Origin of the sequence: Methylobacterium sp. HMF5984 (assembly GCF_045033435.1) — a bacterium.
GTDB lineage: Bacteria > Pseudomonadota > Alphaproteobacteria > Rhizobiales > Beijerinckiaceae > Methylobacterium.
In genome coordinates, this window is the sequence record NZ_JBJFLN010000001.1 from 1590638 (window position 1) to 1647077 (window position 56440).

Sequence of the window (56440 nt, forward strand, 5' to 3'; positions counted from 1 at the left end):
AGGGCGGCCTCGCGGTCCTTCATCGTCGGGAGAGCGGCGGCCACCAACGCCATGTCGGAATCCGTGAACGGCACCCGCTTCTCCGAATCGTCATCCTCGGGAGCCACGGAGCTGAACGGGTTGAACCGAAGCTTGTTCTCCTTGATCGCGTAGTTCACCGGGGCGCCCAGGTAGTTCAGCTTTTTGACGATCGTCGCGCGCTTGTCCCGCTTGGCCTGGAGATGGGCGACCAGAAGCCGGGCATCGTCACGGCTGCAATCCGTGATCGCCTTGCCGTGGACGAGCTGCTTGAACAGGGTCCACGTGTCGCGGGCTTCCTTGTTGAAGTACGGATTCCGGGTTTTCAGCGAGAGGTAGGTTTCGAGGATCGCGGAATCCGCGTTATCCACAGGTTTCGCCTTCGCCGCCTTGGGCTCTCGCGCGTCCGGGTCGAACGTCCTGATCTGATCGAACGCGTTGAGGATGAAGTTGTCCTCCCGGCCAACGACCACGCCGTCCCGGATCATGATCGCCTCGATAGGGGTGGCGATCACCTCGGTGCCGTCGTCGAGCTTCGACAGGCCGATGGGGTACTTCGTCGAGATCGACGTGACCTTTGCCATGCCCCGGAGGTTCGGGTTCCGGCTGTGCAGGTAGAGGTCGCGCTTGTGCTGCTGCACCATCGGCAGGGCGATGATCTCCGCCTCGTGCCGGTCGGCCGTACCCAGGCTTTTCTGGACCTTCTGGCGCCCCATTGCCACGGGGTACTGGAGCCGGAGCCACCAGTTTTGCGAACCGGGGCGCTGGTACAGGTAGTCCGCCTTTTTCCGGATCACGACAAACCGCCTCAGCTACACCAGTCAGATGCAGTTATAGCTACAGGGTTAGCTACAGGCCAGCAATGAATGATTTCAGTGGCTTAAGCCCTGTGGATAGCGTATGGATTCCCCTCCCTCAAGCGGCACCATTTTGGTTGCGCTCTCCGCAACGGTCCTGAACACTTCAGCTCGAATCGACGTCTGCCGCTCGCGCAGCGGTGACCCTGTGCGCCCGATCGGCTCGACGTCTTTGGAGCGATCGCCAGGACCATGCGATCCCGCAGGGTGACGTCACGCCGTCGCCTGGAGCCGATGCGGCGCTCGCGGCCGGCCCCCAAGCGCAAGCTTGCAATCTTGCCGAACGAGGACGGGGACGCTGGCAATCTGCTGTAGTTGCGGCAAGCTTTTTAATCCCGGCCGGTGCGTGCGCGGCGGCACGTCGAAAATGTAAGCGGCTCACCATCTCAGTCTCAAGCAGAGAGAAACGGACCCGGATCAGGGTTTGTCCTGCAAAGGAGCTGAGACGCCACCATGAAGACCCGTATCGCCGCCATCGCCGCCGCTGCTGTTCTTGGCGTCGCCACGATCTCGTCGGCAATGGCCTACGACCGTCCGGCGCGTTACACCGGTTTCGCGCCCTACGACGTCGAGACGACGGGTTCGTTCGACGGCTTCGATCAGCGGTTCGACCGCAATCCGGCTACCTGCCGGATGAGTTCCGCCGCCGAGGGTAATGCCAATCAGCAGAACTTCCCGGTGAAGCAGTACGGCCAGACCGCCGGCGGCAATCGCTGCTGATCGGTTGGCGGGCTTGGAGGTCGTCGCCGACGTCGTCCGTCGGGTCATTCCCCGCGGCGTGATCGCGACGGTCGTAACGCGCGGGCCGTCGTCGGTGAAAGGCGGCGCGCCCGAGCAGAGTGCCGAGATCCAGCGGCGGGGTGCGAGCCCTGCCGCTTTCTCATGCGTCCGAGGCGGATCGACCGGCTGAAGCCCTGTCGCGGCTTTTCAACCGGGCGGTGGGGCGACATGGTCCGCGCCCGAGGTCCGAAACCCGCGCGAGCTGTCATGACCCTCTCCGATGCCGTCGCTCCGTTCCGCAGCCTCCTCGGCGAGGGTGGGGTGCTGACCGGCTCCGACACCGGGCGCTACACCCGGGACCAGCGCGACCTGATGCAGGGCGAGACGGCGGCCGTGCTGCGGCCGCGGTCGGTCGCCGAGGTGCAGGCGCTCGTGCGCCTCGCGAAGGCCGAGGGCTTCGGGCTCGTGCCGCAGGGCGGCAACACCGGCTACGTCGGCGGGGCGACGCCGCAAACCGGACGACGGCAGCTGGTCGTCAGCCTGGAGCGGATGACGCGGATCCGATCGGTCGATCCCCTCGATTTCTCGCTCGCCTGCGATGCCGGGGCGATCCTCGCCGACGCTCAGGCGGCCGCGGCCGCGCACGACCTCCTCCTGCCGCTGAGCCTCGGCGCGGAGGGAAGCTGCCGCCTCGGCGGCAACCTCGGAACCAATGCCGGCGGCCTACAGGTGCTGCGCTACGGCATGACCCGCGACCTGGTCCTCGGGCTGGAGGCGGTCCTGCCGGACGGGTCGCTGCTCTCCGACATGAAGCGGCTGCGCAAGAACAACATCGGCTACGACCTGAAGCAGCTCTTCGTTGGCGCCGAGGGCACGCTCGGCATCGTCACCGGGGTGGTGCTGAAGCTGTGGCCGGCGCAGAGCTTCCGCGCGACCGCGTGGCTGCAGCTCGCCGCCGGCGCGCCGATCTCGGAGATCGCCGCGTTCCTGCGCCGCGAGACCTCGGACCTGGTCTCGACCTTCGAACTGATCTCGGCCTCGTCGCTCGCTCTGGTCGCCGAGATGCGCGGCGCCGCGACCGGCTTCGCCACCGGAGCCGGCGGGGCGGTGCTGCTCGAGCTCTCGTCCTCGTCGCGTCACATCCCGCTCGACGACGTGCTGATGGCGGCCCTCGAAGCCCTGATGGAACGGGCATGGATCACCGATGCGGTGCTGGCGAGCTCCGAGGCGCAGCGCCGGGCGATGTGGACCGTGCGCGAGACCATCCCCGAGGGCGAGAAGCAGGCCGGCGGCTCGGTCAAGCTCGACATCGCGGTGCCGGTCTCGCAGTTCGGCGCGTTCCTGGCCCGCGGCGGTGCGCTGGTGGCGGAGCGGATGCCGGGCGTGCGCCTGTCCTTCTACGGCCATGTCGGCGACGGCAACGTCCACTACAACCTGATGGTGCCGGCGGGCGAGGACCGCCTCGCCTTCACCCGCCGGGTCGAGGCGGGCATCGCACACGACCTCTACGCGGTGGCGATCGATCTCGGCGGCAGCTTCAGCGCCGAGTACGGCATCGGCCGGTTCAAGCGCGACCTGCTCCGCCGCTACGCCGACCCGACCCGGCTCGCCCTGATCGAGACCGTCAAGACCGCCATCGACCCGGACGGGCTGATGAACGCCGGCGCCATGGCCGGACGCGACTAGCGACGCACGCGCGCCGGCTCCGTTCGGTCCGCCGCTTCGCCCAAAATCCGAGCTTGGCGTCCCGCCGAAATACATGCATATGCCTGTTTCGGGCGTGGGCGCCCCCAATCGGTCGAGGGTGTGATGATGGTCGCCAGTCCGTCCCCTGTGCTGTCCGGCGCGCTCGCCCGGGCGCTGGCGCGCCGCGGCGTGCATTATGGCTGGGTCTCGGCCGCGGTCACCTTCCTCACCATGCTGGTCACGGCCGGCGCGGTCGGGGCGCCCGGCGTGCTGATCCTGCCGCTGCAGACCGAATTCGGCTGGGACACCGCCTCGATCTCCTCGGCACTGGCTATCCGCCTCGTGCTGTTCGGTTTGATGGGCCCCTTCGCCGCCGCCCTGATGAACCGCTACGGCCCGCGCCGGATCGTGCTTGCGGCATTGGCGCTGATCGCCTCGGGGTTGCTGGCCTCGCTCGTGATGACGCAGCTCTGGCAGCTGATCCTGCTCTGGGGCGTCGTGGTCGGCGTGGGCACCGGGCTGACCGCGCTGGTGCTCGGAGCGACGGTGGCCACGCGCTGGTTCTCGCATCGGCGCGGCCTCGTCGTCGGGCTGCTCACCGCGAGCTCGGCCACCGGCCAGCTGATCGTGCTGCCGATCCTCGCCGCGCTGACCGAGGCGCTCGGCTGGCGCGCCGCCCTGCTCACGGTCTGCAGCCTGCTCGGGCTGGCGGCCCTCTTCGTGTTCCTGTTGCTGCGCGACCGGCCGGAGGATGTCGGCCTGCTGCCCTACGGCGAGACGGCGGCGAATGCCGCCCCGCCGCGCGGGCCCGCCGTCGGCGCCATCGCGGCGCTTCGCGAGGCCGCGCGGACGCGGGTGTTCTGGGTGCTGTTCCTCACCTTCTTCATCTGCGGCGCGAGCACCAACGGGCTGATCCAGACCCACTTCATCCCGCTCTGCGCCGATTACGGCCTGCGCCCGGTCCAGGCGGCGAGCGTGCTCGCCGGCATGGGCGTGTTCGACTTCGTCGGCACGGTCGCCTCGGGCTGGCTGTCGGACCGCTACGACAACCGCTGGCTCCTGTTCTGGTACTACGGCCTGCGCGGGCTCTCGCTCCTGTGCCTGCCGTTCTCCGATTTCTCCTTCGCCGGGCTGTCGCTGTTCGCGGTGTTCTACGGCCTCGACTGGATCGCCACCGTACCGCCGACGGTGAAGCTGGCGGCGCAGCGCTTCGGGCGCGAGCGCGCTAACGTGGTCTTCGGCTGGGTCTTCGCCGGGCACCAGCTCGGCGCGGCGACGGCGGCCTTCGGCGCCGGCCTCTCGCGGACCGAGCTGCAGAGCTACCTGCCGGCCTTTTTCGCCGCAGGCGCGCTGTGCCTCGTCGCCTCGGCGCTGATCCTCACGCTGAGCCCGCCGCGGCGGGAGGCGGTACCGGGTGCGGTGCCGGCCGCCGGCTGAAACCGCGTGCCGGCGTCCGACACATCACGATCGGGCATCGAGCCCGATCGCTGGCGCCGCTTACGACCATGGCGCAGGTGACGGCTACACCGTCCGGTCGACGACCCGTCCCTGACCGGCCGGCGCCGGGGGCGAAACGGCAACCGCCGTCTCCGCGACCAGCGCAGCGACCGCCTTCTGCGCGTCGATCTGCTGACGCGCGACGGCGGTGCCGATCGACTGAGACAGGGCACCAGCCTGGATCTGGACGGCTCGGGCGACGGGGCTGGTCATCGCGCATCATGACCCGGCGTCGGTGAAGGGCTGGTTATGCCGACGCTTCAAAAGTCTGTCCCGGCCGGAAAGAGATCGGTTCGGTCGACGGTCCGCCTGCGGTCCGAAGTCGACCGCCCGTCGCCGATGGCCCCCCGCACGCCGGCGAAGACCTCACATCGTGGCGCACGCGGTGGTGCTCGACGCGCCCCTAGGTTTTCGGCGGGTCCAGCATGACCCAGAGGCGGGTGATCCGCCCATCGACGATGTTCGCGACGTCCGCGCCGGTGACGACGACCGGCCCGTTCCGGGGGCCGCCTTTCCAGCGCAGGACGCCGAGCCCGTGATGCCCGACCGCGACGCCATCGGGCGCGAAGCGGAAGTCCGGCCCGAACCGCTCGAGAAGCTTGCCGGCGATCTCGGAGATCGCCGCACGGCCCACGACGACGGTCGTCGGCTCGTACATGACCGGGTCGGCGACGAAGAGCACATCGAGGGCGCGCTCGCGCTCGGCGCCGTCGCGTTCGTTGAAGATGCGTTCGAGATTCGCGCGCAGCAGGCGGTCGTAGTCCGGCGCGTCCGGCGTCGTGGTCTCGTCCGGCACGGCTCATCCTCCGGCGGTGGCGATCTGCGCTAGGAGGGTATCGGCCCAGATGCCAGTTGAGAAGCCACGGATAGGCAAAGATTCTGGTGTCGCGGCTTCATGGCGGCCGACGGTCCAGGTCTCGATCCTCGCGCGATCACCCGATCACGAGCCTGGTGCGCGGCCCGAGGCGGCGCAGGAGCCGGAGCAGGTCGGCGCGCTTGAGCGCGACGCAGCCCTCCGTCGGCGTGTAGCCCGGCCGGGCGATGTGCAGGAAGATCGCCGAGCCGCGGCCGGGGCGGATCGGGCCGCGGTTGTGGTCGAGGTCGATCACCACGTCGTAGAGACCGTCGTCGCGCCACATCCGTTCCGCGCTCACGCCCGGCGCGGGCAGGGCGATCGGCCGGTTGTAGCGGCGGTCGCGGACGTCGTCGCACCAGCCGTCGCCCGGCGCCGTCCGGCGTAAGGGGAGGGTGGTGGCAGGGCGAGGAAGATGGTCGGACCGATAGCTGCCGCCGCGCAGGCGGACGCGACCGCGCGGCGATCCGCCGTCGCCCTCGCGCTTCACCTGCACGATGCCGGCGCTTCCCAGGGCGCAGGGGATGATGGCGTCGCCGGCCTGCAGCAGGCCCTTGCGCCGGTCGCCGACGCGCGGGTGCACGCGAAGCGTCGCCAGGGTGGTCGTCTTGCCGGGTCGGGAGCCGGTTCGGGGAGGGCGAGGTCGTTGAATCATGATGCTGCGCGAGAGTGATTCCAGGCTCGGCGTTCGGGGCCCCGATCGGCTCCGCCCGCCCGTGCCGGCCCCGTCCTGCGAGGACCATACGGGCAGGATGTCACCGAAATGGTCGAATAATTGTGCACAAGGCAATTCCCCGCCGCGAAAAGCGCGTTATTCTAAGGCGACTACCCGGGTCGAAGAACCCTCGGGTTTTTGGGAGCGAGATCGCCCGCGCGCCGGAGTTCCGGGGCACGACTCGTTCCGGTCGTGCCCTGTCGAAGAGTTCCTCGGACGATGTCCAACGCCTACCGCCTTCTCATCTGCGACGACGACGCGATCCTGCGCGAGACCCTGACCGAGCAGCTCGACCTCTGCGAGGAGTTCACGGTGGTCGCCGAGGTCGATGCGGGCCGGGCCATCGCCCGCGTCGCCGCCGATCGGATCGATCTCGCGGTGATGGATGTCGGGCTGCCCGACATGGATGGGCGCGAGGCCGTCCGCCTGATGCGGAAGAACGGCTTCAAGGGGCCGGTCATCATGCTGACGGCGCAGGATTCCGAGGCCGACACCGTCGAGGGCCTCGAGGCGGGCGCCAACGACTACGTCACCAAGCCGTTCAAGTTCGCGATCCTGCTCGCCCGCATCCGCGCGCACCTGCGCAGCCACGAGGCGTCCGAGGACGCGGTCTTCCAGATCGGCCCCTACACCTTCAAGCCGGGCGCGAAGCTCCTGGTCGGCGAGCGCGGCTCCAAGCTGAAGCTGACCGAGAAGGAGACCGCGATCCTGCGCTTCCTCTATCGCGCCGGGCGCGAGGTGGTCGGCCGCGACACGCTGCTCGCCGAGGTCTGGGGCTACAACGCGCAGGTCACGACGCACACGCTCGAGACCCACATCTACCGGCTCCGGCAGAAGATCGAGCCGAATCCGGGGCTCGCCGCGATTCTCGTCACCGAGGGCGGCGGCTACAAGCTGCTGCCGTGATGCCGGCATGAGGGCCGCCCCGGTCGCCCTTCGGCGCGAGACCCTTGCGAGCCCGATCGGAACGCTCGTCCTCCTCACCGACGCGGACGGGCGGCTGCGGGTCGCCGACTTCTGCGATTATCGCGACCGCATGGAAACGCTGCTCGAACGCGGGTACGGCCGCGGCGGCTGGTCGATCGCCGACAGCCCGCATCCGAGCGGGGCGTTGCGCGCGCTCGCGGACTACTTCGACGGCGACCTCACCGCCATCGACGCGATCGAGACGGCCACCGGCGGGACCGTGCTGCAGCGGGCGGTCTGGGCCGCGTTGCGCGCCGTGCCGCCCGGGACGACCGAGAGCTACGGCGCGCTCGCGGCGCGAATCGGGCATCCGCGCGCGGTGCGCCCGGTCGGCGCCGCCAACGGTGCGAACCCGATCTGCGTGGTGGTACCGTGCCACCGCGTCGTCGGCGCGAACGGCACGCTCACCGGTTACGGCGGCGGCCTGGAACGCAAGCGCTGGCTCCTCGACCACGAGGCCCGCCATGTCGGGCGCGGCGGCGTGGAGCGTCACGCCGACCTGTTCGGGGCGGCGCTGCTGCGCTGAGCCCGTTCCCCGTTCCCGACGCTTCCGCTAAGGATCGCCGATCGGATGGGGAAGGACCGGCGCGGGTTGGGCATCGAAGACGACATCGCGATCCTCGCCGCCGCGCCGGTGTTCGAAGCCTTCGGGCGCGACGCCCTGCGCCTGCTCACCTTCGCCGCCGAGCGCCGGTCGCTGGATCCCGGCGAGCGGCTGTTCGCCCGCGGCGATCCTGCCGACGGCGGCTTCATCGTCCTGTCGGGCACGATCGCCCTCGAGCCGCGCATGCCCGGCGGCGAGACGATCCTGGCCGGGCGCTCTGCGTTGATCGGGCGGCTCGCCCTGTTCGTCCGCGGCGAGCGGCCGAGCGAGGCCACCGCGCGCGACGCGGCGGAGGTCATGCGCATCACCCCGACGCTGATGCGTAGGGTGCTGGAGGAGTTCCCCGACGCCGCGGCCGCGATCCACGACGCGTTGGCCGAGGACCTGACCGGATTGAACCGGGGCTTCGACCGGGTCCGCGCCATGCTCGACGCGGATTGAGCGACCGGGCCACTGTGGCCGACGGTCAGGATCGTGGCAGGACGGCGCGCGCGGCCTCCGTCACCGCGTCGACGCGGAAGTGGTGCAGCATGTGCCCGATGCCCGGCAGCCGCTCGTAACGGGCGCCGGGGATCAAGCGAGTGGCCAGGGCGCCGTGGATCATCGGGTTGACCACGATGTCGGCATCGCCCGCCAGGATCCGCACCGGCACGCGGCAGGTCGCGTAGGCCGTTGCGCTCCGGCTCAGCGCCACCCAGAGCGACAGCGCATCCTCCGCCTCGGCGACGATCTGGCCGGACCGCCCGGCGAACCCGAACGGAAACGCCTCGGCGAAGGCCTTCGGCATCGTCTGCGGCAGGAACATCGCGTTCCACAGCATCGGCAGCAGCGTCGGGTCGGCGGACGCCCCGAGAGCCCGCGACAGCACCGGGCCGGACACGGGGGCGGCGCGCGGGCCGAACAGCACCTGCTCGAGGCGAAGCTCAGGGAAGCAGACCGGGGCGAGCGCCACGATGCCGGCGACGTCGTCGGGGTAGAGCAGCCCGTAGGCCAGCGCGACGGCGCCGCCGTAGGAATGCCCGACGATCACCGGGCGATGCAGCCCGAGCGATCGCACGGCCGTGTGGATCAGCTCGGCCTGGCGCCAGGGCGAGGCGTCGGTTCCACGGGCGCGGGTGCTAAGTCCGTGCCCCGGCCGGTCGACGGCGACCACCCGGAAGTGCCGGGCGAGCGCCGGCACCGGACCGAGCCACATGTCCTCCAGCGTCATCAGCGTGCCGTGGATGGCGACGAGGTCCGGCCCGGCACCGGTTTCGGCATAGGCGATCGACCGCCCGTCCGGCAGGTCGACCATCTTGCGCGGGACGATGCGCTGGGTCTCGGGGGGAGGGCCGGGCAGGCCGGACGTGTCGAGCAGCAGGGCGGCCATCCTAGAGCGAGCGCCTGCGCCCGCGGGACGGATTGCCCGCCTTGCTGCCGATGCCCGTCAGCGCCAGCGCGGCGAGGCCGAGCCCGATCAGCCCCGCCGTCGCCGCGACCGGATGCAGGGTCGCTCGGGTGTAGGCACTGGTGCGCATCACGTAGCCGGGCTGGGTGCCGCGGACCGCGCCCGCATGCTTCGGCACATGCAATGCGCCGGCCGGGTCGCGCGGTGCCTCGCCGCGCCTCTGCATCGCGATGATCGCCGGCGCCAGCAGATCGTAGGCACCCGGCGCGAATTCCTTGCCGGCCACCATCAGCTTGCCGCCCCCGCCGACGATGATGTCGCGCTGCGGATGCACGGCGGCGTGCAGGATGGCGTTCGCGACCTCCTCGGGCGGGTAGATCGGCGGCGGCAGCATCGGCTCCCGGTCCATGTAGTTGCGCGCCCGCTGCGGCAGCGGCGTGTCGATCGAGGTCGGCTTGACCAGCGTCACCGAGACCGGCGCATCCTCGGCCAGCAGCTCCATGCGCAGGGCGTCGGTGAATCCCTTCACGGCGTGCTTGCTCGCCACGTACATGCCCTGGAACGGGAAGGCGAGGTCGGAGGCGACGCTGCCGAGGTTGATCAGCGCACCGCCGCGGCGGCGCAGGTGCTCGACGGCGACGAGCGACCCGAACACCGTGCCCCAGAGGTTGGTCTGGATCAGGCGGACGTTGTCCGCGTCGGACACCTCGCGCAGCGGCCCGTAGATGGTGAGGCCGGCGACGTTCACCCAGGTGTCGAAGCCGCCGAACGCGGACACCGCGCGATCGGCCACGGCCTGGACCTCGGCCCGGTTCCCGACATCGCAGGCGACGGCGATCGCCCGGCCGCCGGACGCCTCGATCTCCGACCGCACGGTCTCGAGAACGTCGGCGCTGCGGGCCGCCAGCACCACGCGTGCGCCCCCGGCCGCGGCCCGGCGGGCGGTCGCGAGCCCGATGCCGCTCGACGCGCCGGTGACGACGACGACCTGATCGCGCAATGCCTTGTGTCTCATGCCGTCACATCGCTCCACGCACCGGTCGGCACAGAGCCGCGGTCTTCGGGAGCTACCCGCGAAACCGTGAGATGTTGCCGAACGAGGCGCGATCCAGGCGCGTCCGTTGCACGCAGGCGTTCGAGTGCCCGAGCCGGCCGGCTCGGGTTCGAGCGGCTGCGGAAGCCCTGAGCCGGCGAGGCGATGTCGCGGGTGCTGCGCACGGGGATCCGTCTGCCGGACGGCGGCCGGACGCCGTCCCGGGCCCCGGGACCGTCAGGTGACAGGGCGGTCGGCCGCTTGTAAGCACGGGCGCTCACGAAAACCCTGTCCGGAAGACCCATGTCCCACGCCGCCCTCGCCCAGACCATCGAAGCCGCCTGGGAGGACCGCGCCGGCATCGACACGAGCACGCGCGGCGCCGTTCGCGAGGCGGTCGAGGCGGCCCTCGCCCTGCTCGATTCCGGCGAGGCGCGCGTCGCCGAGAAGAGCGGCGACCAGGATTGGGTCGTCAACCAGTGGCTGAAGAAGGCGGTGCTGCTGTCCTTCCGCCTCAACGACATGGCGCCGATCTCCGGCGGCCCCGGCGAGGCGCCGTGGTGGGACAAGGTGCCCTCGAAGTTCGAGGGCTGGAGCGAGGCCGAGTTCCGCGCCGCGGGCTTCCGCGCCGTTCCCGGCTGCTTTGTCCGCCGCGGCTCGTTCATCGCGCCCGGCGCCGTGCTGATGCCGTCGTTCATCAATCTCGGGGCGCGGGTCGGCAAGGGCACCATGGTCGACACCTGGGTGACGATCGGCTCCTGCGCCCAGGTCGGCGACAACTGCCACATCTCGGGCGGCGCCGGCATCGCCGGCGTGCTCGAGCCGCTGCAGGCCAACCCGGTGATCATCGAGGACAACTGCTTCATCGGCGCCCGCGCCGAGGTGGCCGAGGGCGTGATCGTCGGCGAGGGCAGCGTGCTGTCGATGGGCGTCTACATCGGCGCCTCGACCCGCATCGTCGACCGCACCACCGGCGAGGTCTTCTACGGCCGCGTGCCGCCCTATTCGGTGGTCGTCTCCGGCACGATGCCGGGCAAGGCGCTGCCGGACGGCTCGCCCGGACCGGGCCTGTACTGCGCCGTCATCGTCAAGCGCGTCGACGCCGGCACCCGCGCCAAGACCGCGATCAACGAGCTGCTGCGCACCTGATCCGAGCCGGGCCCGATCCGATGCGCGAGACCGCGACCCTCGACCTCACGGTGGCCGGCCGCTCGGTGCCGACGCCGTGCGATCGGATCGGGGCCGGCCCCGACGTGCTGCTGCTGCCGGCGCTCTCGACGATCGCGTCGCGGGCCGAGATGCACGGCGTTGCCGACCAGCTCGCCTGGGACCATCGCTGCCTGATCCCGGACTGGCCCGGCTTCGGTGCGCATCCGCGGGCGCGGCTGCCGCTGGATCCGGCGACGTTCCACGCCTATCTCGACGCGCTGCTCGCGGCTGCACCCGGCCCCTACGCGCTCGGCGTCGCCGCCGGCCACGCGGCGGGCTACCTGGTGGCCGCCGCCCGCCGGCATCCGACGGCGTTCGCCCGGCTCGTCCTGGTGGCGCCGACCTGGCGCGGCCCGCTTCCGACCGTGATGGGACCGGAGCGCCGGGGCCTGTTCACCGCGATCCGCCGCGCGGTCGAGACGCCGGGGCTGGGCGACGCCCTCTATGCCCTCAACATCCGCCCCAAGGTGATCGGCCGGATGATGCGCGCCCACGTCTACGGCGACGCGGCGCACGTCACCGATGCGCTGATCGCGGACAAGACCACGATCACCCGCCAGCGCGGCGCGCGCTTCGGCACGGCGGCCTTCGTCACCGGCGGGCTCGATCCCGTGCCAACGCGCGAAGCCTTCCTCGCCCTGTTCAACGACGGCCTGCCGCCGATCCGGGTGCTGCGCCCGAGCCGCGCCCCGCGCCGGTCCGGCGCCGAGATGGACGCGCTTGTCGCGTCCGGCCGCGTCGAGGGCCGACCGGTGCCGGGCGCCCTCAGCCCGCACGAGGAATATCCGGCCGAGACCGCCGAGGCGATCCGCGCGGCCTGACGCGCCTCAGCTCCAGGCGTGGGAGGGGGGCGCCACCCCGTTGAGCGCGTGGTTGCCGACGATCGCCACCTTCCAGCGGACGGGGTCGTGCAGCGTGTGCGTCCGCGCGTTGCGCCAGTGCCGGTCGAGGTTGTGCTCGGCGAGCGTCGAGCGGGTGCCGCCGAGCTCGAACAGCTTGTTCGAGGCCGCGAGCGCGATCTCGGTGGTGAGCACCTTCGATTCGGCGACCGCGATCTTGGCGGCGTTCACCAGCCCCGCATCGTGGTCGACGAGCGCGGCGTCGATCGCGAGGCCGGCGCGGTCGAGGATTGCTTCGGCCGCGTGCAGGCGGATGGTGAGGTCGCCGACGGCCTGGATGGTGTAGGGGTCGTCGGAGGCCCGATCCTGACCGGCATCGATCCACGGCCGCGCCTTCTCGCGCACGAAGGCGATGGTGTCATCCAGGGCCGCGCGGCCGATGCCGGCGTCGATCGCCGCCTGGATGATCTGGAAGATCGCCCCGTCGAGGCGCGGCAGTTCCTGATAGGCCTTCCAGGCCGGGACGAGGTGGCTCTTCTCCACCCGCACGGCCTCGATCAGCACCGTGCCGCTCGCCGTGCCGCGCTGGCCGAAGGCCGACCAGTCGTCGATCACCGTCAGACCGGGCGCGTTGCGGTCGGCGATCGCGTACCAGGCGAGACCCGCATCGTCGACGGCGACGATCGGCACGAGGTGGGCGACCAGCGCCCCGGTGGCGTAGAACTTCTGGCCCTGCACGATCACGTGGTCGCCGTGGTCGGTGAAGTGGGTGGCGAAGTCGGCGGCGCGCGCCGTGCCCTTCTCCGAGAACGCGTTGCCGAAGCGGGTGCCGCGCAGCACCTCGGCGAACAGGAGGGCCTGCTGCTCGGGGTCCGACACGGTGCGGATCGCGGCGACGATGCCGAGGTGGTTCTGCGCGATCTGTGCGATCGAAGGGTCGGCCGCGGCGACGATGGCGATCACCTGCGCCAGCGTCCGATACGACACCTCGGGGCCGCCGTGCTCGCGCGGAACGTTGATCGACCATAGGCCGCTCTGCGAGAACCGGTCGAGCTCCGCCAGCGGCCGGGCATGCGCGAGGTCGCGCTCCGACGCCCCCTCGCGGATCGAGGCGGCGAGCGCGTGGGCCACGCGGATCGCCTCGGCGTCGTCGCGGATGATGTGGGCGGCCTCGGATGGACGGGCCGGGCCCGGAACCCCGCGAGAGGACGCTGTTCCGGACAGCGCCTGGGTGCTGACGGCGATGTTCATCGATCTCTCCGAAGTTCGAGGGCGGTCGTCGGATACGCATCCGCCTCTTCCCGATCGCGCGGCGAGGGGATGCTCGGCATCGGCGCGCCTACGCCGCCTCGGCGCGCTCAGCGCGCTCGGCGCGGGCCGCTTCGAGCGCGCGGACCCGCGGGATGATGTGCGCGCCGAAATACGCCACGTCCTCCTGGAAATGCAGGAAGGCCAGCAGCGCGAGATCGGTCCCGGCATCCTTGAGCGCGATGATGCGCTCGGCGATCTGGTCCGGCGTGCCGATCAGGTTGGTCTTAAAGCCGTCGTTGTACTGGACGAGGTCCTCGAAGGTCGATTTCGCCCAGTTGCCCTCGCCCTCGGGCGAAGCCCGGCCGGCGTTCTTCGCCTCGTGGCCGAAAGCCTTCACCGCATCCGGGTTGGCATGGTCGATGATCTCCTGCAGCACGGCGCGCGCCTCGGCCTCGGTGTCGCGCGCGATGACGAAGGCGTTCACGCCGACCTTGACCGCATGGCCGTTGGCGGCGGCCTTCGCCTGCAGGTCGGCGACCTGCGCCCGGATGCCCTCGGGGGTGTTGCCGTTGGTGAAGTACCAATCCGACACCCGCGCCGCCATGTCGCGCGCCGCCCGCGACGAGCCGCCCTGGAAGATCTCCGGCGTCACCGCCGGCTTCGGCTTGAGGTTGTAATCGGTGTAGCGATAGAAATCGCCGCGGAACGTGTAGTTCTCCTGAGTCCAGATCCCGCGAAGCGCGGTGATGAACTCCTCGGAGCGCCGGTAGCGCTCGTCGTGGTCGAGCCACGGCTCGCCGATGGCGCGGAACTCGCCCGAGAACCAGCCCGAGACCACGTTGATCGCGATGCGGTTGTCGGTCAGCTCGCTGATCGTCGCGATCTGCTTGGCCGCGATGGTCGGGTTCCACGGCCCGGGCAGCAGCGCGGCGATGACCTTGAGCCTGGTCGTCACGGCGAGCAGCGCGTGGCTGAAGGCCACCGATTCGTGCTGGTACTCGGCGCCGTAGCCGGCGGTGAAGCGGATCTGCGTCAGCGCGTAGTCGAAGCCGGCATCCTCGGCGATCCGCGCGAGCTTGCGGTTGTAATCTCCGTCCCAGCTCGTGCGCTGCGGGATCGCGCTGATGACGAGCCCCCCGGAGACGTTCGGCACCCAGTAGGCGAAGCGGATCGGCTCTTCGGTCGCGTTGCGGTTGGTCATGGGGTTGCGCCTCCTCGTCGGTCAGGCCTCCCGCAAGGGCGAAGAGCGATCGTCCCGCATGGTCGCGGATCGAAGATCGCATCGAGCAGCCGCTCGCCGTCGTGCCGATTTGCCTGTCCGTCAAGTATTTCCAAAGTCGATGCCGCCGTCAAAGGAAGCAACGCGCAATCTTTTGCCTGAACGAGCAAGAAATTTCCGTCGCCCGTCCTTCCGGGGAACGAAGCTTCCCCGAGCCGAGCGCAACGGCCGACGCACCACGCGAACGATCGTATCGGCGTTCTTCACAAAGAACGATGGTGGGCCGAGCTCGTGGAAGAGGTCGGTCGTTTCGCGGCGCACGAGGGGAAGGAGAACGAAAAACCCCCTCCCGGTCGCATCGGGCAACGATCACCTCAACCGGAGCGTTCTTTTGCAAGAACGTTTCATTGACCGCGTGCACCGCACGCCTCACCTTTGGGAGGACATCGCGGCACGGTCCGAACGGGTGGCGGCGCGGCCGTCCCGCGTCCGGACCGTGCCTTGCGCCACCTTCCTTTCGAGACGAGATCCGACGATGACGCGACCGAAACTCGTGGGCTTCAGCGCCAACCTCCAGCGCCCGTCCAAGACCCGCGCCCTGGTCGAGGCCGTGGCCGAGGCCGCCACTGTCGACGGCGGCCTCGACCTTCGGCTGTTCGATCTCGTCGATGCCGGCACCGGGCTCGGCGCGGCCTGGTCGCGGGATGCGCTGTCGCTTCCCGCCCGCCGGGTGATCGAGGCGATCGAGGGCGCCGACGCGCTGGTCGTCGGCTCGCCGGTCTACAAGGGCAGCTTCACCGGGCTGTTCAAGCACGTCTTCGACCTGATTGATCCGGCGGCCCTGGCCAACAAGCCGGTCGCGATCGTCGCCACCGGCGGCGGCGCCCGCCACGCGCTCGTCGTCGAGCATTCGTTCCGGCCGCTGTTCGGGTTCTTCGGCGCCCTGCAGGTGCCGACCACCGTCTACGGCTCCGATCCGGACTTCACCGACGGCCTCCCGACGGATGCGGGCGTGCGCGAACGGATCGCCCAGGCCGGCGCCCAGCTCGCGGCCCTGGTGCGCGCCGGGATCGCGGCGGAATCGTCCGCCCCCGTGGCGCTCGCCGCCGCCCGCTGAGACCCGCGATGATCGACCGCCGCCGCCTCGTCGCCACGGCCCTCGCCGCGGCGCTGCCCCTGACCCGTCCGGCGGTGGCCGCCGAGCCGGGCGTGCTGCGCATCGGCTACCAGAAGAACGGCATCCTCGTGGTCGCCAAGCAGCAGGGCGTGATCGAGGAGCGCCTGGCCAAGCTCGGCCATAGCGTGCGCTGGATCGAGTTCTCCTTCGGGCCGCCGCTGCTCGAGGCCTTGTCCCTCGACGGCATCGATTTCGGCCAGACCGGCGACGCCCCGCCGATCTTCGCGCAGGCCGCCAAGTCGAGCCTGGTCTATGCCGCGGCGCAGGAGGCCGGCGGCTCGGGCTCGGGCATCCTGCTGCCCAAGGGCTCGACGATCCGGTCGCTGGCTGAGCTGAAGGGCAAGCGCGTCGCCTTCGCCAAGGCGTCGAGCGCGCACAACCTCACGGTCGCCGCGCTGGAGAAGGCGGGCCTCACCTACGCCGACATCGAGCCGGTGACGCTGGCGCCCGCCGACGCCGCGGCGGCGTTCTCGCGGGGCAGCATCGACGCCTGGACGATCTGGGACCCGTACTACGCCATCGCGGAGGGCGGCGACGGCGTCCGCGTGCTGGCGACGGCCAAGGAGATCGCGCGACAGAACAACTTCTTCCTGGCGAGCCGCGCCTTCGCGGAGGGACGCGGCGCGGTGCTGGCCGAGGTGATCGACGTGCTCGGCGGCGTCGCGCGCTGGTGCGGCGACAATCGCGGCGAGGTCGCCGATCTGCTTTCGAAGGGCACCGGCGTGCCCCTCGCCGCCACCCGTCGCGCGGTCGACCGCACCGACTACCTCATCGGCCCGATGAACGACCGCGTCGCCGCCGAGCAGCAGGTGATCGCCGACCGCTTCCACGCCCTGAAGCTGATCCCGAAGCCGATCCGCGTCGCCGACGCGGTCTGGATTCCACCCGCACGCAACGGCTGATCCGCGATGACCGACGACCACTTCTCGCGCGCGCCGCGTGCGGCGCTCGACGCTCTGACGGAGGCCGGCGCGCACATGCGACGCCGCGCCCTGCTCTCGGCCGGCCTCGGCCTCGCGGCGGCGATCGCGCTACGCCCGGCCCGCGCTGCGTCCGCCATCCGGATCGGCTACCAGAAATACGGGTCGCTGGTCCTGCTGAAGGGCCGCGGAACCCTCGAGACGGCGCTCGCGCCCCTCGGCTACGAGGTCGCGTGGTCGGAGTTTCCTTCCGGTCCGCCGCTGCTCGAGGCGCTGAACGCCGGGGCGATCGACCTCGGCTCCGCCGGCGAGGCGCCGCCGATCTTCGCCCAGGCCGCCAACGCCGACCTGCGCTACGTCGGCACCGAGCCGCCGGCCCCGCGGGGCGAAGCGATCCTGGTGCCGAAGGACAGCCCGATTCGCGCCGTCTCGGACCTGCGCGGCAAGACCATCGCCTTGAACAAGGGCTCCAACGTCCATTTCCTCGTAGTGCGCGCCCTGGAGAAGGCCGGCATCGCCTACGATGCGGTCAGGCTCGTCTTCCTCTCGCCGGCCGACGCGAACGCCGCCTTCGTGCGCGGCTCGGTCGACGCCTGGGCGATCTGGGACCCCTATCTCGCCGCCGCCGAGCGCTCGACCGGTGCGCGCATCCTCGCCGACGGCACCGGGATCGCACCGAACCGCCAGTTCTACCTGTCGCGCCGCGCCTTCACCGAGGCGAGCCCGGACATCGTGTCCGCGATCCTGAAGGCGATCGCCGAGGTCGACACCTGGGCCGCCGGCAACGGCGGCACGGTCGCCTCCGAGCTTGCGCCCTCGGTCGGCATCCCGGCGCCGGTGCTCACGGTGGCGCTCGATCGCCTGTCCTACGGGGTCGCGGCCCTCGACGCGCAGACGATCGCCGACCAGCAGGCGGTGGCCGACGCCTTCCACGCCCTCGGCCTCTTGCCGAAACCGATCCGGGTCGCGGACGCCGTCTGGGCCCACCCGCAACGCAAGGCCGAGATCCGATGAGCGCCACCCCCTCCCGCATCCGCGACGCCGCCGTGCCCTGGCTGCTGCCGGTGGCGATTCTCGTCGGCTGGCAGGCGGCGGTCTCGGCCGGCCTGGTCTCGAACCGCTTCATGCCGGCGCCGCTCGACGTGGTCCGCGCCGGGATCGAGGCCGGCCGCACCGGCGAGCTCTGGACCAATCTCGGCGTCAGCACGCTGCGCGCGCTCGCCGGCTTCGTGGTCGGCGGCGGCATCGGCTTCGGCCTCGGCCTCGCCAACGGGCTCTCGCGCCTGTCCGAGCGCTTGACCGACACCTCGGTTCAGATGGTGCGCAACGTGCCCCACCTGTCGCTGATCCCGCTGGTGATCCTGTGGTTCGGCATCGGCGAGGAGGCCAAGCTGTTCCTGGTGGCGCTCGGCGTGTTCTTCCCGATCTACGCCAACACCCTGCACGGAATCCGCTCGGTCGATCCGGCCCTGGTCGAGATGGGCCGCGTCTACGGCATGTCGAACGCCGAGCTGTTCCGCCGCGTGGTGTTGCCGGGCGCGCTGCCGTCGATCTTCGTCGGCCTGCGTTACGCCCTCGGGATCATGTGGCTGACGCTCATCGTCGCCGAGACCATCTCGGCCTCCTCGGGCCTCGGCTACATGGCGATGCAGGCACGCGAGTTCATGCTGGTCGACGTCGTGGTGCTGGCGATCCTGATCTACGCCGCGCTCGGCAAGCTCGCCGACGCGCTGACGCGGCAGCTGGAGCGCAGCTGCCTCGCCTGGAACCCCGCCTACAGGAGCGCCTGATGCTGCTCGACGCCCAACTCCGCGACAAGCCGCCGGCGCGGGAACCGGACACCGGCGCGCGTGCGCTGTCCCAGGGGGAGAGGGTCGCGACGCCATCGGGCAGCGCGCAACCATCATCCCGATCCTCCCCCGACCGGGCGGGGGAGCAACGCGGCATCGCGGTCACCGTCCGCGACCTCCACAAGAGCTTCGACGGCAACGCCGTGATCGCGGGGCTCGACCTGTTCCTGCCCGCCGGCGGCTTCACGGCGGTGGTCGGCCGCTCCGGTTGCGGCAAGAGCACCCTGCTGCGCCTGATCCTCGGCCTCGAGACGCCGACCTCCGGGCGCATCGGCCTCGACGAGGCCGAGGCCGGCCCGCGCCGGTCTCAGCGGCCGCGGCGCATCATGTTCCAGGAGCCGCGGCTGCTGCCCTGGGCCCGCGTGGTCGACAACGTCGCCGTCGGCCTGTCCGGCACCGGCACCAAGGCCGAGCGTCGGGCGCGTGCGCTCGCGGCCCTCGAGGAGGTCGGCTTGGCCGACAAGGCCGGCGTCTGGCCCGCCACCCTGTCCGGCGGCCAGCGCCAGCGCGTAGCGCTCGCCCGGGCGCTGGTCAGCGGACCCGGCCTGCTGGCGCTCGACGAGCCGCTCGGCGCGCTCGACGCGCTCACCCGCATCGGCATGCAGGACCTGATCGAGCGGATCTGGCGGGCGCAGGGCTTCACCGCGCTCCTCGTGACCCACGACGTCGCCGAAGGCGTGGCGATGGCCGACCGCATCCTCGTCGTCGACGAGGGCCGCATCGCCCTCGATCTGCGGGTCGACGTGCCCCGGCCGCGCCGCCGCGGCGATCCCGACCTGGCGCGGCTCGAAGGCCGCATCCTCGAGCACCTGCTCGGCACGCCCTCGGCGGCCTGAGCCGACACGGAGACCTTTCGATGACCGCCTCGACCGACGGAAAGACCGACGTCCTCTGGTTCCTGCCGACGCACGGCGACGGCCGCTATCTCGGCGCGTCTGAGGGCGCGCGCGACGTGTCGCTGAGCTATCTCCGCCAGATCGCGCAGGGCGCCGACGCCCTCGGCTATTACGGCGTGCTGCTGCCCACCGGCCGCTCCTGCGAGGATTCCTGGGTGATCGCCTCGGCGCTCGCGCCGCTGACGCAGCGCCTGCGCTTCCTCGTCGCCGTGCGTCCCGGCCTGATGGAGCCCTCGGCGGCCGCCCGCATGGCCTCGACGCTGGACCGGATCTCCGATGGGCGCCTGCTGATCAACGTTGTCACCGGCGGCGATCCGGTGGAGCTGCGCGGCGACGGCGTGTTCCTCGACCACGACGCGCGGTACGCGGTGACCGACGAGTTCCTCCACATCTGGCGCGGCCTGATGGCCGGCGAGACCGTCTCGTTCACGGGCAAGCACCTCTCGGCGGAGAACGGCCGGCTGATCTTCCCCCCGGTGCAGAAGCCCTATCCGCCGCTCTACTTCGGCGGCTCGTCGCCGGCCGGCATCGACGTGGCGGCCGAGCATTGCGACGTCTACCTTACCTGGGGCGAGCCGCCGGCCGGCGTCGCCGAGAAGATCGCGACCGCGAAGGCGGCCGCGGAGGCGCGCGGCAAGACCTTCTCCTACGGCATACGCCTGCACGTCATCGTCCGCGAGACCGAGGGCCAGGCGTGGGCGGCGGCCGACCGCCTGATCTCGAAGCTCGACGACGCCACGATCGCCAAGGCGCAGGCCACGCTGAAGCGCCAGGATTCGGTCGGGCAGAGCCGGATGATGGCGCTGCACGGCGGAAGCCGGGACAAGCTTCAGGTCTCGCCGAACCTCTGGGCCGGCGTCGGGCTGGTGCGCGGCGGTGCCGGCACGGCGCTGGTCGGCTCGGCCGACCAGGTCGCCGACCGGATGAAGGAGTACATCGATCTCGGGATCGACCGCTTCATCCTCTCCGGCTACCCGCATCTCGAGGAAGCCTACCGCTTCGCCGAGCTCGTCTTCCCGAAGCTGCCGCTGCGCGCCACCACCGGCATCGGCCCCTCGAACGCCCGCAACGACGGCCCGTTCGGCGAGGTGATGGCCAACGACATCGTGCCGACGCGGCAGGTCGCGGCGCACTGAGAACCACGCCGGGAGGGGCCGGATCGCAGCGTCTCCGGCCTTCTCAAGCTCACCGCGCCATGCTATCCGGCGCGGATCGCGGGTGTAGCTCAATGGTAGAGCAGCAGCCTTCCAAGCTGAATACCCGGGTTCGATTCCCGGTACCCGCTCCACCCCTTCTGTAGATCATGCCGACGGTCGCGACGCCTGCCATTTACGGTTCGGGCGCTACCAGGTGACTGCGTTGAAGCGCTCGATCAGGCGCGGGCCGTCCCAGACCTCGATCACCCGGCCTTCGGCGAGCGCGAGCGCCTGCGCGATGGCTTCGTCGTCGCCGAATGCCGGCAACGGGTGAAGGCTCTTCGCGCCGTCGCGGGCGGTGATGACCGCGTGATAGCGCGGACCTGCGGGGGACGCCCTGCGGCTGCGGGCGATTGCGACCGGCGCCTGCAAGGTCTCGTCCTGGATCGCCTCGCTCACGCCCGTATCCCGCTTCTCGACCATCCGATGTGTTCTTGCTCGCGCATGGCCATGGACGACATCGTGTCGATTTGCGTCCGCACCCGCGAGCGCCGGCCTCGGCACGATTAATCCGCGGCGGAAGAGATCGATGCGCCAACCGTGATGTGTTCAAATGACGGGCGAGCGCAACCGTCACGCTAAGTTGCCGGCGCAAGACCGACACCAACATGGGTTAAATTCGCCGCGCGTTCTTGGTGCGCGCCAGCGACCCGGACGACGCCGAGCGAGCGGTCCCGCCCAAGCATCGCTACGGCGAGCGATGCGAGCGCCTTCGGGGCGCAGACGGGTTCGTGACGAGTCCGGCCACCGTGTCGAGCCCGATGACGAGCGGGATCGAGCGATCGCCGATCGAGCAACCGCCGGCGGGGCCATGGCGCTGCAAGCGGACGGCTCGATCCTGGCATAGCACCGTCGCGAATGGCTCAGCCGAATTGCATGATCCGGCATTCGCGGAGGGGGTGCGGGTAGGGCGTCGGCGCCTCCCGATCTTTTGATCCTCGATCCGATACGGCTGCCGTCGGCAGTTCGCGCTCGACGATCGTCTGCTCGATGGAGGCATGCATCGCCTCCGCCGCGGGCGAGGGATCGACGACTGAAACGGGTATCGCGTGCAGAAAACTTGGGGCGTGGGGCACCGCCCGTCGCCCGGTTCTCGGGGGCGACGGGCGGGTCCGGGTTCAGGCGGCGGCGATGCTCGCCTTGACGATCTTGTCGGGCGAGCGCGGCGGCTCGCCCTTGTTGATCGTGTCGACCACGTCCATGCCTTCGACGACCTTGCCCCAGACGGTGTACTGCTTGTCCAGGAAGCGGGCGTCGTCGAAGCAGATGAAGAACTGCGAGTTCGCCGAGTGCGGGAAGTTGGTGCGCGCCATCGAGCAGGTGCCGCGGGTGTGCGGCTCGGCGTTGAACTCGGCGTTCAGGTCGGGAAGGTCGGAGCCGCCCGAGCCGGTGCCGGTGGGATCGCCGGTCTGCGCCATGAAGCCGTCGATGACGCGGTGGAACGGCACGCCGTCGTAGAAACCCTGGCCGGCGAGCGTCTTGATGCGCTCGACGTGGTTCGGCGCGAGGTCGGAGCGCAGCGCGACGACGACGCGGCCCTTGGTGGTCTCGAGGACGAGGTTTTCGGTGTCGGCCATGTCGGTCTCCAGGTTGTTCAGGGCGGGGGCGCTGCGCCTGGCTGCGGCGCGGCGGGGTGATCGGTGGCCGTCATCCGGGTCGGTTCGCGGTGACCTTCCGGTAGACGAAACGTAGGGCGACGGGACGCCCGGCGATCGCTCGGCCGAGGCCGGGCGTGATCTGGGCCGGCAGGCAACGGTTCAATCCGTCGATCGTCGCATGCACCAGGGTCGGGCGCGTCTTCGGACCGACGCCCCTCGCATACGTGATCCGTGGCGGCCCGAGCAAGCTTCCGTCGCGCCGGAGCGACAGCCGCGCGGTGATCTCGACGTTCGACGCATCCTCGAGGATGGCGGGCGGGCGCCAGCACGCCGCGAGGGCGGGATAGAGCTCGGCCAGGGTGTTCGGGCGCGGAACCGGCTTCACCGCGAGCGGGACGACGATCGTCGCCCGCAACGTCTGCGGCAGGCTCAGCGGATAGCCGGGGCCTTCGCCGTCGAACGCGTAGCCGTAGAACGGCTGGGCGCCCGCGGCGGCGGGCACGAGGGCGACGAGGAGGGTCGCCGACGCGCGGCGCAGGCCCCGCATCGCCGCTTACTTGGCCTTCTCGGCCAGCTGCATCTTGACGATCTTGTCCGGGTTCTGGACCGCGCCGCCGGCGGCGCCGGGCGCCGCCTTCTTGATCTTGTCGACGGCATCCATGCCGTCGGAGACGAGGCCGACCACGGTGTACTGGCCGTTCAGGAAGGAGGCATCGCCGAGACAGATGAAGAACTGCGAGTTCGCCGAGTTCGGATCTGACGAGCGCGCCATGCCGACGGTGCCGCGGCGGAACTGCGCCGAGGAGAACTCGGCCGGGATGTCGGGCAGGCTCGAGCCGCCGGTGCCGTTGCCCTTCGGGTCGCCGGTCTGGGCCATGAAGCCGTCCATCACCCGGTGGAACTTCAGGCCGTTGTAGAAGCCTTGCGCGATCAGAGTCTTGAGCTGCTTGACGTGCTTGGGCGCGATGTCCGGGCGCAGCTCGATCGTGACGCGGCCGTCCTTGGTGTCGAGGTAGACGGTGTTGGCGTCGGCGGCGCGGGCGGCGGAGGCCCCGAGCGTAAGGGAGAGCGCGAGCGCGAAAACGGCGTTGCGGCGGTTCATGGGGATCGTTTCCTTGAGAAGCGTTGGGGGCTCAGCTGCGGCTCGCGAAGCGAGCCGCGAGGCGTTCGGCCACTTGGGCCGGCACGAAGGGCGAGACGTCGCCGCCCATCGCGGCGATCTGCCGGACGAGCGTCGCGGTGATCGGGCGGACCTGGATCGAGGCCGGCAGGAACACGGTCTGGACTTCGGGCGCCATCGCGCCGTTCATGCCGGCAAGCTGCATCTCGTAGTCGAGATCGGTGCCGTCGCGCAGGCCGCGGATGAACAGGCTGGCGCCGCAGCGGCGCGCCGCCGTCACGGCGAGGTCGTCGAAGGTCGCGATCTCCAGCTCCGTCCCCTCGGCGGCGGCGAGCGGCGCGCAGGTCTCCGCGAGCAGCTCGGCCCGCGCCTCGGCGGAGAAGAGCGGGGCCTTGCCGGGATGGACGCCGATCGCGATCACGAGGCGCGGCACCAGCCGACAGGCTTGGCGGACGACGTCGAGATGGCCGTTGGTCACCGGATCGAATGACCCGGCATAGAGCGCGGTGCGGTTCATGCCCGCAACGCCCTAGAGGATTTTCGTGACGAACGGAACTGCCGGCCCCGGCGAATGGACCGCCGGCCGGAAACGCGAGGAAGGGCGGAAGCGCTTCCGCTCCCACCCTTCCGGTCGATCTCGATCGATCCGGGCGACCCGCCGCCCGGCGCAGATCCTAGTACGTACCGAACTTGTAGTTGATGCCGGCGCGGGCGAGGCTGCCCTCGGTCGAGAGGCGCGAGATGTAGCCGATGCCCGGCGTGCCGGCGGGGCCGACATTGGCGACGAAGAGGTTGCGGCTCCCGAGGTCGTAGCGGAGGTACTCGCCCTTGATCGTGACCGCGCTGGCGCGGAAGAAGTTCAGGAACGACTCGGTCGGCAGCGCGTACTCGATGCCGCCGCCGTAGGCGTAGCCGGTCTCCATGCTGGAGCGGCGGGCGGCGTAGGTCACCGGAGCGCCGGTCTGGAACGTGACGGACTGGGTCACGTCGCCGTAGGCGAAGCCGCCGGTGCCGTACACGAACACCCGGTCGAAGGCGTAGCCGATGCGGCCGCGCACGGTGCCGAGGTAGTTCAGCTCGGTGCGGTAGCTGTTGGTCAGGACGTTGGGGTTGAAGGCCGGGTTGAAGATCGTCTCGGTGCGGCGGCGCTGCAGGTCGGTGTACTGCGCGTCGGCCTCGATGCCGACGACGATGCCGGAGCCCGGGGTGAACTGGTAGTTGTAGCCGATCTGGCCGCCGCCGGTGAAGCCGTCCTGCGGCAGCGGCACGCTCGAGCGGCGCAGGCCGCGGTCGACGTTGAGCTGCAGCGCGCCGATGCCGGCGGTGCGGACGTTGTCGCGCTCGGAGAAGGCGTAGCCAGCATTCGCGCCGAGGTAGAAGCCGGTCCAGGTGAAGACCGGGACGGGCGTGAACACCGGCGGCGGGGCCCGGCGCGGAAGGTCGGCGGCGCCGGCTGAGGCGGCGAGGGTCGCCGAGGCGACGGCGGCGAGGGCGAAAGACTTCAGCACGGGCGGCATCCGGGGTTGGGGACTGACGTTGCAGACCAGTAACCCCGCCGCCTCACCTTGAATATGACTTCGCGGCAACACTCGGAACATCGTTAGTCCAGTCGCGACGATGCTTTCGTCAAATGTATACGCTACGTTTATCCCGGAAAAATCATCCCACGCCGAGCATCATTTTTTCTAACACGCGCAAAAAGCCGGTGCCAAAACTCTGCAGGACGACTGGATCCGCCGCCCTGCAGGGCCTCCGCCTCACGCCGTCTCGTCGATGATCTCGCCGCCTTCGTCCTCGCCAGCGATGTGCTCTACGGAGACGACGCGCTCGTCCTTGGCGGTGTCGAACACGGTCACGCCCTGCGAGGCGCGGCCGACGACGCGGATGTCGTCCACCGGCACGCGGATGAGCTGGCCGGCATTGGTCACCAGCATGATCTGGTCCGCCGCCTCGACCGGGAAGGAGGCGACGAGGTTGCCGTTGCGGGCGTTGACCTCCATCGCCTTGATGCCCTTTCCGCCGCGTCCCGAGGTCCGGTACTCGAACGACGAGGTCCGCTTGCCGTAGCCGCGCTCGGCCAGCGTCAGAACGAACTGCTGGTTGGCGCCCATCTCGGCGTAGCGCTCCTGCGACAGCAGCGGCGCATCGGTGGCGGCCTCCTCGGCATCGGCGTCGCCGGCCTCAGGTGCGGTGTCGCCGATGACGGCGCGCTGCATCTTCAGGAAGCCGACGCGCTCCTCGGGCGTCGCGTCGAAGCTGTTGAGGATCGTCATCGAGATGACGCGATCGCCCTTGCCGAGGCTGATGCCGCGGACGCCGGTGGAATCGCGGCCCTTGAAGACGCGGACGTCCTCGACGGGGAAGCGGATGCACTGGCCGAGCGCGGTGGTCAGCAGCACGTTCTGCTCGGGGCGGCAGATCTCGACGTGGACGATGTGGTCGCCCGGATCGAGCTTCATCGCGATCTTGCCGTTGCGGTTCACCTGCACGAAGTCGGAGAGCTTGTTGCGCCGGACGCCGCCGGACGCCGTCGCGAACATCACGTCCAGCGTGTCCCAGGACGATTCGTCCTCGGGCAGCGGCATGATCGTGGTGATGCGCTCGGCCTGGTCCTGCAGCTGCAGGATGTTGACGAGCGCCTTGCCGCGGGCGTTCGGCGCCGCCATCGGCAGGCGCCAGACCTTCTCCTTGTAGGCCTGGCCCTGGCTGGAGAAGAACAGCACCGGCGTATGCGTGCTCGCCACGAACAGGCGGGTGACGAAATCCTCCTCGCGGGTGGACATGCCGGAGCGGCCTTTGCCGCCGCGACGCTGGGCCCGGTAGGTCGAGAGCGGCACGCGCTTGACGTAGCCGGCATGGGACACGGTGACGACCATGTCCTCGCGTTGGATCAGGTCCTCGTCGTCGACGCTCGAATCGTAGTCGAGGATCACCGTCCGCCGCGGAGTCGCGAACTGGGTCCGCACCTCGGCGAACTCGTCCTTGACGATGGTCTGGATGCGGTGGCGCGAGCGCAGGATGTCGAGGTAGTCGGCGATCTCGTCGGCGAGCGACTTCAGCTCGTCGCCGACCTCGTCGCGGCCGAGCGCGGTCAGGCGCTGCAGGCGCAGGTCGAGGATCGCGCGGGCCTGCACCTCCGAGAGGCGGTAGGTGCCGTCGTCCGCCACCCGGTGGCGCGGGTCGTCGACCAGGGCGATCAGCGGGGCGATGTCGTGGGCCGGCCAGTCGCGGGCCATCAGCGCCTCGCGCGCCGAGTTCGGGTCGGGCGAGGTGCGGATCAGCCGGATCACCTCGTCGATGTTGGCGACCGCGATCGCGAGGCCGCACAGCACGTGGGCGCGCTCGCGGGCCTTGTTCAGCAGGAACTTGGTGCGGCGGGAGACGACCTCCTCGCGGAAGTCGATGAAGGCCTGGAGCAGGTCCTTCAGGTTCATCAGCTCGGGGCGGCCGCCGTTCAGCGCCACCATGTTGCAGCCGAACGAGGATTGCAGCGGCGTGAAGCGGTAGAGCTGGTTCAGCACCACCTCCGCCATCGCGTCGCGCTTGATCTCGACGACGATGCGCATGCCGTCGCGGTCGGACTCGTCGCGCAGGTCGGAGATGCCCTCGACGCGCTTCTCCTTGACCAGCTCGGCGATCTTCTCGACCAGCGTGGCCTTGTTCACCTGGTACGGGATCTCGGTGAAGATCAGAGCCTCGCGCTCCTTGCGAAGCTCCTCGACGTGGGACTTCGCCCGCATGATGATCGAGCCGCGGCCGGTGGCGTAGGCCTGGCGGGTCCCGGCGCGGCCGAGGATCGCCCCGCCGGTCGGGAAGTCCGGGCCGGGTACGATCTCGGTGAGCTGCTCGATCGTCAGCCCCGGATCGTCGATCAGCGCGATGCAGGCGTCGATCAGCTCGCCGAGATTGTGCGGCGGGATGTTGGTCGCCATGCCGACGGCGATGCCGCCGGCGCCGTTGACGAGCAGGTTCGGGAACCGCGCCGGCAGGACCGACGGCTCCTCGCGCGACTCGTCGTAGTTCGGCTGGAAGTCGACGGTGTTCTTGTCGATATCGGCGAGCAGCGCGGTCGCCGGCTTGGCGAGCCGCGATTCGGTGTAGCGCATCGCCGCCGCGGGATCGCCGTCGACCGAGCCGAAGTTGCCCTGGCCGTCGATGAGCATCAGCCGCATCGAGAAGTCCTGCGCCATGCGGACCAAGGCGTCGTAGATCGATTGGTCGCCGTGCGGGTGGTAGAGACCGATCACGTCGCCGACGATGCGGGCCGACTTGACGTACTTGCGCTCCGGCAGGTGCCCGCTCTCGTAGGCGGCGAACAGGATGCGCCGGTGCACCGGCTTGAGGCCGTCGCGCGCATCCGGCAGCGCCCGGCTCACGATCACGCTCATCGCGTAGTCGAGGTAGGACCGGCGCATCTCGTCGGTGATGGAGACGGGCTTGATGTCGCTGGCGGGCGGCGGCGTGCCGGCCCCTGTCTCGTCGTTGTCGGCCAAGGGCTTTTATCCGTGTGGCGAAGGCCCCGCGTCCGGGGCCGTTGTCAGGTGCATCCCACGCCGAAGCGCCGCGCGCGGCGCGACGTGGGGGAAGACGAATGATATCAGACGGTTAATTATTCCTCCCGTCGCACCGGCGCAAGCACCCGATCCCGGCCCGTCCGCCGCCTTTTTCGCGACCGCGAGCGACGCCTGCAACCGCAGGATCCCCGCGCGTTCCCGCCTTGCGCCGGCTCCGGCCAAGCTCGCGCCCGAATGCCGCCGCGCGATCGGCAGGGTTTGGGTGCGGTGCGGGGAACAAGAGCTGGGCCGACCGCTTCTGTGACAGACGTGGCTGTTCACGCCCGGCACCGTTCCGGGGATCGCCCCCGCGCGATCCGGACCGACCCGTGAGCCCCGAACGATGAGGATGGTGGCCCGATGCGGCGCACGCACAACATGGCCTTCGGCGCCGAGATCGCGGACCAAGGCGTCCGCTTCGCGCTCTGGGCCCCGACGGCACGGGACGTCGTGCTGGTGGTCGACGGGACGGATCACGCGCTTCCGGATGCCGGCGAGGGCTGGCGCCGAACGACCGTCCCCGGGGTCGCGGCCGGCGCCCGCTACGGCTTCCGCGTCGACGGCGACCTCGTGGTGCCCGATCCCGCCTCGCGCTTCCAGCCGGACGACGTGTCGGGCCTGTCCGAGGTGATCGACCCGGCCGCCTTCGCCTGGAGCGACGACGCGTGGAAGGGCCGCCCGTTCGAGGAGGCGGTGATCTACGAGACGCATGTCGGCACCGCGACGCCGGAGGGCACCTATGCCGGGCTGCAGAAGCGGCTGGCGGACCTGAAGGCGCTCGGCGTCACCGCCATCGAGCTGCTGCCGCTCGCCGACTTCAAGGGCACCCGCAACTGGGGCTACGACGGGGTGCTGCCCTACGCGCCGGACGCCGCCTACGGCCGCCCCGACGACCTCAAGCGCCTGATCGACGCCGCGCACGGGCTCGGGCTGATGGTCTACCTTGACGCGGTCTACAACCACTTCGGGCCGGCCGGGAACTATCTCCACGCCTACGCCAAGACCTTCTTCACCGAGCGGCACCAGACCCCGTGGGGCGCGGGCATCAACTTCGACGGCAAGGAGAGCGGCCACACCGTGCGGCAGTTCTTCATCCAGAACACGCTGTACTGGCTCGAGGAATACCATTTCGACGGCATCCGCTTCGACGCCGTCCACGCGATCCTCGACGATTCGCCGACGCACTTCCTGGCCGAGCTCGGCGAGACGGTCCGCGCGGCCTTCCCCGATCGCCAGATCCATCTCATGCTCGAGAACGAGGCCAACCAGGCCAAGTGGCTCGAGCGCGACGGCTCAGGCAAGCCGCTCCAGCACGACGCCCAGTGGGCCGACGACCTGCACCATTGCTGGCACGTGCTGCTGACGGGCGAGGATTCCGGCTACTACGAGAGCTTCAGCGACAAGCCGGTCGAGCGGCTGGCGCGCTGCCTGTCGGAGGGGTTTGCCTATCAGGGCGAGCCGTTCAAGACGCTGGGCGACCATCCGCGCGGCGAGCCCTCGGCCCACCTGCCGCCGACCGCGTTCGTGACGTTCCTGCAGAACCACGACCAAGTCGGCAACCGCGCGCTCGGCGAGCGCCTAAGCCAGCTCGCCGATCCGAAGAAGCTCGATCTGGCGCGCGCCGGGCTCCTGCTCAGCCCGCAGATTCCGATGCTGTGGATGGGCGAGGAATGGTCGGCCTCGACGCCGTTCCTGTTCTTCGTCGATTTCGCGCCGGACGCGGAGCTGAACAAGGCCGTCCGGGAAGGGCGCCGCAAGGAGTTCAAGAGCTTCGCGGCCTTCGCCGACGACACGTCGGTGATCCCGGATCCGACGGAGGCCGAGACCTTCGCGGCGTCGAAGCTCGACTGGTCCGAGCGCGAGCGCTCGCCGCACCGGGAGGTGCTGGCTGAGACCACCCGGCTCTTGGCCCTGCGCCGGGACGTGGTGGTGCCGCTCGCCAAGTCCGGCTATCGCAACGCGAAGGCGATCCTTCCCCGCGCCGACGTGGTCGACTGCACCTGGTCCTACGCGGGCGGGACCCTGCGGTTCGTCGCCAATGTCGGCGATGCGCCGTTCTCCGTCGAGGCCGGCGACGACACGCCGGTCTGGACCAATGCGCCGGACGGCACCGGTGCGACTCTGCCCGCCTGGACGGGTGTATTTCTGACGAAAGCGGCCCGATGAGCAGTGCACTGCAACGCCTTGCCGACCTCGCAGGCATCGCCGACGGCTACGTCGACGCCTTCGGCAAGCCGGTCGAGACCGCGCTCGAAGTCCGCCGCGGCATGCTCGCGGCGCTCGGCTTCGCGGTCGGCACCGACGAGGAGATCGCCCAGAGCCTCGGCGAGGTCGAGGCCCTACGCAACGGCCTGATCCCGCCGCTGCTGCCGGTCGAGGCGCGCCGCGCGGTGCGCGTTCCGGTTCGCGGGGAGGGGACGGCGGTCTGGCGCCTCGTCGACGAGCGCGGCAACGCCCGCGAGGGCCGGGCAACCCTGTCCAGCGATACCGCCGGGTTCGAGCTGCCGCCGCTGACGCCGGGCTACCATCACCTCGCCGTCACCCTCGGCGACCGGACCGCGGAAGCCTGGATCATCTCGGCGCCGCAGCGCTGCTGGCGTCCGCGCGCCTATGCCGACGAGGGCGCCAGCGATTGGGGTCTCGCGGCCCAGCTCTACGGCCTGCGCTCCGACACCAACCTCGGGATCGGCACCTATGCCGACGCGGGTCAGGCGGCGCGCGATGCGGGCCTGCGCGGCGCATCATTTCTCGGCCTGAGCCCGGTGCACGCCCTGTTTGCCGCCGACCGGACCAAGATCTCGCCCTACTCGCCGTCCTCGCGCTTGTTCCTCGACACGCTGTTCATCGCGCCGACGAGCATGCCGGGCTTCGTCGGCTCGCGGGCGGAAAGGCGTCTCGCCGAGATGGCGTCCCGCGTCGAAGCGTTGCGCGCCGCCGCCCTGGTCGACCATCAGGGCGTGTGGGACGTGCTCTCGCCGGTGCTGCAGGACTTCTGGGCGGAGTCGGATGCGAGCCGGGGCGCGGATGCGGGCTTCACGGCCTTCCGGGAGGAGGGCGGCGAGGATCTTCAATCGCACGCCACGTTCGAGGCCTTGTCCGAGCACTTCAAGGGGCGGGGCGCCCAGTGGCTCGGCGACTGGCCGGAGGAATTCCGGCGCGCCGGAACGGACGCCGTCGCGGCCTTCGCCGACGAGCACCGCGACGCGGTGTCGTATCACGCCTGGCTCCAGTACCTCGCCGACCGGCAGCTCGCAGACGCCTCCGAGCGGGCGCTCGCGACCGGCATGCGCATCGGCCTCTACCGCGACCTCGCCGTCGGCGCAGACCGTGGCGGCTCGGAGATCTGGTCGCATCCCGAGCGCTTCGCCGACCGCGTCTCGATCGGCGCACCGCCGGACCTGCTCGCGCCCAAGGGCCAGGATTGGGGACTGCCGGCCTTCGATCCGCTCGAGATGGAGCGCGACGGGCTCGCCGCCTTCCGGGCGCTGGTGCGCGCCAACATGCGCCATGCCGGCGCGATCCGCATCGACCACGCCTTCCAGCTCGCCCGCCTGTTCCTGATCCCGCTCGGCGGCGGCGCGAAGGACGGCGCCTACGTGGCGATGCCGTTCGAGCCGATGATCGCGGTGCTGCGCCTGGAGAGCCATCGCAACAAGTGCCTCGTCATCGCCGAGGATCTCGGCACCGCGCCGGAGGGCTTCTCGGACGCGCTGATGCAGGCCGGCATCCTCAGCTACCGGATCTTGGCGTTCGAGCGTGAGCAGGACGGGCGGTTCAAGGCGCCCGAGGCCTATCCCCGCGACGCGCTGACCGCGATCACCACGCACGACCTGCCGACCTTCGTCGGCTGGTGGCGCGGGGTTGACACCGACACGCGCCAGTCCCTCGGCCTCTACGACGCCGAGCGGGCCGAGGCGGAGCGCAACGAGCGCGTCACCGAGCGCCGGCGCCTGTCCGAGGCGCTGGCCGCGCAGCAGCTCATCGTCGGCGCCGAGCCGCCGGACGCGGCCCCGTTCGAGGCGGCTGCGCGCTACCTCGCCCGCGCTCCGTCGATGCTGACCGCGGTGCAGTACGAGGACGTCGTCTCCGAGCTGAGCCAGGCCAACGTGCCGGGCTCGACCGAGGGCTACCCGAACTGGCGGCGCAAGCTCGACCGCGACCTCGCCGCCATCGCCGCGCCGGGCGGCCCGCTGGCGAAGCTCGCCGCCGCCCTGTCGGCCGAGGATCGCGGCCCACGCTCCGGTGCCGCCCGCCTGGCGACCGCCCCGCCGCGCGCGACCTACCGCCTGCAGTTCCACAAGGACTTCACCTTCGCCGACGCGGAGAAGATCGTCCCGTACCTGGCGAAGCTCGGGATCAGCCACGTCTACGCCTCGCCGCTGCAGAAGGCCCGGCCCGGCTCGACCCACGGCTACGACATCGTCGACCACGGCGCGATCAACCCTGAGCTCGGCGGCGAGGCCGGCTTCGTGCGCCTGTCCGACGCGCTGCGGGCGCACGGGCTGAAGCTGCTGCTCGACATCGTCCCCAACCACATGGGCGTCGGCGGCGCCGACAACCCGTGGTGGCTGTCCGTGCTCGAATGGGGCGCGCTCTCGCCCTTCGGCCATGCCTTCGACATCGATTGGGAACGCCTGGGCGCCAACCGCAACCTGGTGATCCCCTTCCTCGGCGAGCGCTACGGCGAGGCGCTGGAGAACGGGAACCTCGAGCTCAAGTTCGACGCGGTCGCCGGGGCCTTCAGCGTCTGGCACTACGAGCACCAGTTCCCGATCCGCCCGCTGAACTACCCGACCATCCTCAATCGGGTGCTGGCGGCGCTCGGCGACGTGGACGAGGAGGCGCAGGGCGAGCTGCTCGCCATCTCCGAGCGCCTGCGCACCATGGGCGCCGAGACCGACGCGAGGCGCCGCGTCGCCTTCCCGGAGGAGGCGGAAGGGCTCAAGCAGCGGCTCGCCGCCGTCTGCGCCGCATCGCCTGAGATCCGAGCCGCGATCGACCGCAGCCTGAAGCTGCTCAACGGCTTCAAGGGCCGCCCGGACAGCTTCGGCCCGCTGCACCGGCTCCTGGAGAGCCAGGCCTATCGCCTCGCTCATTGGCGCGTCGCGTCGAGCGACATCAACTACCGGCGCTTCTTCGACGTGAACTCGCTGGCGGGCCTGCGCGTCGAGCTGAACGACATCTTCCACCGCTCGCACGAGACCGTGTTCCGGCACGTCCGCGAGGGGCGGATCGACGGTCTGCGCATCGACCACATCGACGGTTTGGCCGACCCGCAGGGCTATGCGCGGGCGCTGCAGGCGGCCGTCGGACCGGGCTTCTACGTCGTGGTCGAGAAGATCCTGGAGCCGGGCGAGAAGCTTCGGCCGTGGCCGGTCGCCGGCACCACCGGCTACGACGTGCTGAACCACCTCGACGGCATCCTCGTCGACCAGGGCAAGCGCGGCAAGATCAAGCGGCTCTACGAGTGGGCCACCGGCTTCGACGAGCCCTACGGCTTCCAGCTTCGCGCCGCGAAGGCCGAGATCCTCGAGATTAGCTTCGCCAGCGAGCTCGAGGTGCTGACCACCGACCTCAAGGAGATCGCCGATGCCGACCGGCGCACGCGCGACTTCTCGGTCAACGCGATCCGCCGGGCGCTCATCGAGATCATCGCGCGGTTCCCGACCTATCGCAGCTACCTGCCGCCGGACCTCGACGAGAGCGATGTCGAGGCCGAGGACGTTCGGCTGATCGAGGGCGCGGTCGCCAAGGCCAAGCGCTGGTCGGCGCTGCCGGACCGCTCGGTCCACGACTTCGCGGCCGCCGCGCTCATCGGCCGGATCGAGACCTCCGGGCCCGGACGGCCGGACCCGATCGTGATCCTGCGGTTCCGCCGCCGCTTCCAGCAGCTCACCGGCCCGGTGATGGCCAAGAGCCTGGAGGACACGCTGTTCTACCGCTACGCGATGCTGCTCGGCCTCAACGAGGTCGGCGGCGATCCGGGCGAGTACGGCCTCGACGCGGAGCACTTCCACGCGCTCCAGGCGGCGCGTGCCCGCGACTGGCCGAACGCGATGATCACGACGGCGACCCACGACACCAAGCGCGGCGAGGACGCGCGCTCGCGCCTGCTCGCCCTGTCCGAGCTGCCGGAGGAATGGGCCCGCGCCTGGGACCTGTGGCGTACGATCGCCGTCCCGCACCTGACGACCATCGACGACGAGCCGGCGCCGGACGCCAACGACCAGTGGATGTTCTTCCAGGCCATCCTCGGGGCGTGGCCGCTCGAGCTGCTCGATGCCGACGAGCCGAATGCCATCGAGGATTTCCGCAAGCGCCTGACCGCCTACAGCGAGAAGGCGATGCGCGAGGGCAAGCGCAGGTCGAGCTGGGTCAACGTCGACGAAGCCTACGAGAGTGCGGTCGCCAAGCTGTTCGAGGCGCTGATCGCGCCGGGGTCCGAGTTCCTGGCCAAGCTGCGGCCGTTCGCCCGGCGCCTCGCCCATCTCGGGATGATCGCCGGCCTCGGCCGCACGGTCCTCAAATGCACGCTGCCCGGCCTGCCGGACGTGTACCAGGGCACCGAGTTCTGGGACTTCTCGTTCGTCGATCCCGACAACCGCCGGCCGGTGAACTACGCGGCGATGGAACGCGCTCTTGCGGACCAGGGGGTGCTGCCCGAACTGCTGGCGCATTGGCCGGACGGACGGGTGAAGCAGGCGACCCTGACGCGTCTGCTCGCCGACCGCGCCGCGCGTCCGGCCTTCTATGCCGAGGCCGACTACCGGGCGATCGAGGCGACGGGGCCGCGTGCGGACAACGTCGTCGCCTACCTTCGCTCCGACGCGAGCGCGGACGGCGACATCTTCGTCGCGGTCCCGCGACTGGTCGCCGGACTGGTCACGGACGCCGCCTGGTTGGGGGCGGGGTTCGCCGGCACGACGGTCGATCTCGGCGCGGGCACGTCCTGGTACGACATCGTCACGGGGGCCGGCTACGACGGCTCCGCCGATCTCGGAGCGCTGTTCTCCGCGCTGCCCTACGCCGTCCTCCGGCGCCGGGCGTGATCCGAGCGTGCCGCGCCGCATCCGCGGGCACGGCACGCACCCGGCATTCGGGCGTTAGTCGATGACGCCATCCAACAACTCGAGGCCAGCATGAACGCACCGACCACCGCATCGAGGAATGCCGCAGCGGATGGGGCCGCCCCCGTCGCGCCGCCGGCCGGCCTCGCGACGCGGGCCTCGGACGCGCGCATCCAGGGGCCGCGGATCTACAACTTGTTCCCGCTCCTCGTCGGGCGGGTCTCGGACTGGACGGCCGAGCTGCCGCGGATCGCCGCCCTCGGCTTCGATTGGGTCTACCTGAACCCGTTCCACGCCACCGGCGGCTCGGGCAGCCTCTACGCCGTCGCCGACCCCGAGCGGCTGGACGATCGCTTCCGCGACCGGGACGGCACCTCCGACGACGATCAGATCCGGTGCTTCTGCACGGCGGCCGAGGCCATCGGCCTCTCGGTGATGACCGACCTCGTCATCAACCACACCGCCAACGACGGCCGCCTCGCCCGCGACAGGCCGGACCTGTTCGTGAAGGAGGCCGACGGCTCGATCGCCAGCCCGGCGGCGGTCGATCCCGACGATCCGTCGACCCGCACCGTCTGGGGCGATCTCGCCGAGCTCGATTACCATTCCGAGGGCCCGCGCAGCGAGCTGGCCCGGATCTGGGACGCCTACATCGCCCATCTCCAGAGCCTCGGCGTCGCCGGCTTCCGCTGCGATGCGGCCTACAAGGTCCCGCCGGAGACGTGGCGCGCCCTGATCGGGCAGGCGAAGGCGCGCGAGGCCGGCTGCCTGTTCGCCGCCGAGACCCTGGGCTGCACCTTCGAGGAGGCCAAGGCCACCGCCGGCGCCGGGTTCGACTACCTCTTCAACTCGTTCGCGTGGTGGGATCTTAAGAAGCCCTGGGCGCTGGAGCAGTACGAGCGCCTGCGCGTCATCGCCCCCTCGATCGCGTTTCCCGAGAACCACGACATGCCGCGGCTCGCGGCCAAGGTGTCGGGCGGCCCGGAGGCCGTCGCCGCGCAGCTGCGCAGCCGCTACGCTCTCGCCGCGTTCTACTCGGCCGGCGTCCTGATGCCGATCGGCTACGAGTGGGGTTATCGCCGCGCGGTCCACGTCGTCGACACGACGCCGGCGGACCGCGAATCCGAGACCGGGATCGACATCTCGGCCTATGTCGCCGCGATCAACGCCCTGCGCGCCGAGCTTCCGGCCGCCAACGTCGAGGGCGCGCAGGCTCGGATCTCCGCGCCGGACGCCGATTTCGTCGCGCTCGCCCGCTACGATTCCGGCCATCCGGCTTCCGCCCGGCACGCCGTCATCCTGCTCTTCAACTCGACCGACAAGCCGGTGCCGGTCGATGCCGGAGCGCTGATCACCCGGACGGGCGGCCTGCTCGGGCCGTTCGTCGACCGCACGCCGGAAGCCGAGCCGATCGCCTTCCATCCCGGCAGCGCCATCGACCTGGCGCCGGGCGAGCTGCGCATCATCAGCGCCGTCGCGGCGGCCGTGACCAAGCTGCCGAGCCGCGGAACGCCGGACGGCACCGGCCGCGTCGTGATCGAGGCGGTGACGCCGGAACTCGACGGCGGCCGCTCTCCGGTCAAGCGCGTCGTCGGCGAGAACCTGCGGATCGAGGCCGACATCTTCTCGGACGGTCACGAGATCCTGAACGCGGCGATCCTGTCGCGCGTCGTCGGCACGAGCGAATGGCGCCGGGACCCGATGGTCTTCGTCGACAACGACCGCTGGGCTGGGCAATTCCCGCTCGAGAAGAACGCCCGCTACGAGTTCACCATCGAGGGCTGGCGCGACGGATTCTCGTCCTGGATGCGCGATACGCTGAAGAAGCGCGACGCCGGCGTCGACGTCCGCCTCGAGACGATCGAGGGCGTCACCCTGGTCCAGACCGCGGCGGACCTCGCCGAGGGGCGCGACAAGGAGCGGTTGCAGGCGCTCGTCGCCGCGCTCGGCGCCGAGGAGACCGGCTCGGCCGCCCAGCTCGACCGCATCCTCGTGCCCGACGCGGCGAGCCTCGTCCGCCGCAACGCGGAGCGGGTGAACGCCTCGCGCTACCCCGTGACGGCGCAGGTGATCGCCGATCGGCTCGCGGCCCGGTTCTCGGCCTGGTACGAGATCTTCCCGCGCTCGCAGTCGATGGACGTGAATCGCCACGGCACCTTCGACGACGTGATCCGCCGCCTGCCGGAGATCCGCGAGCTCGGCTTCGACGTGCTGTACTTCACGCCGATCCACCCCGTCGGGCGCACCAACCGCAAGGGCAAGAACAACACCCTGAAGGCGCTGCCGGGCGACGTCGGCTCGGTCTACGCGGTCGGCACCGAGGAGGGCGGCCACGAGGCGGTCCATCCCGAACTCGGAACGCTGGCCGACTTCGAGCGCCTGGTCGCGGCGAGCCACGCCCACGGCATGGAGGTGGCGCTCGACTTCGCGATCCAGTGCTCGCCCGACCATCCTTGGATCAAGAACCATCCCGAGTGGTTCGAGTGGCGCCCGGACGGGACGCTGAAGTTCGCCGAGAACCCGCCGAAGAAGTACGAGGACATCTCCAACGTGCACTTCTACGGCGGCGCGCTGCCGTCGCTGTGGATCGAGCTGCGCGACATCCTGCTCGGCTGGTGCAGCCGCGGCGTGCGCATCTTCCGGGTCGACAACCCGCACACCAAGCCGATCCCGTTCTGGGAATGGGTGATCGCCGAGGTGAACGGGCGCTATCCGGACGCGCTCTTCCTCGCCGAAGCCTTCACCCGGCCGAAGATGATGAAGAAGCTCGCCAAGGCCGGCTACCAGCAGAGCTACACCTACTTCACCTGGCGCAACACCAAGGCCGAGCTGACCGAGTACGCGACCGAGCTTGCGGGCGAGATGGGCGAGTACTACCGGCCGAACTTCTTCGCCAACACGCCCGACATCAACCCGCATTACCTCCAGACGAGCGGCCGCGCCGGCTTCGTCGTGCGGGCGACGCTGGCGGCGACCCTGTCGTCGGTCTACGGCATCTACAACGGCTACGAGATGTGCGAGGCGGCGCCCTATCCCGGCAAGGAGGAGTACCTCAACTCCGAGAAGTACGAGCTGAAGGCCTGGGACTACGACCGGCCCGGCAACATCCGCGAGCACATCATCAAGCTCAACCACATCCGTCGCGAGAACCCCGCGCTTTGGGATTTCCGCAACGTCGTGTTCACGGCGGCCTACAACGACAGCATCATCGCCTACGCCAAGACGACGCCCGACCGCGACAACTGCGTGTTCGTGATGGTCAACCTCGATCCCAAGAACCGCCAGGAATGCACCTACGAGGTGCCGCTCTGGCTGCTTGGCGAGGGCGACGGCGGGGCGGTCGCCGTCGAGGACCTGCTCGACGGCTACACGTTCGAGCTGCGCGGCAAGTCGCACCGCATCGCCCTCGATCCCGTCGAGCGCTCGTGCATCATCTGGCGGCTCAGCCGTCCGAAGCGGGTTGCGGGCTGAGGCTGCCCGTGTGAACAGAAATCCAGCGCGATCGGCCCGGTCGGTCGCGCTGTCGCCACCATCCTGCGGTTCTACAGCCGCACACCGATCACGCGACGATCATCCTCGCGCGGGACCGGCACCAACGCCCCTGAATCCGACGTGCGAGGCAACGACGCGATGATCGATCGCAGCGATCCGCAATGGTACCGTGACGCCATCATCTACCAGATCCACGTCAAGTCGTTCTTCGACTCGAACAACGACGGGATCGGGGATTTCGAGGGCCTTACCCAGCGGCTGGATTATGTCCGAGACCTCGGCGTCACCGCCATCTGGCTGATGCCGTTCTATCCGTCCCCGCTGCGCGACGACGGCTACGACATCGCCGACTACGAGGAGGTCAACCCGTCCTACGGGACGATGGCCGACTTCCGGCGCTTCGTGGACGCCGCGCACGAGCGCGGCCTACGGGTGATCACCGAGCTGGTCATCAACCACACCTCGGACCAGCATCCGTGGTTCCAGCGCGCCCGCGAGGCGCCGGCCGGATCGCCCGAGCGCGACTTCTACGTGTGGTCGGACACCGACACGCCGTATTCGGACACGCGGATCATCTTCCTCGACACCGAGACCTCGAACTGGACCTGGGATCCGGTCGCCAAGCAGTATTTCTGGCACCGCTTCTACAGCCACCAGCCCGACCTGAACTTCGACAACCCGAAGGTGCTGGAAGCGGTCATCGAGACGATGCGCTACTGGCTCGACATGGGCGTCGACGGCCTGCGCCTCGACGCGATCCCGTACCTGATCGAGCGTGACGGCACGAACTGCGAGAACCTGCCCGAGACCCACACGGTCATCAAGGCGATCCGCGCGGCGCTGGATGCGAGCTATCCCGACCGGATGCTGCTGGCGGAAGCCAACCAGTGGCCGGAGGAGACCGCGCAGTATTTCGGCGACGGCGACGAATGCCACATGGCGTTCCACTTCCCGCTGATGCCGCGCATGTACATGGCGATTGCCCGCGAGGACCGGCACCCGATCACCGACATCATGCGCCAGACGCCCGAGATCCCGGAAGGGTGCCAGTGGGCGATCTTCCTGCGCAACCACGACGAGCTGACGCTCGAGATGGTGACGGCAGAGGAGCGCGACTACCTGTGGTCGTTCTACGCCGCCGAGCGCCGCGCCCGCATCAACCTCGGCATCCGCCGCCGGCTCGCGCCGCTGCTCGAGAACGACCGGCGCAAGATCGAGCTGATGAAGTCCCTCGTGCTGTCGATGCCCGGCACGCCGGTGCTGTACTACGGCGACGAGATCGGCATGGGCGACAACATCTACCTCGGCGATCGCGACGGCGTGCGCACGCCGATGCAATGGTCGCCCGATCGCAACGGCGGCTTCTCGCGGGCCAACCCGCAACGGTTGTTCCTGCCGGCGATCCAGGACCCGATCTACGGCTTCGACGCCCTCAACGTCGAGGCGCAGACGCAGTCGCAGACCAGCCTGCTCAACTGGACGCGGCGGATGATCGCCATTCGCAACAACAGCACCGCGTTGGGCCGCGGCTCGATGCAGTTCCTGTATCCGTCGAACCGCAAGGTGCTCGCCTGGATCCGCGAGTTCGAGGGCGAGCGCGTGCTCTGCGTCGCCAACCTGTCACGGGCGCCGCAGGCGGTGCAGCTCGACCTGTCCGAGCTGCGCAGCGCCGTGCCGATCGAGCTCACCGGCGGAACCGAGTTCCCGCCGATCGGCGAGCTGCCCTACCTGCTCACCCTGCCATCCTACGGCTTCTACTGGTTCTCGCTGTCGTCGGCGAACACCGGCACGATCGGGCCGATGAAGGAGGCGCCCGAGCTGTTCACGCTGGTGCTCACCGGCGGCATCGAGAGCCTGATGGCCGGTCGCGAGCGCCTCGCCTTCGAGCGCACGGTGATCCCGCCCTTCATCGCCAGCCGGCGCTGGTTCGGTGCCAAGGGCTCGCGGATCAAGAGCGTGCAGGTCGTCGACTGCGCGACCGTGAAGGAGGCCGGCGGCGAAGCCCGCTTCCTGCTGCCGCGCCTCGACGTCCAGCTCTCCAACGGCGAGCGCCAGCAATACTTCGTCCCCGTCGGCGTCGACGAGGGGCGCGAGGACGAGACGCTGCTCGAATTCGCCGTGGCGCGCGTGCGCCGCGGCCCGCGCACCGGCCTGCTCTACGGCGCGGCGGCCTCGCCGGACTTCGCGATCTGCCTCGCCGAGGGGATGCGCGACGGCCGCGAGATCCCGACCGAGGGCGGCAAGCTCGTGTTCTCCTCGACCTCGGCCTTCGACCACAGCGTGCCGTTCGAGGCGAGCGACGTCCGCCGGCTCTCGGCGGAGCAGAGCAACACCTCGATCGCCATCGGCGCGAAGATGATGCTCAAGCTGCTGCGCCGCCTGCAGCCGGGCACGCACCCGGAAGTCGAGGTCGGGCGCTTCCTCACCGAGGAGGCCAAGTTCCCGAACACGCCGGCGCTGCTCGGCACCCTCGAGCACGTCGCCGAGGACGGCACGCGCACGGCGCTCGCCGTGCTGCAGAGCTTCGTCCTCAACCAGGGCGACGCCTGGACGGTGATGCTCGAAGGCCTGCGCCGCGATTTCGAGACCGTGGTGCTGGCCCCCGAGAGCGAGGCGCCGACGCCGGCGGAAGCGTTCCACGATCACCTACGCTGGGCCGACCTGCTCGGGCGGCGGACCGCGGAGATGCACAATGCCTTCGCGATCGAGACCGGCGACGCGGCCTTCGCGGCCGAGCCCTTCACCGCCGACGACCTGGCGGTGCTCGGCGCCGATGCCCGGCACCAGGCCGATCGGGCCTTCCGCGGCCTGAAGGCGATCGCGGAGCGCGGGCTCGATGCGGGCCGCCCGTCGAGCGTCGCGCTCGCCGGGCGTCGTGCCGAGGTCGATGCCCTGATCGCGTCGCTGACCCGCGACCCGCCGAAGGGCGCGTTCAAGACGCGGATCCACGGCGACTACCATCTCGGGCAGGTGCTGGTGTCGAGCGGCGACCTGGTGCTGGTCGACTTCGAGGGCGAGCCCTCGCGTCCGGCCGACGAGCGCCGGGCGAAGTCGACGCCGCTGCGCGACGTGGCGGGCATGCTGCGCTCGTTCGCCTACGGCGCCGAGACGGTGACCCGCGAGATCGCCGGCCGCTTCGCGGATTCGGAGGATCGGGCGCGCACCGCCGCCTTCGCGTGGCGTGGCATGATCGATGCGGCGTTCCTGAAGGGCTACGAGACCGCGGTCTCGGAAAGCCGCGCCGCCGTGACCGACCCCGAGACGCATGGCCGGCTGCTTCGCCTCTGCCTGCTGACCAAGGCGCTCTACGAGGTCGATTACGAGGCCAACAACCGCCCCGACTGGATCGAAATCCCCGCCCGTGGGGTTCTGACCATTCTGGAGGACGCCAAGGCGTCCTGATCCCATGCGCGTGCCGACGAGGCAAGAACGGCTTCGTCGGCGCGCGCGGAGACAGACCGGCCTGAAGCCGTCCGACCTTCTCGGACGCCGCTTCGGTCACCCGAGAGAGGCACCTGAATGACGGCCATCGACCAGACCTTCGCGACCCGCACCGATCCGTCGGACACGAACCCGGTCTCGAATGTCGCCCCGTCCGGCTCCGCGCAGGCGGGCACAACGCACAGCGTGCATCCCGATGCGATCGCGGCGGTGATGGCGGCCAACCACGGCGACGCGTTCAGCGTGCTCGGCCCGCATCAGGTCGGGCCCGGAGCCTGGGAGGTCCGCGCCGTGCTGCCGGAGGCGAAGTCCGCCGCGCTCATCGTCGGCGGCGAGGCGGTGCCGTTCGAGCGGCGCCACCCGGATGGGTTCTGGGTCGCCAAGGTCGAGAGCCAGGGCCGGCCACTCTACGAGATCGAGGTCGAGACCTGGGACGGGGCCAAGCGCCGCCGTCACGACCCCTACGGCTTCGGTTCGTCGCTGGAGCAGCACGACGTCGACACCCTGCGCGAGGTCGGGACCAACCTCGTCTACAAGATCCTCGGCGCGCAGCTCGGCTGCCTCGATGGCATCGACGGCTTCCGCTTCGCGGTGTGGGCGCCGAACGCCCGCCGCGTCAGCGTCGTCGGCGACTTCAACGAGTGGGACGGCCGCCGCCATCCGATGCGCCTTTGGCAGAACGGCGGCCTGTGGGAGCTGTTCGTGCCCGGCCTCAAGGCCGGTCAGCACTACAAGTTCGAGATCCGCGGCCCGGACGGCGCGCTGCTGCCGCTGAAGGCCGACCCGGTCGCCTTCGCCGCGCAGCACCCGCCGGAGACGGCCTCCGTGCTGCAGGGCACCAGCGAGCCCGCCTGGCACGATAAGCAGTGGATGGCGACCCGCGGCGACAAGGATCCGCGCCACGCCGCGATCTCGATCTACGAGGTGCATCTCGGCTCGTGGGCGCGCGTGCCCGACGAGGGCAACCGCTACCTGACCTACAAGGAGATGGGCGAGCGCCTGATCCCGTACGTCAAGGAAATGGGCTTCACCCATATCGAGATGCTGCCGATCACCGAGTTCCCGTTCGACGGCTCCTGGGGCTACCAGCCGGTCTCGCTGTTCGCGCCGACGAGCCGGCACGGCACGCCCGACGACTTCGCGGCCTTCGTGAACGCGGCGCACGAGGCCGGCATCGGCGTGATGCTCGACTGGGTGCCCGGCCACTTCCCGCTCGACGCGCACGGCCTCGGCCAGTTCGACGGCACGCATCTCTACGAGCATGCCGACCCGCGCCAGGGCTTCCACCAGGATTGGGGCACCTACATCTACAATTTCGGCCGGGCCGAGGTCGCGACGTTCCTCGCTGCCAATGCCCGGTTCTGGCTCGAGCACTACCACCTCGACGGCCTGCGCGTGGATGCCGTCGCCTCGATGCTCTACCTCGACTACTCGCGCCGCCAGGGCGAGTGGATCCCGAACCAGTACGGCGGCAACGAGAACCTCGACGCGATCAACTTCCTGCGCAAGACCAACGAGGCGACCTACGCGCACGCCCCCGGCACGATCACGGTCGCCGAGGAATCCACCTCTTGGCCCGGCGTCTCGCACCCGACCTACACCGGCGGGCTCGGCTTCGGCTTCAAGTGGAACATGGGGTGGATGCACGACACCCTGAACTTCGTCTCCACGGACCCGATCCACCGCCGCTACCACCACCACGACCTGACCTTCGGGCTGCTCTACGCCTTCTCCGAGAACTTCATTCTGCCGCTGTCCCACGACGAGGTGGTGCACGGGAAAGGCTCCCTGCTCGGCAAGATGCCCGGCGACCGCTGGCAGAAGTTCGCCAACCTGCGCGCCTATTTCGGGTTCATGTGGGGGCATCCCGGCAAGAAGCTGCTCTTCATGGGCGGCGAGTTCGGCCAGGAGCGCGAGTGGAACCACAACCAGTCGCTCGACTGGCACCTGCTCGACGACCCCGCCCATGCTGGCGTCAAGGACGTGATCCGCGACCTGAACCGGCTCTACGTCTCGACACCGGCACTGCACAGCCGCGACACCGAGGCGGCGGGCTTCCAGTGGCTGGTGGCCGACGACCAGGACAACAGCGTGATCGCCTGGGCCCGAAAGGGCCGCGAGGCCGGCGAGATCGCCATCGTCGTCTCGAACTTCACGCCCGTGCCGCGCGAGAACTACCGCATCGGCGTCCCGGCGGGCGGCTTCTATCGCGAGGCGTTCAACTCGGATGCCGGCATCTACGGCGGCTCGAACATGGGCAACATGGGCGGCCGCGAGGCCGACGCGGCGGAGAGCCACGGCCAGGGTCATTCCCTGAGCCTGACCCTCCCGCCGCTCTCAACCATGATCTTCGTTCGCGAAGGCTGAGGGCATCGCTGGGGCGGCGGTGCCGAGGGGTCCCGCCGCCCGCGACGCGCGACGAGGGGAGGTCGCCTTGCTCGAATCGGTGCGGACGTCGTCGGTCACTCTGCCGAGCATCCGCCTGCACGTCGCGGAAGCCGGTCCGGCGGACGGGCTTCCCACGATCTTCCTGCACGGCTTCCCAGAGTTCTGGTACGGCTGGCGCCGCCAGATCGGCCCCCTGACGGAGGCGGGCCTGCGCCTCGTTCTGCCCGACCAGCGCGGGTACAATCTCAGCGACAAGCCCGAGGGCCTCGCCGCCTATCATCTCGACCGGCTCGCCGCCGACGTGATCGAGCTGGCCAACCATTACGGCTTCGCGGCGTTCCGGCTCGTTGGCCACGATTGGGGCGGCCTCGTCGCGTGGTGGACGGCCTCGTTCCATCCCGAGCGGATCGTGCGGCTGGCGATCCTAAACGCGCCGCATCCGGCGGTCTTCGGCCCCTACGTCCGGCGGCATCCGACGCAGATGCTGCGCAGCCTCTATGTCGGCTTCTTTCAGATCCCGCGCCTGCCCGAAACGCGCCTGACCGCGAACGACGGTGCGGTGCTGCGCCAGGCGCTTGCGAAGACCGGGCGGAAGGGCAGCTTCACCGCGGCGGACCTGGATCGCTACGCCGAGGCCTGGGCCCGGCCCGGAGCGATGACGGCGATGCTGAACTGGTACCGGGCGCTACGCCTTCCGCGGCCCGGCACCGCGCCGCGGATCACGATGCCGACCCTGATCCTGTGGGGGCGGCGCGACCACGCGCTCGAATCCGGCCTCGCCGAGGCGAGCCTCGCGCTCTGCGATGCGGGCCGCATCGCGTGGTTTCCCGAGGCGACCCACTGGGTCCAGCACGACGCGGCGGAGGCGGTGAACGCGTCGCTGATCGCCTTTCTGGCCGACGGGAAGATCGAAACATGAGGAAGCCCGCGGATCCTTCGATCCGCGGGCTTCCACGCGCTTGCGAAACGTCGCGAGGCTGAGGTTCAGCGCTTGAACTTGCCGTCGTACTTGAACTCGGGCGCCGCCTTGAGCTGGTCCTTGGTGGCGCCGATGATCGCCTTCCACTTCTTCGCGCCCTCGTCGTAGCCGAGCGCCACGGAAGACGGCTCGACCGAGACGTAGCGCTCGCCCATGCCGAGGAAGCCGCCGACCGAGAGGATGTAGCTGCTGAGCTTGCCGTTCTCGATCGCGAGATCCTTGATCTCGCCGACGTTGTTGTTCGAGCCGTCCATCACGTTCAGACCGATCAGGTTGTAGCTCAGCACCGCGTCCTGCGGGACCGGGACGAACTTCGCGGCCGTGGTCGGGGTGGTCTGCTTCTCGGCGGCGAACGCCGTGCCGGAAACGGTGAGGGCAACCATGGATGCCAGGATCAGACGACGCATTGCTATCTCCACAACCCGAATGGGGTGGCTAGGAATGCTGCGCGGCCGCGATCGTTCCGTCACCGATTCGTGGGTAATCGCGCCTGTTCCGATGTCCCGAAGCCGAACGGAAAAAGCCCGCGGATCGCTGGGATCCGCGGGCTGGGCAGTCGGGCCGAGCAGCCATTCAGGCCGCTTGCTTGCGCTTCTCCGGCGCCACCTTCTCCAGGGCCGCCTTCTCGGGCTTCGCCTCGGTCCGCGTCTTCGAGGCTATCAGCGGCAGCTCGATGTCGAGCCCGAGCGTCGAGACGCCCTCGCCGCGTTCGAGCGTGATCTTGACCTTGTCGCGCTCGACCGAGACGTGCTTGGCGATGACCGCCAGGATCTCCTCGCGCAGCGTGATCACGAGGTCGGGCTGGCCGGTCTCGGAGCGCTCGTGGGCGAGGATCAGTTGCAGGCGCTCGCGGGCGACGGAGCCGGATGCGCGCTTGTTGAAGAGACCGAGGAGGGTCATGCGGCCCTCCGCAGGAACAGCTTGTCGAGGAAGGACTTGCGGTCCGTCGGCATGGTCATCGGCAGCTCTTCGCCCTTGAGCCGGCGCACCGCGTCGGAATAGGCACGGGCCGGCGCGCAGTGCGGGTTGTTCAGCGTCACCGGGCAGCCGACGTTCGAGGCGCGCAGCACTTCCTGGCTCTCGGGGATGATCGCCAGGAGCGGGATCGAGAGGATCTCGAGCACGTCCTCGACCTTGAGCATGTCGCCGCGGTCGGCCCGGGCGGGGTCGTAGCGGGTCAGGATCAGGTGCTTGTCCATGTTCTCGCCGCGCTCGGCCTTGATCGTCTTGGAGTCGAGCAGGCCGATGATGCGGTCGGAGTCGCGCACCGACGAGACTTCCGGGTTGGTCACCACCACCGCGACGTCGGCGTGGCGCATGGCGAGCTGGGCGCCCCGCTCGATGCCGGCGGGCGAATCACAGATCACCCAGTCGAACTTCTCGCGGAGCTCTTCCATGACGCGGGCGACGCCCTCGTCGGTGAGCGCGTCCTTGTCGCGGGTCTGCGAGGCCGGCAGCAGGTGCAGGGTCTCGAGCCGCTTGTCGCGGATCACCGCCTGGTTGAGCTTGGCATCGCCGTTGACCACGTTGATGAGGTCGTAGACGACCCGGCGCTCGGCACCCATGACGAGGTCGAGGTTGCGCAGGCCGACGTCGAAATCGACGACGCAGACGCTCTGCCCGCCCTGCGCGATCGCGGCACCGAGTGCCGCTGTTGTCGTCGTCTTGCCGACGCCGCCCTTGCCCGATGTGACGACCAAAACCTTTGCCACGCGTGTCGCTCCTTGATCTGCGGTGATCGGATCGAGTTCTGAAAGTTCGAAAGTCAGTCCAGGCCGGCCATGCGGATCGCGCCGCCGTCGAGCCAGATCTGTACGGGTTTGCCCTGCAGCTGCGTTCCGATGTCCTCGGCCGTGCGGACAAGGCGATCGATCCCGAGCAGCTCGGGCTGGAACTTGCGGCAGTAGATGCGGGCCCGCGGGTTGCGGGCGGCGCCCGCGATCGCCCGGCCGCGCAGCGCGCCGTAGATGTGGATGGAGCCGCCCGCGAGGATCTCCGCCCCGGACGAGACCGAGCCCATCACCGTGACGTCCCCGGTGGGATGCACCACCGTCTGCCCGGAGCGGACCGAGCCCTCGATGGTGATCGAGGTGGAGACCGGCTCGTCCGGCACCTTCGGCAGATCAAGATTGGTCGCCGGACGCCCGCCGACGAGCAGCGGCGGCAGGCCGGGTGCGATCGTTTCCACGCCCTCGAAGCCGAGGATGCGGACGCGTCGTCCGACGAGGTCGGCCACCAGCGCCTGCAGCGCGTCGTGGTCCGGGCGCAGGGCGCCGAGATCGAGGATGATCGCGCGCCCGTCGAACAGGGTCGGCGAGCGCTTGAGCGCCGCGTCGAGGTCCGCCAGCCAGTCGGCGAGCGGCGGCTCGGGCTTCAGCGCCATCGCCTTGAACGCACGGCCTCGAAAGGCGAGGGCGCGTCGGGCGGCGGGCTTCGTCGGGGCGGCAGGTTTTGCCGGGTCCGAGGCTGCCGTAGCCGGCTCGGGCGCGGACGATTCGGTGCCGGCGGGCGCAGCAACCGTCTCCAGGGAAACGGCTTTCTCGGGCTGTGCCGGAACGGGACGGTCGGGGTCCGGAACGATCTGTATTTTCACGGGTCAACGATTCCTTACCGGATCATTGACGGCGGATATGGTTACCGAACGGTTAAGGATGAGGATCCTGTCGCAATCTCATGCCCGGATCCTGTGATGTCGGCTCAGCCGCGCTCCAGCAGCGCCAAGCGGATCGCGTCCTCGACGAGCCGCACCTCGACGCCCTGGCCGGTGAAGCTCGGATCGAGGTCGTCGGCGGCCTTGTACAGGCCGTCGATCGCGATCAGCTCGGGCTCGAACTTGCGGCACCAGATCCGCGCGTTCGGGTTGCCGGCGGCACCGGCGATCGCACGGCCGCGCAGGGCGCCGTAGACGTGGATCGAGCCGCCGGCGATCACCTCGGCGCCCGAGGCGACGGCGCCCATCACCGTCACGTCGCCTTCGAGATGCAGGACCGCCTGGCCCGAGCGCACCGGTGCGTCGAGGATCAGCGAGACGGCCGAAGCCTGCGCGGGCGGCGCCGGCACGGCCGCCTCGGGGGAGGGGGCTTCGGCCTCGGGGATCTCGATCTCCCCGGTCGGCCGCCCTCCCGCCAGCGCCGGCGGCAGGCCCGGCCCGAGCAGCGCGGGCGCCGCGCCCTCGATCCCGTAGATCGCGATGGCGCGCGCCGAGAGCTCGGCCACCAGACCGGTCAGGTCGTCGCGATCGAGCGTGAGCCCGGTGAGATCGAGGATCACCGGGCGCCCGGCGAAGAACGCGGGTGCGCGCTGGCGCAGGGCGTCGAGATCGGCGAGCCAATCCTCGATCGGGGGCAGCGGCGCGAGCACGGTCGCCATGAACGAGCGGCCGCGGAAGCGGATCGGCGGACGGGGCGCATCGGGCTTGGGCTGGGTCACGGGGGTCGGCATCTCGCGTGTCGGGCCTGGACCCTGCCTGCATGCGGCGTGCGCGCCCGCGGAGCAATCCTTGCCGGGCGCTTGCCCACGCCCCTTGTCGCCCGCCGATGGTCGCGCACGTTCGAGACGCACCCCGCAATCCCGTCGTCGACGGCAGCTAAACCGTTGGGCGAGAACTGGAATGGTTCTGAAACATAGCGGTTGCGCGGCCGCAGGGCGCCTTGCTACCCCCGGCACGGAACGCCGCCCTTCGAGGGCGTGAAGCCCCGTGGAGTCGGCCCGATGGCACCGCAGAAGGACGCACGCCGCCGTCCGGCCTACCGCCTCGCGGTCGTGGGGCGGATCGTGCTCGCGGTCGCCGGCGGCTACGCGGTGGCGGCGCTGCTGACCGCCCTGCTGTCGTTGACGCTGCCGCTCGTCCGCTCCGAGGCGGTCGCGACGGCGACCCTCCTGAGCTTCGCGGTGATGGTCGCCGTGGTGATCTACGTCTTCGCCGCGCCGACGCTCGGCCGTGCCGCCCTGACGGTCGCCGGGCTCGCGGCCGTCCTCGGCGGCGGGCTCTGGCTCGCCGGCGGCTTCGCCGCGGTCGGTGCCGCATGAGGCAGGGTTTTCGCCAATCGATGGCGTGGCTGCACGCCTGGTCCGGCCTCGTCGTCGGCTGGGTGCTGTTTTGCGTCTTCGTCACCGGCACCGCGAGCTACTACCGGACCGAGATCTCGCAGTGGATGCGGCCGGAGCTCGCCGCGACCGCGAGCGACCCGGCCCGCTCCGCCGACCTCGCCGCCGCCTACCTGCAGAGGGCGATGCCCGACGCCACCGGCTGGTACATCGAGCTGCCGAAGCCCGAGAAGCCGCTGATCGGCGTGATGTGGTGGAAGAGCCTGGACGGCCCGTTCCATCAGGCCCTGCTCGATCCCGCCACCGGGACGCCGACCAAGGCCCGCGACACACGCGGCGGCGACTTCCTCTACCGCTTCCATTTCGAGCTCGGCATGCCGCCGCTCTGGGGCCGCTGGATCGTCGGCACCTGCGCGCTGGTGATGCTGGTGGCGCTAGTCTCGGGCATCGTCACCCACCGCAGGATCTTCGCCGACTTCTTCACCTTCCGGCGGCGTCGCTCGCAGCGCGGCTGGCTCGATGCGCACAACGTGTTCGGCGTGCTCGCGCTGCCGTTCCACCTGATGATCACCTATTCCGGCCTCGTCACCCTCGCGCCGATGTACATGCCGTGGGGCGTCGTCTCCGCCTACAAGGGCGACGAGATGCGCTTCTACGTCGACAGCGGGCTGATGCCGGAGCTGCGCGCCCCGTCCGGGAAGCCCGGCACCTTGGCGCCGCTCTCCGGCATGGTCGCGCGGGGCATCGCCGCCAGGGGCGAGGCGCCGGAAGGGGTCTCCGTCTTCAACCCCGCCGACGCGACGCCCTCCGTGCTTGCGGTCTTCGAGGAGCCGCACGGGCTTCCCCACGAGCATCCGCAGATCGCGTTCGACGGCGCGACCGGGGCGATGCTCGGCAGCAACGGCGCGACCCGCGCCGCGGCCAAGACCTCGACCGTCATGCTCGGGCTGCACGAGGGGCACTTCGCCGGCGCGGCCCTGCGCGTGCTGTTCTTCCTGTGCGGGGTGATGGGCGCCGCCACCGTCGCCACCGGGCTCGTGCTGTGGGCCGTGGCGCGGGCGCCGCAAGGGGCGGAGGCGGAAGGCTTCGGCCTGCGGCTGGTGCGGACGCTCAACGTCGGGACCATCGTCGGCCTGCCCGCCGGAATCGCCGCCTACTTCCTGGCCAACCGCCTGCTGCCGCTCGACCTTGCCGCCCGCGCGGATTGGGAGGTCGGAACGTTCTTCGGCGCCTGGGCGCTGGTGGCGGTCGCCGGCGCCCTCCGCCCGGCCGGATCGGTCTGGCGCGAAGGCCTCGGGCTGGTCGGAGGCCTGTTCCTGGCGGTGCCGGTCGTCGGCGCGCTCACCACCGGCCTGCATCCGCTCGCCGGCGAGACGCGCTTCCTCGGCTTCGACGCCGCGATGATCGCCCTCGGCATCCTCCTCGGGCTCGCCGCGCGGAAGGCGGGGCAGGCGCGGCTCCGGCCGGCGCTCCGGGCGGACGCCGGCATCACGGGCGGGGAGGCCCTGCGCGCGTGACCGCCATCGTCGTCGGCCTCAACCTCGCCCTGTGCTTCGCCGGACTGTCGGCGCTGGCGCTCAGCCTCGACCGTCACCATCGCGACGCCTTCCTGGTGCGTCCCGGCGCGGCCCGCGCCCGGACCCTGCGCATCGCCGGCTGGGCCGGCATCGGCCTCTCCTTCGTGGCGGCGGTGGCGCTGGAAGGCTGGAACTTCGGTCCGGTGCAATGGATCGGCGCCCTGACCGGCGCGGCGCTGCTCGTGGTCGCCTTCCTGTCCTACCGCCCGGGCTGGCTCCGCTCGGCGGCGTTGCTGGCGCTACCGATCGCGCTCGTGGCGCTGCCGCTCGCCCTGAACGGTTGAGCAGGGCTCGCGATCACCGCAGAACCGCTGCCCCCTTGCCGCCGAGGCCGACTCCTTATATTGCGGCGCAATAGCTCGAACCCGTTCTCGACCCGGCGTGGCCGACTGCAATCGCGGTCCGTCCCGTGGCGGGTTCTACTCGCTTCGGAAACACCATGAAGCTGCGCAACATCGCCATCATCGCCCACGTCGACCACGGCAAGACGACGCTCGTCGACAAGCTGCTGTCGCAGTCCGGCTCCTTCCGCGACAACCAGCGGGTCGAGGAACGGGCGATGGACTCGAACGACCTCGAGAAGGAGCGCGGCATCACCATCCTGGCCAAGGCGACCTCGGTCGTCTGGAAGGATACCCGCGTCAACATCGTCGACACCCCCGGCCACGCCGACTTCGGCGGCGAGGTCGAGCGCATCCTGTCGATGGTCGACGGCGTGATCGTGCTGGTGGACGCGGCCGAAGGCCCGATGCCGCAGACCAAGTTCGTGGTCGGCAAGGCCCTCAAGATCGGCCTGCGCCCGATCGTGGCGATCAACAAGGTCGATCGTCCCGACGCCCGCATCACCGAAGTGGTGAACGAGGTGTTCGACCTGTTCGCGGCGCTCGACGCCACCGACGACCAGCTCGACTTCCCGATCCTCTACGGGTCCGGCCGCGCCGGCTGGATGGCCACGACGCCGGACGGCGATCAGAGCGAAGGGCTCGCGCCGTTGTTCGATCTCGTGCTCGAGCACGTGCCGCAGGCCCGCGTCGAGGAAGGCCCGTTCCGGATGCTCGGCACCCTGCTCGAAGCCAACCCGTTCCTCGGCCGCATCATCACCGGCCGCATCGCCTCCGGCACCGTAAAGCCGAACCAGGCGATCAAGGTGATGGACCGCGAGGGCAAGCTCGTGGAGACCGGCCGCGTCTCGAAGATCCTCGCCTTCCGCGGCCTCGAGCGGGCGCCGATCGACGTCGGCGAGGCGGGCGACATCGTTTCCATCGCCGGCCTCGTGAAGGGCACCGTCGCCGACACGTTCTGCGACCCGCAGGTCGAGACCCCGATCCAGGCCCAGCCGATCGATCCGCCGACCGTCACCATGTCCTTCATCGTCAACGATTCGCCTCTCGCCGGCACCGAGGGCGACAAGGTCACCAGCCGCATGATCCGCGACCGCCTGTTCAAGGAGGGCGAGGGCAACGTCACGCTGAAGATCGAGGAGGCCGCCGACAAGGACAGCTTCTTCGTCTCTGGTCGCGGCGAGCTGCAGCTGGCGATCCTGATCGAGACCATGCGCCGCGAGGGCTTCGAGATCGCCGTGTCGCGTCCCCGCGTCGTGCTCTCGAAGGACGAGGACGGCGGCATCCTCGAGCCGATCGAGGAGGTCGTGGTCGACGTCGACGAGGAGTACTCGGGCGTCGTCGTGCAGAAGATGTCCGAGCGCAAGGCTGAGATGATCGAGATGCGTCCGTCGGGCGGCGATCGCCTGCGCCTCGTCTTCCACGCACCGACCCGTGGCCTCATCGGCTACCAGAGCGAGCTGATGACCGACACGCGCGGCACGGCGATCATGAACCGCCTGTTCAAGGCCTACGAGCCCTTCAAGGGCGAGATCGCCGGCCGCCGCAATGGCGTGCTGATCTCGAACGACAAGGGCGAGGCCGTGGCCTACGCCATGTGGAACCTCGAGGACCGCGGCCCGATGATGATCGAGCCCGGCGCCAAGGTCTACCAGGGCATGATCATCGGCGAGCACAACCGCGAGAACGACCTCGAGGTGAACGTGCTCAAGGGCAAGAAGCTCACCAACATCCGCACCACCTCGAAGGACGAGGCCGTGCGCCTGACCCCGCCGATCCGGATGACGCTGGAGAAGTCGCTCGCCTGGATTCAGGACGACGAGCTGATGGAAGTCACCCCGAAGTCGATCCGCCTGCGCAAGACCCACCTCGATCCGAACGACCGCAAGCGCTTCGAGCGCTCGGGCGGAGCGGCGAGCAGCGCGAGCTGAGGATCCATAAGGATCGGAATACGAAGGGCCGGGCGGCGATCGCCCGGCCCTTTTTCGTTGGGTCGATATCGTGACGCTATCGAAATAGGGGCAGCTCCCTCCCCCCTCCGCGGGGGAGGCGGCCCGCGAAGAGGGTCGGGAGAGGGGAGCGCGCTGTCCGGAGAGGTCGCTCCCCTCTCCCGACCCTCGCTCACGCGAGGCCCACCCTCCCCCGCAGAGGGGGGAGGGAAGGTGCGTCTGCCGCGACGAGGGAGCGAGGGCTCCCGACAAGAGGAGGGCTCCGGCGGCGACTCTCACCCGCCGCCCGGGTCGGTATCCTTGTCAGTGCCGCCGCCCTTCGGCCCCATGCCCGGATGGCCCTCGGTCTTCTCGTTCGGGTCCATCACCGCGTCGGGTGCGGAATTCGCGGGCTTCTTCGTGTCCGGCGTCTCGTCCGTCGGCTTGTCGTGATCGCTCATTCGCCCTCCTCGCGCTCGGCCTTGTAATGCCCGGAGGCGACGGTCTCGTCGGCCTGCGGGCCGCGCGACGCCTTCTGGTCGGAATGCCCGCCCGACGAACCGCCGGGCGTCGGCGGAGCGCGGCCGGGCTCGCCGCCCTGCTTCCAGTCGGACTTGCGCTCGGGGTCGGACTTGCCGCCCGTGCCCATGTCGGTGATCGACGACTGCTCGGCGGTGTGGCCGCCGCCGCCGGCCGCGGGCTCGCCGCTGCTGCCGACCTGATCGTCCGGCTTGCGGGTGACGGTCTGCGAGGCCTCGTCCGTGTCGCGGGCCATCAGCGCTTGCCGTCGTCGTGGCCGACCGGCGCGGTGGCACGGTCGATCGCCTCGGAGGCGGAGGCGCCCGGCTGACCCTCGCCGCGGATCGCCCGCAGGTTCTCGGCCGGCGTCTCGGCCTCGGTCTGGTCGGTCGCGTCCTCGCTCGGCATACCCGAGGCGATCCGCGCGGTCTCGGCCTCGCCCGCCGGGTCGCCCTTCAGATCGGCCTGGGTCCGGGCCGGGCTGCCGACGTCGAGGGGCGAATCCTGCCCGAGATCCTGCCCGTTGCGGTCCGCGTTCGCGGAAAACCCCTTCAGCGAGGGGCGGTCTGCGTCGTGCTCGGCCATGATGCGCCTTTCGGGCTGTCGATCCATCGTGTGGACCAACAACACCGACGGCAGGCGGCGGTTGCTTCCGACCGCCGGGCGCGATCGTCACGCGCCCCGCCCGCCACATGGCGCAACGCGGCGTCTTCGGCGTCGCGAGGGCGGCGGAACCGGTCGATCAGGCGGCCGTCTCGGGCTTGCGGGATTCCGGCGTGCCCGAGCGCATCAGCGTCACGAACCGCTCGAACAGGTAGTGGCTGTCGCGCGGGCCCGGCGAGGCTTCCGGGTGGTGCTGCACCGAGAAGGCAGGCCGGTCGGTGAGCGTCAGACCGCAATTCGAGCCGTCGAACAGCGAGACGTGGGTCTCGACCGCGGTCTCCGGCAGGCTCGCCGGATCGACGGCGAAGCCGTGGTTCATCGAGACGATCTCGACCTTGCCGGTGGTCTTGTCCTTGACCGGATGGTTCGCGCCGTGATGGCCCTGGCCCATCTTCACCGTGCGGCCGCCGAGCGCGAGCCCCATCAGCTGATGGCCGAGGCAGATGCCGAAGGTCGGCACCTTCTCAGCGAGCAGCTCGCGGATCACCGGGACGGCGTACTCGCCGGTCGCCGCCGGATCGCCGGGGCCGTTCGAGAGGAAGACGCCGTCGGGTTTCAACGCCAGGATGTCGGCCGCACTGGTGGTGGCCGGCACGACCGTGACCGAGCAGCCGGCCTCGGCCAGCAGCCGCAGGATGTTGCGCTTCACCCCGTAATCGATCGCGACGACGCGCAGGCCCTCGCCCGGAACGCCGCGGCCGTAGCCGGCCTTCACCGTCCAGGTCGATTCGCTCCAGTCGGAGCGCTCGCGGCTGGTGACCGGGGGCACGAGGTCGAGACCTTCCATCGGCGCCAGCGCGGCGGCGCGCGCCTTCAGGGCCTCGCGGTCGAAGTTGCCCTGGGGGTCGTTGGCGATCACCGCGTTCGGCATGCCGTGGTCGCGGATGCGGGCGGTCAGCGCGCGGGTGTCGATCCCGGTGATGCCGAGGATGCCGCGGGCCTTCAGCCACGCATCGAGGTGGGACGACGAGCGCCAGCTCGACGGCTGCGTCACGGCCGAGGCGATCACCGTGCCACGCACGCCCGAGGCCGGGGCCGCGTCGAGGCTCTCGAGGTCCTCGTCGTTGGTGCCGGTGTTGCCGATATGCGGGAAGGTGAAGGTGACGATCTGCCCGGCATAGGACGGATCCGTCAGGATCTCCTGGTAGCCGGTCATCGCTGTGTTGAAGCAGACCTCGCCGTCGGCGATCCCGGTCTGGCCGATGCCGAAGCCTTCGAGGATGGTGCCGTCGGCCAGAACCAGCAGGGCGGTTGCGACGGGCTCGGCCCAGGGGGCGGGGGCGGGGCGCGCCTGAGCGGCGGCGCCGTCTTTCGGCACGGAAGCGCTGTCTTGCAGCATCGGCGTGATCTCGCTTATGTCCGGCCTCGACCGGCGCCGTCGAGACGGCGCGAGCGGGCGGCTGATGATCGTGTGCCGCGGTCTTATCGAGCCCGCGGCGATGGGGTCAATGTGGGGCCGCGTCGAAGGCGGCTCAATCGCTGCAAACCGCAGGCCAGCCACCCGTTTCTGCACAACAAGGACAACATCGATGCTGCGCGCCCGCCTCACCACCGAGATGAAGGAGGCCATGAAGGCCGGCGAGAAGGCCAAGCTCGCCACGATCCGCATGATCCAGGCGGCGCTGAAGGACAAGGACATCGAGGCGCGCGGGCTCGGCAAGGAGCCGGCGACCGACGACGAGATCCTGGCGCTGCTGCAGAAGATGATCAAGCAGCGCGCCGAATCGGCCTCCGTCTACGAGCAGGGCGGCCGGCCGGAGCTCGCCGAGAACGAGCGCGCCGAGATCGCGATCATCGAGGGCTACCTGCCCCGGCAGATGGACGAGACCGAGAC

50 protein-coding genes and 1 tRNA gene (2 of these 51 cut by a window edge) are annotated in these 56440 nt (G+C 70.2%); 26 read left to right on the top strand and 25 right to left on the bottom strand.

Features of this window, described 5'->3' with window-relative positions:
• Positions 1-815, bottom strand: partial view of a tyrosine recombinase XerC gene (gene xerC / locus ACFZ8E_RS07595; protein WP_405042510.1) — the 5' portion only. It extends 472 nt beyond the left edge of the window; only the first 815 of its 1287 coding nucleotides appear in the window; the start codon lies at positions 813-815; its stop codon lies beyond the left edge, outside the window.
• 513 nt (positions 816-1328) lie between these two features.
• Between xerC and ACFZ8E_RS07600 the strand changes: the two genes are divergently transcribed.
• The 3 genes from ACFZ8E_RS07600 to ACFZ8E_RS07610 all read left to right on the top strand — a co-directional run bounded on the left by ACFZ8E_RS07600 (position 1329) and on the right by ACFZ8E_RS07610 (position 4718).
• Positions 1329-1595 (top strand): hypothetical protein, encoded by a 267-nt coding sequence (locus tag ACFZ8E_RS07600; RefSeq protein WP_405042511.1) that lies wholly within the window; start codon positions 1329-1331, stop codon positions 1593-1595.
• A gap of 267 nt (positions 1596-1862) precedes the next feature.
• Positions 1863-3281, top strand: a complete 1419-nt coding sequence (locus ACFZ8E_RS07605) for an FAD-binding oxidoreductase (RefSeq protein WP_405042512.1) — start codon at positions 1863-1865, stop codon at positions 3279-3281.
• A 147-nt stretch (positions 3282-3428) separates the two neighbouring features.
• A complete protein-coding gene (locus tag ACFZ8E_RS07610) occupies positions 3429-4718 on the top strand; it encodes an MFS transporter (protein ID WP_405044342.1) in 1290 nt (429 codons plus the stop codon).
• An 84-nt stretch (positions 4719-4802) separates the two neighbouring features.
• Here ACFZ8E_RS07610 and ACFZ8E_RS07615 read toward each other — a convergent pair whose 3' ends face one another.
• The 3 genes from ACFZ8E_RS07615 to ACFZ8E_RS07625 all read right to left on the bottom strand — a co-directional run bounded on the left by ACFZ8E_RS07615 (position 4803) and on the right by ACFZ8E_RS07625 (position 6286).
• Positions 4803-4991, bottom strand: coding sequence for a hypothetical protein (locus ACFZ8E_RS07615; RefSeq protein WP_243949793.1), 189 nt, complete (start codon positions 4989-4991; stop codon positions 4803-4805).
• Positions 4992-5181: 190 nt separating this feature from the next.
• Positions 5182-5574 carry a nuclear transport factor 2 family protein gene (locus tag ACFZ8E_RS07620; RefSeq protein WP_405042513.1) on the bottom strand — a complete coding sequence of 131 codons (393 nt, stop codon included), beginning with the start codon at positions 5572-5574 and terminating at the stop codon, positions 5182-5184.
• 136 nt (positions 5575-5710) lie between these two features.
• A complete protein-coding gene (locus tag ACFZ8E_RS07625) occupies positions 5711-6286 on the bottom strand; it encodes a L,D-transpeptidase (protein ID WP_147725678.1) in 576 nt (191 codons plus the stop codon).
• Between the two features lie 279 nt (positions 6287-6565).
• Here ACFZ8E_RS07625 and ACFZ8E_RS07630 point away from each other — a divergent pair, with 279 nt between their 5' ends.
• The 3 genes from ACFZ8E_RS07630 (at position 6566) to ACFZ8E_RS07640 (ending at position 8357) form a co-directional block, all read left to right on the top strand.
• Positions 6566-7252, top strand: coding sequence for a response regulator transcription factor (locus ACFZ8E_RS07630; protein ID WP_147725679.1), 687 nt, complete (start codon positions 6566-6568; stop codon positions 7250-7252).
• Positions 7253-7259: 7 nt separating this feature from the next.
• Entirely contained in the window at positions 7260-7838 is a 579-nt protein-coding gene (locus ACFZ8E_RS07635; RefSeq protein WP_405042514.1) for a methylated-DNA--[protein]-cysteine S-methyltransferase, read from the top strand.
• Positions 7839-7904: 66 nt separating this feature from the next.
• A complete protein-coding gene (locus ACFZ8E_RS07640; protein WP_243949796.1) occupies positions 7905-8357 on the top strand; it encodes a cyclic nucleotide-binding domain-containing protein in 453 nt (150 codons plus the stop codon).
• A gap of 25 nt (positions 8358-8382) precedes the next feature.
• Here ACFZ8E_RS07640 and ACFZ8E_RS07645 read toward each other — a convergent pair whose 3' ends face one another.
• The gene (locus tag ACFZ8E_RS07645) at positions 8383-9285 is read right to left on the bottom strand and encodes an alpha/beta fold hydrolase (protein ID WP_243949798.1); all 903 of its coding nucleotides are present in this window, start codon (positions 9283-9285) and stop codon (positions 8383-8385) included.
• A 1-nt stretch (position 9286) separates the two neighbouring features.
• A complete protein-coding gene (locus ACFZ8E_RS07650) occupies positions 9287-10318 on the bottom strand; it encodes an SDR family oxidoreductase (RefSeq protein WP_405042515.1) in 1032 nt (343 codons plus the stop codon).
• A 321-nt stretch (positions 10319-10639) separates the two neighbouring features.
• Between ACFZ8E_RS07650 and dapD the strand changes: the two genes are divergently transcribed.
• Positions 10640-11485: a 2,3,4,5-tetrahydropyridine-2,6-dicarboxylate N-succinyltransferase gene (gene dapD / locus ACFZ8E_RS07655; RefSeq protein WP_147729790.1), complete on the top strand. Its 846-nt coding sequence runs from the start codon at positions 10640-10642 to the stop codon at positions 11483-11485.
• A 20-nt stretch (positions 11486-11505) separates the two neighbouring features.
• On the top strand, positions 11506-12366 hold the full coding sequence (locus ACFZ8E_RS07660; protein WP_405042516.1) for an alpha/beta fold hydrolase: 861 nt from the start codon (positions 11506-11508) through the stop codon (positions 12364-12366).
• 6 nt (positions 12367-12372) lie between these two features.
• On the opposite strand, the gene ACFZ8E_RS07665 is transcribed toward ACFZ8E_RS07660, so the two are convergent.
• Together ACFZ8E_RS07665 and sfnG are read right to left on the bottom strand one after the other, a co-directional pair.
• Positions 12373-13635 (bottom strand): SfnB family sulfur acquisition oxidoreductase, encoded by a 1263-nt coding sequence (locus ACFZ8E_RS07665; RefSeq protein WP_405042517.1) that lies wholly within the window; start codon positions 13633-13635, stop codon positions 12373-12375.
• Between the two features lie 88 nt (positions 13636-13723).
• Positions 13724-14836 (bottom strand): dimethylsulfone monooxygenase SfnG, encoded by a 1113-nt coding sequence (sfnG, locus tag ACFZ8E_RS07670; RefSeq protein ID WP_243988743.1) that lies wholly within the window; start codon positions 14834-14836, stop codon positions 13724-13726.
• A gap of 553 nt (positions 14837-15389) precedes the next feature.
• Between sfnG and ACFZ8E_RS07675 the strand changes: the two genes are divergently transcribed.
• The 7 genes from ACFZ8E_RS07675 (at position 15390) to ACFZ8E_RS07705 (ending at position 20985) form a co-directional block, all read left to right on the top strand.
• Positions 15390-15971 (top strand): NAD(P)H-dependent oxidoreductase, encoded by a 582-nt coding sequence (locus ACFZ8E_RS07675; RefSeq protein ID WP_147728035.1) that lies wholly within the window; start codon positions 15390-15392, stop codon positions 15969-15971.
• Positions 15972-15979: 8 nt separating this feature from the next.
• Complete coding sequence (locus ACFZ8E_RS07680; RefSeq protein WP_405042519.1) at positions 15980-16933, top strand: aliphatic sulfonate ABC transporter substrate-binding protein; 954 nt, start codon at positions 15980-15982, stop codon at positions 16931-16933.
• Between the two features lie 75 nt (positions 16934-17008).
• Complete coding sequence (locus ACFZ8E_RS07685) at positions 17009-17965, top strand: sulfonate ABC transporter substrate-binding protein (protein WP_405044343.1); 957 nt, start codon at positions 17009-17011, stop codon at positions 17963-17965.
• The gene (gene ssuC / locus ACFZ8E_RS07690; protein ID WP_243949814.1) at positions 17962-18741 is read left to right on the top strand and encodes an aliphatic sulfonate ABC transporter permease SsuC; all 780 of its coding nucleotides are present in this window, start codon (positions 17962-17964) and stop codon (positions 18739-18741) included. The genes ACFZ8E_RS07685 and ssuC overlap by 4 nt, the downstream gene beginning before the upstream one ends.
• Positions 18741-19637: an ATP-binding cassette domain-containing protein gene (locus ACFZ8E_RS07695; RefSeq protein WP_243949815.1), complete on the top strand. Its 897-nt coding sequence runs from the start codon at positions 18741-18743 to the stop codon at positions 19635-19637. The genes ssuC and ACFZ8E_RS07695 overlap by 1 nt, the downstream gene beginning before the upstream one ends.
• A 20-nt stretch (positions 19638-19657) precedes the next feature.
• Positions 19658-20833: an FMNH2-dependent alkanesulfonate monooxygenase gene (gene ssuD, locus ACFZ8E_RS07700; RefSeq protein ID WP_405042520.1), complete on the top strand. Its 1176-nt coding sequence runs from the start codon at positions 19658-19660 to the stop codon at positions 20831-20833.
• 78 nt (positions 20834-20911) lie between these two features.
• Positions 20912-20985 (top strand) — tRNA-Gly (locus ACFZ8E_RS07705).
• Positions 20986-21040: 55 nt separating this feature from the next.
• Here ACFZ8E_RS07705 and ACFZ8E_RS07710 read toward each other — a convergent pair.
• The 8 genes from ACFZ8E_RS07710 to gyrA form a co-directional block, all read right to left on the bottom strand.
• Positions 21041-21292 (bottom strand): hypothetical protein, encoded by a 252-nt coding sequence (locus ACFZ8E_RS07710; RefSeq protein WP_147841842.1) that lies wholly within the window; start codon positions 21290-21292, stop codon positions 21041-21043.
• Positions 21293-21756: 464 nt separating this feature from the next.
• Positions 21757-21897: a hypothetical protein gene (locus tag ACFZ8E_RS07715; protein WP_187275419.1), complete on the bottom strand. Its 141-nt coding sequence runs from the start codon at positions 21895-21897 to the stop codon at positions 21757-21759.
• 114 nt (positions 21898-22011) lie between these two features.
• Positions 22012-22470, bottom strand: a complete 459-nt coding sequence (locus tag ACFZ8E_RS07720) for a peptidylprolyl isomerase (protein ID WP_147841843.1) — start codon at positions 22468-22470, stop codon at positions 22012-22014.
• A 70-nt stretch (positions 22471-22540) separates the two neighbouring features.
• The gene (locus tag ACFZ8E_RS07725) at positions 22541-23038 is read right to left on the bottom strand and encodes a hypothetical protein (RefSeq protein WP_147726644.1); all 498 of its coding nucleotides are present in this window, start codon (positions 23036-23038) and stop codon (positions 22541-22543) included.
• 6 nt (positions 23039-23044) lie between these two features.
• The gene (locus ACFZ8E_RS07730) at positions 23045-23593 is read right to left on the bottom strand and encodes a peptidylprolyl isomerase (RefSeq protein WP_147841844.1); all 549 of its coding nucleotides are present in this window, start codon (positions 23591-23593) and stop codon (positions 23045-23047) included.
• A gap of 31 nt (positions 23594-23624) precedes the next feature.
• A complete protein-coding gene (gene coaD / locus ACFZ8E_RS07735; protein WP_147841845.1) occupies positions 23625-24128 on the bottom strand; it encodes a pantetheine-phosphate adenylyltransferase in 504 nt (167 codons plus the stop codon).
• Positions 24129-24285: 157 nt separating this feature from the next.
• Positions 24286-25119, bottom strand: a complete 834-nt coding sequence (locus ACFZ8E_RS07740) for an outer membrane protein (RefSeq protein ID WP_147726649.1) — start codon at positions 25117-25119, stop codon at positions 24286-24288.
• Positions 25120-25368: 249 nt separating this feature from the next.
• Positions 25369-28104, bottom strand: a complete 2736-nt coding sequence (gene gyrA, locus ACFZ8E_RS07745; RefSeq protein WP_243949819.1) for a DNA gyrase subunit A — start codon at positions 28102-28104, stop codon at positions 25369-25371.
• 420 nt (positions 28105-28524) lie between these two features.
• Between gyrA and treZ the strand changes: the two genes are divergently transcribed.
• The 6 genes from treZ (at position 28525) to ACFZ8E_RS07775 (ending at position 45471) form a co-directional block, all read left to right on the top strand.
• Positions 28525-30330 carry a malto-oligosyltrehalose trehalohydrolase gene (gene treZ, locus ACFZ8E_RS07750; RefSeq protein WP_405042521.1) on the top strand — a complete coding sequence of 602 codons (1806 nt, stop codon included), beginning with the start codon at positions 28525-28527 and terminating at the stop codon, positions 30328-30330.
• Positions 30327-35213 (top strand): malto-oligosyltrehalose synthase, encoded by a 4887-nt coding sequence (locus ACFZ8E_RS07755; RefSeq protein WP_405042522.1) that lies wholly within the window; start codon positions 30327-30329, stop codon positions 35211-35213. The genes treZ and ACFZ8E_RS07755 overlap by 4 nt, the downstream gene beginning before the upstream one ends.
• 90 nt (positions 35214-35303) lie before the next feature.
• Entirely contained in the window at positions 35304-38702 is a 3399-nt protein-coding gene (locus ACFZ8E_RS07760; RefSeq protein WP_405042523.1) for a maltotransferase domain-containing protein, read from the top strand.
• A 159-nt stretch (positions 38703-38861) separates the two neighbouring features.
• On the top strand, positions 38862-42125 hold the full coding sequence (gene treS, locus ACFZ8E_RS07765) for a maltose alpha-D-glucosyltransferase (RefSeq protein ID WP_147841851.1): 3264 nt from the start codon (positions 38862-38864) through the stop codon (positions 42123-42125).
• A 117-nt stretch (positions 42126-42242) separates the two neighbouring features.
• Positions 42243-44531, top strand: a complete 2289-nt coding sequence (gene glgB / locus ACFZ8E_RS07770) for a 1,4-alpha-glucan branching protein GlgB (protein WP_405042524.1) — start codon at positions 42243-42245, stop codon at positions 44529-44531.
• 67 nt (positions 44532-44598) lie between these two features.
• Complete coding sequence (locus ACFZ8E_RS07775) at positions 44599-45471, top strand: alpha/beta fold hydrolase (protein WP_405042525.1); 873 nt, start codon at positions 44599-44601, stop codon at positions 45469-45471.
• A gap of 65 nt (positions 45472-45536) precedes the next feature.
• Here the strand turns inward: ACFZ8E_RS07775 and ACFZ8E_RS07780 are convergent, their stop codons facing one another.
• From ACFZ8E_RS07780 to minC (ACFZ8E_RS07800), 5 genes are all read right to left on the bottom strand, one after another.
• Positions 45537-45938, bottom strand: a complete 402-nt coding sequence (locus ACFZ8E_RS07780) for a PRC-barrel domain-containing protein (RefSeq protein ID WP_147726433.1) — start codon at positions 45936-45938, stop codon at positions 45537-45539.
• A 166-nt stretch (positions 45939-46104) separates the two neighbouring features.
• Positions 46105-46431, bottom strand: a complete 327-nt coding sequence (minE, locus tag ACFZ8E_RS07785; protein WP_243988754.1) for a cell division topological specificity factor MinE — start codon at positions 46429-46431, stop codon at positions 46105-46107.
• Positions 46428-47243 (bottom strand): septum site-determining protein MinD, encoded by an 816-nt coding sequence (minD, locus tag ACFZ8E_RS07790; RefSeq protein ID WP_147726435.1) that lies wholly within the window; start codon positions 47241-47243, stop codon positions 46428-46430. The genes minE and minD overlap by 4 nt, the downstream gene beginning before the upstream one ends.
• A 53-nt stretch (positions 47244-47296) precedes the next feature.
• Positions 47297-47914, bottom strand: coding sequence for a septum site-determining protein MinC (gene minC, locus ACFZ8E_RS07795; RefSeq protein WP_147726438.1), 618 nt, complete (start codon positions 47912-47914; stop codon positions 47297-47299).
• Between the two features lie 314 nt (positions 47915-48228).
• Positions 48229-48972: a septum site-determining protein MinC gene (minC, locus tag ACFZ8E_RS07800; protein WP_243937298.1), complete on the bottom strand. Its 744-nt coding sequence runs from the start codon at positions 48970-48972 to the stop codon at positions 48229-48231.
• Between the two features lie 270 nt (positions 48973-49242).
• Between minC (ACFZ8E_RS07800) and ACFZ8E_RS07805 the strand changes: the two genes are divergently transcribed.
• The 4 genes from ACFZ8E_RS07805 to typA all read left to right on the top strand — a co-directional run bounded on the left by ACFZ8E_RS07805 (position 49243) and on the right by typA (position 53427).
• Positions 49243-49560: an iron transporter gene (locus ACFZ8E_RS07805; protein WP_243937300.1), complete on the top strand. Its 318-nt coding sequence runs from the start codon at positions 49243-49245 to the stop codon at positions 49558-49560.
• Positions 49557-51095, top strand: coding sequence for a PepSY-associated TM helix domain-containing protein (locus ACFZ8E_RS07810; RefSeq protein WP_405042526.1), 1539 nt, complete (start codon positions 49557-49559; stop codon positions 51093-51095). The genes ACFZ8E_RS07805 and ACFZ8E_RS07810 overlap by 4 nt, the downstream gene beginning before the upstream one ends.
• A complete protein-coding gene (locus tag ACFZ8E_RS07815; protein WP_405042527.1) occupies positions 51092-51439 on the top strand; it encodes a DUF3325 domain-containing protein in 348 nt (115 codons plus the stop codon). Before ACFZ8E_RS07810 ends, ACFZ8E_RS07815 begins: the two co-directional genes overlap by 4 nt.
• 155 nt (positions 51440-51594) lie before the next feature.
• Positions 51595-53427: a translational GTPase TypA gene (gene typA / locus ACFZ8E_RS07820; RefSeq protein ID WP_147728668.1), complete on the top strand. Its 1833-nt coding sequence runs from the start codon at positions 51595-51597 to the stop codon at positions 53425-53427.
• 293 nt (positions 53428-53720) lie between these two features.
• Here typA and ACFZ8E_RS07825 read toward each other — a convergent pair whose 3' ends face one another.
• From ACFZ8E_RS07825 to carA, 4 genes are all read right to left on the bottom strand, one after another.
• Complete coding sequence (locus tag ACFZ8E_RS07825) at positions 53721-53885, bottom strand: hypothetical protein (protein WP_405042528.1); 165 nt, start codon at positions 53883-53885, stop codon at positions 53721-53723.
• Complete coding sequence (locus ACFZ8E_RS07830; protein ID WP_405042529.1) at positions 53882-54199, bottom strand: hypothetical protein; 318 nt, start codon at positions 54197-54199, stop codon at positions 53882-53884. The genes ACFZ8E_RS07825 and ACFZ8E_RS07830 overlap by 4 nt, the downstream gene beginning before the upstream one ends.
• Positions 54199-54528, bottom strand: a complete 330-nt coding sequence (locus ACFZ8E_RS07835; RefSeq protein WP_147728665.1) for a hypothetical protein — start codon at positions 54526-54528, stop codon at positions 54199-54201. Before ACFZ8E_RS07835 ends, ACFZ8E_RS07830 begins: the two co-directional genes overlap by 1 nt.
• Before the next feature lie 157 nt (positions 54529-54685).
• Entirely contained in the window at positions 54686-55945 is a 1260-nt protein-coding gene (gene carA / locus ACFZ8E_RS07840) for a glutamine-hydrolyzing carbamoyl-phosphate synthase small subunit (RefSeq protein WP_405042530.1), read from the bottom strand.
• A gap of 190 nt (positions 55946-56135) precedes the next feature.
• Here carA and ACFZ8E_RS07845 point away from each other — a divergent pair, with 190 nt between their 5' ends.
• On the top strand, positions 56136-56440 hold the 5' portion of the coding sequence (locus ACFZ8E_RS07845) for a GatB/YqeY domain-containing protein (RefSeq protein WP_243937646.1). 157 nt of this gene lie beyond the right edge of the window; the window shows 305 of its 462 coding nt (coding positions 1-305); it begins with the start codon at positions 56136-56138; its stop codon lies off the right edge, out of view.

What these genes read in the sequence shown, in the direction of transcription:
- ACFZ8E_RS07600 (WP_405042511.1), top strand. Translation starts at nt 1,329, where the DNA reads ATGAAGACCCGTATCGCCGCCATCGCCGCCGCTGCTGTTCTTGGCGTC.
- ACFZ8E_RS07605 (WP_405042512.1), top strand. Translation starts at nt 1,863, where the DNA reads ATGACCCTCTCCGATGCCGTCGCTCCGTTCCGCAGCCTCCTCGGCGAG.
- ACFZ8E_RS07615 (WP_243949793.1), bottom strand. Translation starts at nt 4,991, where the DNA reads ATGACCAGCCCCGTCGCCCGAGCCGTCCAGATCCAGGCTGGTGCCCTG.
- ACFZ8E_RS07625 (WP_147725678.1), bottom strand. Translation starts at nt 6,286, where the DNA reads ATGATTCAACGACCTCGCCCTCCCCGAACCGGCTCCCGACCCGGCAAG.
- ACFZ8E_RS07630 (WP_147725679.1), top strand. Translation starts at nt 6,566, where the DNA reads ATGTCCAACGCCTACCGCCTTCTCATCTGCGACGACGACGCGATCCTG.
- ACFZ8E_RS07635 (WP_405042514.1), top strand. Translation starts at nt 7,260, where the DNA reads ATGAGGGCCGCCCCGGTCGCCCTTCGGCGCGAGACCCTTGCGAGCCCG.
- ACFZ8E_RS07645 (WP_243949798.1), bottom strand. Translation starts at nt 9,285, where the DNA reads ATGGCCGCCCTGCTGCTCGACACGTCCGGCCTGCCCGGCCCTCCCCCC.
- ACFZ8E_RS07650 (WP_405042515.1), bottom strand. Translation starts at nt 10,318, where the DNA reads ATGAGACACAAGGCATTGCGCGATCAGGTCGTCGTCGTCACCGGCGCG.
- dapD (WP_147729790.1), top strand. Translation starts at nt 10,640, where the DNA reads ATGTCCCACGCCGCCCTCGCCCAGACCATCGAAGCCGCCTGGGAGGAC.
- ACFZ8E_RS07660 (WP_405042516.1), top strand. Translation starts at nt 11,506, where the DNA reads ATGCGCGAGACCGCGACCCTCGACCTCACGGTGGCCGGCCGCTCGGTG.
- ACFZ8E_RS07665 (WP_405042517.1), bottom strand. Translation starts at nt 13,635, where the DNA reads ATGAACATCGCCGTCAGCACCCAGGCGCTGTCCGGAACAGCGTCCTCT.
- sfnG (WP_243988743.1), bottom strand. Translation starts at nt 14,836, where the DNA reads ATGACCAACCGCAACGCGACCGAAGAGCCGATCCGCTTCGCCTACTGG.
- ACFZ8E_RS07675 (WP_147728035.1), top strand. Translation starts at nt 15,390, where the DNA reads ATGACGCGACCGAAACTCGTGGGCTTCAGCGCCAACCTCCAGCGCCCG.
- ACFZ8E_RS07680 (WP_405042519.1), top strand. Translation starts at nt 15,980, where the DNA reads ATGATCGACCGCCGCCGCCTCGTCGCCACGGCCCTCGCCGCGGCGCTG.
- ACFZ8E_RS07685 (WP_405044343.1), top strand. Translation starts at nt 17,009, where the DNA reads ATGCGACGCCGCGCCCTGCTCTCGGCCGGCCTCGGCCTCGCGGCGGCG.
- ssuC (WP_243949814.1), top strand. Translation starts at nt 17,962, where the DNA reads ATGAGCGCCACCCCCTCCCGCATCCGCGACGCCGCCGTGCCCTGGCTG.
- ACFZ8E_RS07695 (WP_243949815.1), top strand. Translation starts at nt 18,741, where the DNA reads ATGCTGCTCGACGCCCAACTCCGCGACAAGCCGCCGGCGCGGGAACCG.
- ssuD (WP_405042520.1), top strand. Translation starts at nt 19,658, where the DNA reads ATGACCGCCTCGACCGACGGAAAGACCGACGTCCTCTGGTTCCTGCCG.
- ACFZ8E_RS07715 (WP_187275419.1), bottom strand. Translation starts at nt 21,897, where the DNA reads ATGCATGCCTCCATCGAGCAGACGATCGTCGAGCGCGAACTGCCGACG.
- ACFZ8E_RS07720 (WP_147841843.1), bottom strand. Translation starts at nt 22,470, where the DNA reads ATGGCCGACACCGAAAACCTCGTCCTCGAGACCACCAAGGGCCGCGTC.
- ACFZ8E_RS07725 (WP_147726644.1), bottom strand. Translation starts at nt 23,038, where the DNA reads ATGCGGGGCCTGCGCCGCGCGTCGGCGACCCTCCTCGTCGCCCTCGTG.
- ACFZ8E_RS07730 (WP_147841844.1), bottom strand. Translation starts at nt 23,593, where the DNA reads ATGAACCGCCGCAACGCCGTTTTCGCGCTCGCGCTCTCCCTTACGCTC.
- coaD (WP_147841845.1), bottom strand. Translation starts at nt 24,128, where the DNA reads ATGAACCGCACCGCGCTCTATGCCGGGTCATTCGATCCGGTGACCAAC.
- treZ (WP_405042521.1), top strand. Translation starts at nt 28,525, where the DNA reads ATGCGGCGCACGCACAACATGGCCTTCGGCGCCGAGATCGCGGACCAA.
- ACFZ8E_RS07755 (WP_405042522.1), top strand. Translation starts at nt 30,327, where the DNA reads ATGAGCAGTGCACTGCAACGCCTTGCCGACCTCGCAGGCATCGCCGAC.
- ACFZ8E_RS07760 (WP_405042523.1), top strand. Translation starts at nt 35,304, where the DNA reads ATGAACGCACCGACCACCGCATCGAGGAATGCCGCAGCGGATGGGGCC.
- treS (WP_147841851.1), top strand. Translation starts at nt 38,862, where the DNA reads ATGATCGATCGCAGCGATCCGCAATGGTACCGTGACGCCATCATCTAC.
- glgB (WP_405042524.1), top strand. Translation starts at nt 42,243, where the DNA reads ATGACGGCCATCGACCAGACCTTCGCGACCCGCACCGATCCGTCGGAC.
- ACFZ8E_RS07780 (WP_147726433.1), bottom strand. Translation starts at nt 45,938, where the DNA reads ATGCGTCGTCTGATCCTGGCATCCATGGTTGCCCTCACCGTTTCCGGC.
- minE (WP_243988754.1), bottom strand. Translation starts at nt 46,431, where the DNA reads ATGACCCTCCTCGGTCTCTTCAACAAGCGCGCATCCGGCTCCGTCGCC.
- minC (WP_147726438.1), bottom strand. Translation starts at nt 47,914, where the DNA reads ATGGCGCTGAAGCCCGAGCCGCCGCTCGCCGACTGGCTGGCGGACCTC.
- minC (WP_243937298.1), bottom strand. Translation starts at nt 48,972, where the DNA reads ATGCCGACCCCCGTGACCCAGCCCAAGCCCGATGCGCCCCGTCCGCCG.
- ACFZ8E_RS07805 (WP_243937300.1), top strand. Translation starts at nt 49,243, where the DNA reads ATGGCACCGCAGAAGGACGCACGCCGCCGTCCGGCCTACCGCCTCGCG.
- ACFZ8E_RS07810 (WP_405042526.1), top strand. Translation starts at nt 49,557, where the DNA reads ATGAGGCAGGGTTTTCGCCAATCGATGGCGTGGCTGCACGCCTGGTCC.
- typA (WP_147728668.1), top strand. Translation starts at nt 51,595, where the DNA reads ATGAAGCTGCGCAACATCGCCATCATCGCCCACGTCGACCACGGCAAG.
- ACFZ8E_RS07825 (WP_405042528.1), bottom strand. Translation starts at nt 53,885, where the DNA reads ATGAGCGATCACGACAAGCCGACGGACGAGACGCCGGACACGAAGAAG.
- ACFZ8E_RS07830 (WP_405042529.1), bottom strand. Translation starts at nt 54,199, where the DNA reads ATGGCCCGCGACACGGACGAGGCCTCGCAGACCGTCACCCGCAAGCCG.
- ACFZ8E_RS07835 (WP_147728665.1), bottom strand. Translation starts at nt 54,528, where the DNA reads ATGGCCGAGCACGACGCAGACCGCCCCTCGCTGAAGGGGTTTTCCGCG.
- carA (WP_405042530.1), bottom strand. Translation starts at nt 55,945, where the DNA reads ATGCTGCAAGACAGCGCTTCCGTGCCGAAAGACGGCGCCGCCGCTCAG.